Below are 57,671 nucleotides of genomic sequence, written 5' to 3'. Positions count from 1 at the left end.
GTCGGCCTGGGCCTGCTGGTGGCCGGAGGACGGCGCCGGGACCGGGCGCCGCGCCCGGCCGGGGAGCGGCTGCGCGGCGCGGTGCGCCCGGTCGCGCTCGGGGCCGCCGCGGTGCCGGTCGCGAGCTACCTCGCCGGGCTGCTGCCGTGGGAGCGGGCCGGTGCGCCTCGGCTGGCGCTGGCCGGCAGCGTCCTGCTGGCGGCGCTCGCGGTGCTCGCCGTCGCCGCGCTGGGCCCGTGGCGCCGGCACCCGCTGGGGCCGCCGGCCGCCGTCCTGGTGATCACGCTGGGCACCCTGGTGGGCGACGTGCTGACCGGGTCGACCCTGGAGCTCAACGGCCTCCTCGGCTACGACGCGATCGTGGCCGGGCGGTTCACCGGCTACGGCAACCTGGGCTTCGGGCTGCTCGGGGTCAGCGCGCTGCTGCTCACCGCCGCCCTCGCCGCCGCGGCCGGCCGCCGGGCGCCGGCCGGCCGGGCCAGGGTGGCGACCGCGGCGGTCGTGCTCGGCGCCGGGGCGCTCACCGTGCTGGTCGTCGGGGCGCCGGCGCTGGGCCGCGACTTCGGCGGGGTGCTCGCCGCCCTGCCCGGGTTCCTGCTGCTGGCGATGCTGCTCACCGGCACGCGCGTGACGGTGACCCGGATGGCGGCGGTGCTGGCGCTGGCGGTGGCCGCGGTCGGCTCGCTGGCGTTCGTCGACTGGCTGCGTCCGCCGTCCGAGCGCAGCCACCTGGGCCGGTTCGTCGAGCAGCTGCTCACCGGTGAGGCGTGGACGGTGGTCAGCCGCAAGGCGGAGGCCAACGTCGGCATCCTGTTCGGCAGCCCGCTGGCCTGGCTGCTGCCGGTCGCGCTGGTCGCCGCCGTCTGGCTGGTGCGCCCGGGCGGGGGGCGGTGGGGTGGGTGGCTGCCGGGGCCGCTGCGCGGGCCCGGGCTGCTGCGCGGGCGCGGCGACCTGCTGCCTGCCGGCGACCTCGCGGTCCTGCGGGCCGGGCTGCTGGCCGCCGCGCTCAGCCTCGCCCTCGGGGCGGTCGCGAACGACTCCGGCGTGGCCCTGCCGGCCACCGCGGCGGTCCTGCTGGTACCGCTGCTCGTGTGGCTGGCCAGCGGCCCCCGTGCGGCCGCCGGGGTGGCCGACGGCACGCCCGCGGGCCGGGAGGGGGAGGCGGCCGATCGTGTTACGGTCGTCTCCCGTGGATCGACCGCATGGCACGCGTGACTATGACCACGGGATGAGGGGTCTCCTCCACAACTCCCAGCCGACGAAGTTCGTCTTCGTCACCGGCGGAGTCGTCTCCTCCCTCGGCAAGGGCCTGACGGCCAGCTCCCTGGGGGCCCTGCTGTCCAGCCGTGGCCTGCGGGTCACCATGCAGAAGCTGGACCCCTACCTCAACGTCGACCCCGGGACGATGAACCCGTTCCAGCACGGCGAGGTCTTCGTCACCGAGGACGGCGCCGAGACCGACCTGGACATCGGGCACTACGAGCGGTTCCTCGACACCGACCTGACCGGCCGGTCGAACGTGACCACCGGCCAGGTCTACTCGGACGTGATCGCCAAGGAGCGGCGCGGCGAGTACCTCGGTGACACCGTGCAGGTCATCCCGCACATCACCAACGAGATCAAGGCCCGGATCATGTCAGCGGCGGAGGGGACCTCCGACCGGGTGGACGTCGTCATCACCGAGGTGGGCGGCACCGTCGGCGACATCGAGTCGCTGCCCTTCCTCGAGGCCGCCCGCCAGGTGCGCCACGAGATCGGCCGGGACAACTGCTTCTTCCTGCACATCTCGCTGGTGCCCTACATCGCGCCGTCCGGTGAGCTGAAGACCAAGCCGACGCAGCACTCGGTCGCCGCGCTGCGCAACATCGGCATCCAGCCCGACGCGGTGGTGTGCCGCTCGGACCGGGAGATCGGCACCGGGCTCAAGCGCAAGATCAGCCTGATGTGCGACGTCGACGCCGAGGGCGTCATCTCCTGCCCCGACGCGCCGTCGATCTACGACATCCCCAAGGTGCTGCACCGCGAGGGCCTGGACGCCTACGTCGTCCGCCGGTTGGGCCTGCCCTTCCGGGACGTCGACTGGACGGTGTGGGGCGACCTGCTCGACCGGGTCCACGCGCCCAAGCAGACGGTGACGATCGCGCTGGTCGGCAAGTACATCGACCTGCCCGACGCCTACCTGTCGGTGACCGAGGCGCTGCGGGCCGGCGGGTTCGCCCACCGCAGCCGGGTGGAGATCCGCTGGGTGCCCTCCGACGACTGCCAGACCCCGGAGGGCGCCGAGCGGGCGCTGGCCGGCGTCGACGGCGTCTGCATCCCCGGTGGGTTCGGCGTGCGCGGCATCGACGGCAAGCTCGGGGCGATCCGCCACGCGCGGGTCAACAGCGTCCCGCTGCTGGGTCTGTGCCTGGGGCTGCAGTGCATGGTCATCGAGGCGGCGCGCAACCTGGCCGGGCTGTCCGGGGCCAACTCCGCCGAGTTCGACCCGGACACCCCCGACGCGGTCATCGCCACGATGGCCAGCCAGGTCGACGTCGTCGCCGGCCGCGGCGACATGGGCGGCACGATGCGCCTCGGCAGCTACCCGGCGGCGCTGCAGAGGGGCTCGGTCGTCGCCCAGGCCTACGGCGCGACGGAGATCACCGAGCGGCACCGGCACCGCTACGAGGTGGCCAACGCCTACCGCGACAAGATCGGCGAGGCGGGGCTGGTCTTCTCGGGCACCTCGCCGGACGGCCTGCTGGTCGAGTTCGCCGAGCTGCCGCGCGAGGTGCACCCGTTCTTCGTCGGCACCCAGGCGCACCCGGAGCTCAAGAGCCGACCGACCCGGCCGCACCCGCTGTTCGCGGCGTTCGTGCAGGCGGCGATCGACTACTCCGAGTCCGCCCGGCTGCCGGTGCCGATCGACGAGGCCGAGAAGGTGGGGATCTGATGGACCGCTGGGCTCCCGGGACCCCGGAGGTGGGGATCTGATGGTGGAGCCCGCCCGGCCGGGGGAGTACGAGGTCCTCGCCACCGAGACGGTGCACGACGGCCGCATCATCACCGTCGTCAAGGAGACCGTCGCCATGCCCGGCGGTGGGGACAGCGTCCGGGAGATCGTGCGGCACATCGGTGCCGTGTGCGTCGCCGCGGTGGACGACGAGGGGCGGATCGTGATGGTCCGCCAGTACCGCCACCCGGTCCGCGGCTACCTGTGGGAGCTGCCCGCCGGCCTGCGCGACGCCGACGGGGAGGCTCCGCTGGCCACCGCGAAGCGGGAGCTGGCCGAGGAGGCGGGCCTCGCCGCGGAGCGCTGGTCGCTGCTGGTGAACAGCTACAGCACGCCGGGCTTCTGCAGCGAGCAGGTCCTCGTCTACCTCGCCGAGGGGCTGTCGGCCGTCGACCGGCCGGAGGGCTTCGTCGTCGAGCACGAGGAGCTGGACATGACCGTGGAGCGGCTGCCCCTGGACGAGGCGGTGCAGCGGGTGTTCGCCGGGGGCATCCGCAACTCCTCGGCGGTCATCGGCGTCCTGGCCGCGGCCCGGGTCCGGGCGACCGCCCCGCAGCTGCGCCCCGCCGACGCCACCTGACCCGGGAGGACGGGGTCCTCACGCGATGACGACGGCGGACGAGGTGCCCACCTGCACCCAGCGCAGCACGCCGAAGGAGTCGGGCACCTCCTCCTCCAGCCAGAACACGTAGGGGACGCCGGAGGTCAGGCCGGCGAAGGTCACCGTGACCGGCACGCAGTCCGCGGGCTGGGCGGCGATCTGGAACGGCGGGTCCGGCTGCAGGCCGCTGACCAGTTGCTGGCTGACCGCCTGCACGCGGTACCGCTGCACCTCGGTGGAGCCGTCGGCCTGCCAGCTCACCGTGGCCGAGGCGACGCCGGGCACCACGCCCGGGAGGATCCGCCGCGGGTTGGCGTAGCCGCCGCACGCCGACGGCGGCGGGTCGGTGTCGGGCATCACGCCGTGGGGCACGCCGGGCCGCACCCGGACCTCGATCGGCTGCGGGCGCGGGACGGCCACGACGCCCACCGGTGGGACGGCGGCCGGTGCGGCGGGCGCCGGGGCGACGACGCGCACCGGGCCGGGCAGGGCGGCCGCCGGTGCGGGGACGGCGGGCAGCGGCGTCCGGGAGGCGGTCACCGTCGCGGCGACCTCGGTGACCGGGCCGCTGAGCGCGATCAGCCCGACCGCCGCCACCGCGGCGACCGTGCCGGTCCCGCGTCCCCGCCGTCGTGTCCGTCGTGCCACGCAGTACCTCCCGGTGTCCTCCCCGACATCGGCAGTCCCACCGGTCACCTCAAGCCCAATCGACCCACGGTGCGGCCCCGGGCGTTGCGCACCGGGTGGGCTCACAGCTCGATCCCGTGCACCACCCACAGGTGGGGTGTCACGAGCACCCGTCCCCGTGGCGGGGTGGCGCCGGGCACGGCAGCGAGGTCGTCACTCCGGTCGGCGACGCGCAGCGCCAGCGCACCGGCGGGCTGGTCCACCAGCAACCGGACCTCGACGCCGTCCGGCGGCGCGCCGTCGAGGAAGAACCCGAGGTCCCAGGGCCCGAGCGCACCGTTGACCGGCAGCTCCCGGCCGGCGACGCGCGCGCCGCGCACCGTGGCGCCGGCGGCGTCCACCCACAGGCCCACAGCGGGAGCGCCGCGTCCGCCGTCCGCGGTCGCCCGGGGGCCACGGCGAGCACCGCGAGGACGGCGATCAGCAGCAGGACCGCCGAGGCAGCGATGCCGACCAGGGCCGCGGGGGTCGCGCAGTCGTGTCGTCGCGACCGCGCATGACCTCGACCTCTGGCGTGCCGGTGGTGGCACGGACGCCCTGCGCCCGGCGAGGACGCAGTAGGCAGCATGGAACCGGGAACGACGACCCGCCAGGAGCGCCGAACCGGGAACCCGCCAGCCGGCGCGTCCCGGACGTGTGCACCGACGACGGGTCTCCCGCAGCGCGCCGAGGGCCGTCACGGAGCGGTCGGCGCCGGCCCGGGCGTCGGTGGCGGACCGAGGAGGCCGGCGCCGGGCACGCCGAGGCGCTCCAGCTCCACGGCTGCCAGCGCGCGGGTCGCGGCGGGGTCGCCGGCGCGCCACGCGTCGGCGGTGCCCGGCGGCAGGGCGGCCAGCCGGGACAGCGGGGCGGTCGCCAGCGCCCGCGCCGCGAGCACGTCCGGATCTGCCACGGCCAGCTGCCGGGCCGCGCCGGCGTCCCGTGCCCAGCCCAGCCGCCACGGCAGCCAGCGCAGCAGCGCCCAGCCCACCGGGAGGACCACGAGGACGACGGCGAGCACCGTGGCCAGCGTGCCGACGGCGTCCTGCGCTGCCTGCCCCGCGCCGCCGACCGACCCGCCCGCAGAGGCCAGGGCCTCGAACGGTGCGGCCAGCTCGTCGCCGACCAGGGGGACGTCCTCGGCGGCCTGCGCGGCCGAGGCCATGCTGCCGGCGACCGATGCGCCGAGGTCCTCGACGGCGCGGCCCGGCTCGGCCAGGACGAGGACCGCACCGTGCACCGTCCGGGCGACCAGCACCCACAGCACCAGCCAGGCCAGCAGCCCGACGTCGGCGGCGAGCTGGCGACCGCGCAGCGCGGGGGACGGGGCGTACAGCGGCACGGGCACTCCTCCGGTCGGACGACGGACCCGCCCACCTTCCGCCCTGGCCGCCCTCCCCGCAGGCGGAGACCCCGGGGGCGCTGGCAGGCTGACCCCGTGCTGACCTCCGACCAGGCCCTGGCCCTCCTCACCGCTGCCCGGGAGGAGTGCGCCCGGGTCGGCGTGCCCATGTCCTTCGCCGTGATGGACGCGGCGGGTCACCTCGTGGCTCTGCTCCGCACCGACGGCGCGCCGTGGATCTCCACCGACGTCGCCCAGGGCAAGGCCTGGACCGCGGCGGCCTACGGCATGCCCAGCGCGGGGCAGAAGTCCAAGCTGGACAGCCTGCCGAACTTCTCCACCGCGCTCAGCGCGATGACCGGGGGCCGCTTCACGCCGCAGCCGGGTGCCGTTCCGGTCTACGCCGACGGGCAGCTGGTCGGGGCGCTCGGCGCCAGCGGGGGCACCGGGCAGCAGGACGAGGACGTCTGCAGCGCCGCCGTCACCGCCTGCGGGTACGCGACCAGCGCCGGCTGAGCGAGGACCACCCTTCCCCTCCACGCCTCGGAGGAGGAGCTCGTCCTCCTCGCCGCTCGCACGCTCGCGGCGAGCCTCCGGACGGGGCCAGGTCCGGGCGCGGGCTGCCGGGACTCCAGGAGAGGGGCTGCCCCCAACGGGGGTACCTGGCACGCCGGGCCGCCCGGGCCGCTCCGCCCTGCCTACACTCCGCGCGAGGCGCGCCCCCACCGGGGAGGCCCACGACGCGGTGCGGCGCCCGTCACCCTCGGGACGTCTCACCGGGACCAGGAGAGCGGACGATGCGGGTCGGGGTTCCCCGAGAGGTCAAGAACCGGGAGTACCGGGTGGCGCTCACCCCGGCGGGGGTGACCGAGCTGGTGCGGGCCGGGCACACGGTGCTCGTCGAGCGGGGCGCGGGGGAGGGCTCGTCCATCCCGGACGGCGACTACACCGCCGCGGGGGCGACGACCGTGGCCGACGCCGACGACGTGTGGGCCGACGCCGACCTGCTGCTCAAGGTCAAGGAGCCGGTGGCCGAGGAGTACTCCCGGCTGCGTGCCGGGCAGACGCTGTTCACCTACCTGCACCTCGCGGCGTCCAAGGAGTGCACCGACGCGCTCGTCACCTCCGGCACCACCGCGATCGCCTACGAGACGGTGCAGACCGCCGGCGGCGCGCTGCCGCTGCTCGCCCCGATGTCGGAGGTCGCCGGCCGGATGGCGCCGCAGGTCGGCGCGCACAGCCTGGAGCGCGCGCACGGCGGGCGCGGCGTGCTGCTCGGTGGTGTCTCCGGCGTCTACGCGGCCAAGGTGGTCGTCATCGGCGCCGGCGTCTCCGGCATGAACGCCGCCGCGATCGCGCTGGGCATGCAGGCCGAGGTCGTCGTCCTCGACCGGGACATCGACAAGCTGCGCGCCGCCGACCGCATCTACCAGGGCCACCTGCAGACGGTCGCCTCCAATGCCTACGAGGTGGAGCGGGCCGTCCTCGACGCCGACCTGGTCATCGGCGCGGTGCTCGTCCCGGGTGCGAAGGCGCCGACGCTGGTCAGCACCGAGCTGGTGTCGCGGATGAAGCCGGGTTCGGTGCTGGTCGACATCGCCGTCGACCAGGGCGGCTGCTTCGAGGACACCCGCCCCACCACCCACGACGACCCGACCTTCCCGGTGCACGACTCGGTCTTCTACTGCGTGGCCAACATGCCCGGCGCGGTCCCCAACACCTCGACCCACGCGCTCACCAACGTGACGCTGCCCTACGTCATGGCGCTGGCCAACGAGGGCACCGCGGCCGCCGTCCACGCCGACCCGGCACTGGCCCACGGGGTCAACGTCGTCGCCGGGCAGGTGGTGCTGCCCGAGGTGGCCGAGGCGCACGGGATGACCGCCGTCCCCCTGGCGGAGGTGCTGTCCTGACGACAGCGACGGGAGCATCGCAGCGAGCGCCGGCGAGCGAGGAGCGGACCGGCGCGCGACGGCAGGACCAGGGGCAGGGCCTGACGACGTCCACCACGTCCGCGGTCGAGCGGGTCGTCACCGGCTACCTCGACCACCTCACCGTCGAGCGCGGCCTGGCCGCCAACACCATCTCCTCCTACCGCCGCGACCTGCGCCGCTACACCGAGTTCCTCGACGCCGCCGGCGTGCGCGAGCTGGGCGAGGTGGCCGAGTCCGACGTCGCCGGGTTCCTCGCCGCGCTCCGGCAGGGGGACGACGACCACCCGCCGCTGTCGGCGACCTCGGCGGCGCGCGCGGTGGTCGCCGTCCGGGGACTGCACCGCTTTGCGCTGCTCGACGGCCTGGTGCCCGACGACGTCGCCCACGAGGTGCGCCCACCGTCCCCGGCGCGGCGGCTGCCCAAGGCGGTACCGGTGGAGTCGGTGGTCGCGTTGATCGAGGCCGCCGGCGCGCTGGAGGGGCCGCGCGGGCTGCGCGACCGGGCGCTGCTGGAGGTGCTCTACGGGACCGGGGCGCGCATCTCCGAGGCGGTCGGGCTGGCCGTCGACGACCTCGACCGCGGCCAGTCGGTGGTGCGGCTGGCCGGCAAGGGCGGCAAGCAGCGGATCGTGCCGGTCGGGTCCTACGCGCTGCGGGCGGTGGAGGACTACCTGGTGCGCGCCCGTCCGGCGCTGGCCGCGGCGGGCCGTACCGGGGTGCGCGGCGGTGCGCTGTTCCTCAACGCCCGCGGCGGGTCGCTGTCGCGGCAGAGTGCCTGGGCGATCCTGCGGACGGCGGCAGAGCGGGCGGGGCTGACAGCCCAGGTCTCGCCGCACACGCTGCGGCACTCCTTCGCCACCCACCTGCTCGACGGCGGGGCCGACGTCCGCGTCGTCCAGGAGCTGCTCGGCCACGCGTCGGTGACGACCACGCAGGTGTACACGCTCGTCACGGTCGACCGGCTGCGCGAGGTGTACGCCAGCAGCCACCCGCGCGCCCTGACCTGACAGGCGTCCGCGGATTTCCTCGGCGTCTTCTGCCAGGGGTTCCGGCTGCATGTGACGGCTGTGTTGTCACGGGTCGCCAAGTCGACACGACATGCGGCGTGCCTCCTGGGTGAAGCGTGGTGATCTCCTTACCGTCGGTGCATCCCGCGCGGCAGAACGACTGACCGCTCCCGGTGCGAGCCGGAACGGGCACGAGGTGGAGGACACGACAGCGATGGCGATCCGAGGGGACGCGGCGGGCCAGGCCTTCGCGCTCCCGACCGACCCCGAGCCCGAGATGGGCGCGGCCGCGCCCCGGCTGGACCCGGCCCGCGCGCGCATGCGCCGGCTGCCGGACCCCAAGCCGCTGACGCAGCACGGCCCCGCGCGGATCATCGCGATGTGCAACCAGAAGGGCGGCGTCGGCAAGACGACGTCGACCATCAACCTGGGTGCCGCGCTGGTGGAGTACGGCCGCAAGGTGCTGCTCATCGACCTCGACCCGCAGGGCGCGCTCTCGGTGGGCCTCGGCGTCCCGGCGCAGAACCTCGACCGGACCATCTACAACGCCCTCATGGAGCGGCGGACCTCGCTCAAGGACGTGCGGGTGTCCACCGACATCACCGGCCTGGACCTGGTCCCGAGCAACATCGACCTGTCCGCCGCCGAGGTGCAGCTGGTCAGTGAGGTGGCGCGTGAGCAGACGCTGCTGCGGGTGCTGGCCGACGTCCGCGACGAGTACGACTACATCCTCATCGACTGCCAGCCCTCGCTGGGCCTGCTGACGGTCAACGCGCTGACCGCCGCGCAGGGCGTCGTCATCCCGCTGGAGTGCGAGTTCTTCTCGCTGCGCGGCGTGGCCCTGCTCGTCGACACCATCGAGAAGGTCAAGGAGCGGCTCAACCCCGAGCTGGAGATCTCCGGGATCCTCGCCACGATGTACGACGCGCGCACCGTGCACTGCCGCGAGGTGTTCAGCCGGGTGGTCGAGGCATTCGGCGACACCGTGTTCCAGACCGTCATCCAGCGGACCGTGCGCTTCCCCGAGACCACGGTCGCCGGTCAGCCGATCACCACCTGGGCGCCGACGTCCACGGGCGCGTCGGCCTACCGCGACCTGGCCAAGGAGGTCCTGGCACTGTGATCGAGCTCGCGAGATCACCCCTGAGCACAGCACGCCGGGGCCCGCAGCCGCCGAGCGCCAGCGAGGTGGCGGCGTGACTCGCCGTCCGACCCTGCCGGGTGCTGCGGAGCTGTTCCGCCGCACCGACGCCGCCCCGGCGCCCGAGGTCACCGAGCTGCCGAGCATCAGCGCCACGGTGAGCTCGCCCGCGCTGCGCGGCGGGCCGGCCCGCCGGGGCGACGGCGAGACCACCGCGCCGCTCACCCTGGTGCCCGGCGGTGCGGACGACGCCGACCCGCTGGCCTCCTTCCGCCAGCCCGCTCCCGCCGTGACGCCGGTCCGGCCCACCCGCGGCCGGGCGCAGCGCACCGAGCGGACCAAGCACGACGAGAAGATCACCGTCTACATCTCCGCCGAGGAGCTGCTGGCGCTGGAGAGCGCGCGACTCACGCTGCGCGGCCGGTACGGCGTCGCCGCCGACCGCGGCCGCATCGTCCGCGAGGCGATCAACGTGCTGCTCGCCGACCTCGCCGAGCGCGGCGAGGACTCGGTGCTCGTCTCGCGGCTCAAGGGGAAGTGACCGCCCGTCGCGGTGTTCACGGGCGGGTGGTCGTCGTGGCCGGCGTGTCGGGCCGCCACACGCCGACGGCCGGCGGGCCCGCGCGCGAGCCCGGAACCGTCGGTGACCGCTCGTAAGCTGACCGTGTGACAGCGACGAGTGCGCCGGAGGTCGGCAGCGGACGGTTCACCGTCAAGCTGACGAACTTCGAGGGCCCGTTCGACCTGCTGCTGCAGCTGATCGGCAAGCACAAGCTCGACGTCACCGAGATCGCGCTGTCCCGGGTGACCGACGAGTTCATCGCCCACCTGCGCGCGCTCGGCGACGAGCTGCACCTCGACCAGGCCAGCGAGTTCCTCGTCGTGGCCGCCACGCTGCTCGACCTCAAGGCCGCCCGGCTGCTGCCGGCCGCCGAGGTGGAGGACGACGAGGACCTCGAGCTGCTCGAGGCGCGCGACCTGCTCTTCGCCCGGCTGCTGCAGTACCGCGCCTACAAGCAGGCCGCCGCCTTCCTGCGCGAGCGCGAGGCCGGCGCCGTCCGCCGCTTCGCGCGCGACGTCGGGCTCGAACCGCGCCTCGCCGACCTGCTGCCCGAGGTGCTGCTCGGCGTCACCCCCGAGCAGTTCGCCGCGCTGGCCACCAGGGCGCTGACCCCGAAGGTGCCGCCCACGGTCGGGATCTCCCACCTGCACGCGCCGGCCGTGAGCGTGTCCGAGCAGCTCCTGCTCGTGCGCAACCAGCTCCTCGCGGCCGGGACGGCGAGCTTCCGGGCGCTGACCGCGGACTGCGGGCACACCCTCGAGGTGGTCGCCCGGTTCCTCGCCCTGCTGGAGCTCTACCGCCAGCAGCGGGTGGTGTTCGAGCAGCTCACCCCGCTCGGGGAGCTGCACGTGCGCTGGACCGGCGGCGCGGACCCGGAACCCGCGGTCTTCGTCGACGGGGAGTACTCGTGACGGAGGAGGAGCGGCCGCCCATCTCGTGGGACGCGCTGGCCGAGGAGCTGGCCGCCACCCGCGAGGAGGCCGAGCAGCGCGACGGCCCCGACCCCGCGACCTGGAACGCCGTCGCCGCGGAGCTCGCCGCCCGCGTCGCCGAGCGGCCGGCGGCGGCAGCCGAACCCGATCCGGTCGAGGAGCCCGCGCCGCCGGCCCCGCCCGTCGCCGCCGTCCCGCCGCCCGAGCCGGAACCGGAGGCCGAGCCGGAACCGGAGGCCGCACCCGAGCCGGAGCCCGATCTCGACCCGGCCGCGCTGCGCGGCGGACTGGAGGCGCTGCTGTTCGTCGTCGACACCCCGGTCGACGAGGGGACGCTGGCCGGCGCGCTGGGCTGCCCGGTGCCGCGGGTGCGCGCCGAGCTGGCGGCGCTGGCGGCGTCCTACGACGAGCGCGGCGCCGGCATCACGCTGCGCCGGGTGGGGGAGGGCTGGCGGCTCTACACCCGCGAGGAGCACTCCGGCGTCGTCGAGCGCTACCTCGTCGACGGGCAGCGCAGCCGGCTCACCCAGGCGGCGCTGGAGACCCTCGCCGTCATCGCCTACCGCCAGCCGGTGACCCGCGCCCGGGTGTCGGCGATCCGTGGCGTCGGCGTCGACGGCGTCATGCGCACACTGATCTCCCGCGGGCTGGTGTCCGAGGTCGGCACCGACCCCGACAGCGGCGGCGGGCTGTACGCGACCACCCCGCTGTTCCTCGAGCGGCTGGGGCTGGAGAGCCTCGACGAGCTGCCCGGGCTGGGGCCGCTGCTGCCCGAGCCGTCGTCCGTGCTGGACGAGCACCCCGACGCCTGAAAGAGGACCCCTCTGCCCCCGCCCCCCGCGCGCTCGCGGCGGGACCCTGCAGAGGGGCCGGGCGAACGACGCCGGCACTCCCGCGCCGTTCCCCGCGTTTTCGCGCTGCTGCACCGGCGCGAGGGCGGCAGGAACGGCGCGAGGGTCGGGCACAGCGGGGGCGGGGACGACGGGACGCCGGGTGGGAGACTGGACGGCGATGGACACCGCCCCGCACGACGACAGCACTCCCGGCCCCGACGAGCGCTGGTCGGAGGACATGGAGCTCGCCCCCGTGCACCCCGGCGACCGCGCCCGCAGCGGCACCGACGCCTCGGCGGAGGGGGAGCGGCTGCAGAAGGTCCTCGCCCGCGCCGGGGTCGGCTCCCGCCGCGTCGTGGAGAACATGGTCGACCAGGGCCGGATCAGCGTGAACGGCCGGACGGTCGCCGTGCAGGGCATGCGGGTCGATCCGGAGCGGGACAAGATCGCCGTCGACGGCGTCCGCATCGAGCTGCGCGACGACCGCGTCACCTACGCGCTGAACAAGCCGCCGGGCGTCCTCACCGCGATGAGCGACGACCGGAACCGGCCGACCGTCGGGGACATGGTCGGCGACCTGGCACCCGGCCTGGTGCACGTCGGCCGGCTGGACCAGGACACCGAGGGCCTGCTGCTGGTCACCAACGACGGCGAGCTGGCCCACCGCCTCGCGCACCCCTCCTACGAGGTCAAGAAGACCTATCTGGCGCAGGTGTCGGGCTCGATCCCGCGTGACCTGGCCCGCCGGCTGCGCTCGGGGGTGGAGCTGGAGGACGGCCCGGTGAAGGTCGACTCCTTCCGGGTGGTCGACACCCACGCCGGGCAGTCCGTCGTCGAGGTCGTGCTGCACGAGGGCCGCAAGCACATCGTCCGGCGGCTGCTGGCGCACGTCGGGCTGCCCGTGTCCCGGCTGACCCGCACCGCCGTCGGCCCGGTCAAGCTCGAGCGCATGCGCAGCGGGTCGATCCGCCGGCTCTCCCGCGCCGAGGTCGGCGCGCTGGAGGAGGCCGTCGGCCTGTAGGGCCCGCCCTGCCCGCCGCCAGGGTCCGGGCAGTACGCACGCGGTGCCCGGTCAGCGGGATGCGGCGCCCAGCTCGACGAGCAGGACGCCGAGGGCGACCAGGGCGATGCCCGCGCCCATCGTGCGGGTGAGCGGTTCCCGGAAGGCGACACGGGCGATGACGGCGGTGAGGGCGATGCCGCTGGCAGCCCAGACGCCGTAGGCCACGCCGACGGTCATGCCCCGGGCGAGCGCGAGCGTCAGGAACCCGAAGGAGACGACGTAGGCGGTGGCGATCGCGGGGATCCACCGCTTCCTCCGCAGGCCGTCGGAGGCGCGCAGGAACATCGTCCCCGCGACCTCCGAGACGATCGCCGCGCCCAGCAGCAGCCAGGTCACCGGACACCTCCGGAGGACTGCTCGGCCCGGTGGGAGCCGAGTTCGACCAGCAGGACCCCGGCCACGATGGCCGCGAAGCCCAGCCCCATGACGGCCGTGAGCGCCTCGTCGAAGAGGGCGGCTGCGGCGAGGGCGGTCAGGGTGACGCCGCTCGCCGCCCAGATGCCGTAGGCCACGCCGATGGCCATGCCGCGGCGGAGGACGGCGGCCAGGAGGACGAAGGACGCGGTGTAGCCGACCGCGGTGAGCACGAACCACGCGGGCCGGTCGGTCGCGGCGCGCAACGCCAGGGTCGCGCTGACCTCGGAGAGGATCGCTGCTGCCAGCCACGGCCATGCGGTCACGGGGTGGGTCCTTCCGGGTCGTGGGTGCGGTCCGTGGCCTCGGGGACGGCGGCGACGGGGGTGCGGGGCCGGCCGGCGGGCTCAGCCGAGCCGGCGGACCGGGTCGGCCAGCACGTCGTCCAGTGCGCGCAGGGCGGCTCCCGTGGCACCCGCCGCCGGGGGACCGGTCACGGCCGCCACCACCGGACGGCGCCACCGCGCCGAGAGGACCCGCCGGCCCAGCAGCTCCTCGAGCCGGGGGCGCAGCGGGCCGGCCAGCGCGGCCAGGTGCCCGCCGAGGACGACGGCCGGCAGGTCGAGCACGTTGACCACGCCGGCCAGCGCGACGCCCAGCGCGTGGGCCGCGGCGTCGAGCGCCCGCCGGACGTCGGCGTCCCCGGCCGCGGCGCGGTCGACGACCTCCGCCGGCGTGGTGTCCAGCGGGAGCCCGGCGGCGCCGAGCAGCGCGTGCCGCCCGGCGTACTGCTCCAGGCAGCCGGTCGAGCCGCAGCGGCAGGCCGGCCCGTCGGGGTCCACGCAGACGTGCCCCACCTCGCCGGCCCAGCCGGCGCTGCCGGTCATCACCCGCCCGCCGACGACCGCGGCGCCGCCGATGCCGATCTGCCCGGAGAGGTAGAGGAAGTCGCGCAGCGGGCCGGGGCGCCCCGGCGCGGTCTCGGCCACGGTGCGGGCGGCCAGGTCGGCCTCGTTGCCCGGCGCCGGGCGCAGCGCGTCCGGGAGGTGCGCGGCCAGCAGGCCGACGGCGTCGACGTCGGACCAGCCGAGGTTGGGGGCGCGCAGCAGCAGGTCGTGCTCGGCGTCGACCAGGCCCGGTAGCGCCAGCCCCGCGCCGGCCAGCCGCAGCTCACCGGCCGGCCCGGCGAGCAGGTCGGTGGCCAGTGCACCGAGCCGGGCCAGGGTGCGCGCGGGGTCGCTGCCGACCAGGTCGTCCTCCTCGACGCGCTCGGCGACCACCCGGCCGCGCAGGTCGAGCAGGCGGGCGGCGAGCAGCCCGGCGTCCACCTGCAGGCCCAGCGCGCCGATCCGGGCGCCGGGCAGCAGCGGGGTGGCCGGGCGACCGCGGCGGGGCAGCGCCAGGCGCTCGCCCTCGTCGAGCAGCCCGCCGGCGACCAGCTCGTCGACCAGCCGGGCGGCGGTCGCCCGCGTCGTCCCGGTGCGGACGGCGACGTCGGCCCGTGACAGCGGCGCGTCGGCGGCGCAGACGGTGCGCAGCACGAGGGCCAGGTTGCTGCTGCGCAGCGTCGACTGCCGCGCCCCGGTGCCCTCCGACGTCCGCACCCCTTGAGGCTAGCCGGGTCGCTGCTTTATGTTCTACGGAAGAACAAAACCCGACCGAGGGAGATCGCATGACCGCGCCGCAGCCCACCAAGGACGACCGGTTCACCTTCGGACTCTGGACGGTCGGCTGGCAGGCCCGCGACCCGTTCGGCGACGCGACCCGTCCGGCGCTCGACCCGGTGGAGAGCGTGCACCGCCTCGCCGAGCTGGGTGCCGCCGGCGTCACCTTCCACGACGACGACCTGATCCCGTTCGGCAGCGACGACGCCGAGCGCGGCCGGGTCATCGAGCGGTTCAAGAAGGCGCTGGCCGAGACCGGCCTCGTCGTCCCGATGGCCACGACCAACCTGTTCACCCACCCGGTGTTCAAGGAGGGCGCGCTCACCGCCAACGACCGCGACGTCCGCCGGTACGCGCTGCGCAAGGTCATGCGGAACATGGATCTCGCCGCCGAGCTCGGCGCACGGACCTACGTGCTGTGGGGCGGCCGCGAGGGCGCGGAGGTCGACTCCGCCAAGGACCTGCGTGCCGCCCTGGACCGCTACCGCGAGGGCATCGACACCCTGGCGCAGTACTCGGAGGACCGCGGCTACGGGCTGCGGTTCGCCCTGGAGCCCAAGCCGAACGAGCCCCGCGGCGACATCTTCCTGCCGACCATCGGGCACGCCCTGGCCTTCATCGCCACCCTCGAGCACGCCGACCTGGTCGGCGTGAACCCGGAGGTCGGCCACGAGCAGATGGCCAACCTCAACTACACGCACGGCATCGCGCAGGCGCTGTGGCAGGGCAAGCTCTTCCACATCGACCTCAACGGCCAACACGGGCCCAAGTTCGACCAGGACCTCGTCTTCGGCCACGGCGACCTGCTCAGCGCCTTCGGCACCGTCGACCTGCTCGAGCACGGCGGCCCGAACGGGGGTCCGGCCTACGACGGGCCGCGGCACTTCGACTACAAGCCGCTGCGCACCGAGGACGTCGACGGGGTGTGGGCCTCGGCTGCGGCCAACATGCGCACCTACCTGCTGCTCGAGGAGCGGGCGGCGGCCTTCCGCGCCGACCCGGAGGTGCAGGAGGCGCTCGCCGCCGCGCGCGTGCCCGAGCTGGCGCGCCCGACGCTGGCCGCCGGCGAGACGTACGAGGACCTGCTGGCCGACCGCGCGGCGTTCGAGGAGTTCGACGCCGAGGCCGCCGGCGCCCGTCCCGGCGGCCAGGTGCGGCTCTCGCAGCTGGCGGTGGAGCACCTCCTCGGCGCCCGCTGACTCCGGTAGGCACTCCGTCATGACACTGGTGGCCGGGGTCGACTCGTCGACCCAGTCGTGCAAGGTCGTGGTCCGCGACGCGCCAAGCGGTCGCCTGGTCCGGGAGGGCCGGGCGCCGCACCCCGACGGCACGGAGGTCGACCCGGCCGCGTGGCGGGCGGCGCTGCAGGATGCCCTCGCCGAGGCCGGCGGCCTCGGCGACGTCGCCGCCGTCGCCGTCGGCGGGCAGCAGCACGGGATGGTCTGCCTCGACGAGGACGGCGCGGTGGTCCGCCCGGCGCTGCTGTGGAACGACACCCGCTCCGCGGGTGCCGCGGCCGACCTGGTGGCCGAGCTGGGCGGGCCGGAGGCCGGTGGCCGGGCGTGGGCCGACGCGGTGGGGCTGGTGCCGGTCGCCTCCTTCACGGTCACCAAACTGCGCTGGCTGGCCGAGCACGAGCCCGCGAGCGCCGCCCGCACCGCGGCGGTGTGCCTGCCGCACGACTGGCTGACCTGGGAGCTGGCGGGGCGTCGCGGGGGTGGGGCGGCGGGTGGCCGGCAGAGCCTGGCTGCGCTCGTCACCGACCGCGGGGACGCCAGCGGCACCGGCTACTGGTCTTCCGTCACCGGCGACTACCGCCTCGACCTGCTGGAGCGGGCCTTCGGGCGCACCCCCGTCGTCCCGCGCGTGCTGGGCCCGGCGGAGCAGGCCGGAACGGTCGCCGCCGGCTCGCTGACCGGCGACGCGGGAGCGGCGCTCGGCCCGGGCACGGGGGACAACGCCGCCGCGGCGCTCGGCCTGGCCGCCGAGCCCGGCGACGTGGTCGTCTCCATCGGCACCTCGGGGGTGGTCTCCACCGTCTCCACCACACCGATGACCGACCCGACCGGCACCGTCGCCGGGTTCGCGGACGCCACCGGGCACTTCCTCCCGCTGGTCACCACCCTCAACGCCGCCCGCGTGCTCGACGCGACGGCCCGGCTGCTCGGGGTCGACCACGCGGAGCTGTCCCGGCTGGCGCTGTCCGCGCCGGCCGGCGCGGGCGGTCTGGTGCTCGTGCCCTACCTGGAGGGGGAACGGACGCCCAACCGGCCGTACGCCACCGGGGCGCTGCACGGCCTCACCCTGTCCACCGGCGATCCGGCGCACCTGGCGCGGGCGGCCGTCGAGGGCCTGCTGTGCGGGCTGGCCGACGGGCTCGCGGCCGTGGCCGCCGGGGGGACGCCGGTGCGCCGGGTGTTCCTCGTCGGCGGCGGGGCGCGCTCCGAGGCGGTCCGCCGGATCGCCCCCGCCGTCCTCGGCGTGCCGGTGCTCGTCCCACCGCCGGGGGAGTACGTGGCCGACGGTGCCGCCCGGCAGGCGGCGTGGGTGCTCGCCGGCGGCGACACCCCGCCGGTCTGGCCGAGTGCGGCCACCGAGGTCTACGAGGCCGACCCGGTGCCCGCCGTCCGCGAGCGCTACGCGGAGGTCCGCGACCTGACCGCGGATCGGGTGCCCCGCGCCGGTACCTAGACTCGACCGGGGGGCACGGCGATCCGTCGCCCCGCACCGATCGAGGAGAGTGGCAGTGGCCGTCCGAGCCATCCGGGGCGCGACGCAGGTGGACGCCGACGAGCGGGAGCTGGTCCTCGACGCGACCCGCGAGCTGGTGAGCGCGGTCATGCAGCGCAACCAGCTGGAACACGACGACGTCATCAGCATCCTGTTCACCGCCACCCCCGACCTCGTCTCGGAGTTCCCGGCGCTGGCCGCCCGCGAGCTCGGCTTCGGCGACGTGCCGCTGATGTGCGCCACCGAGATCGGCGTCCCCCACGCGCTGCCGCGGGTGCTGCGGCTGATGGCGCACGTGGAGACCGACCGGCCGCGCGCCGAGGTGCAGCACGTGTACCTGCGCGGGGCCGTGGCGCTGCGGCGGGACATCGCCCAGTGAGCGGCTTCCTGGGACAGATCGCGCTGGACGGCCCGTCGGGGACGGGCAAGTCCAGCGTCGCCCGTGCGGTCGCGTCGCGGCTGGGAGCGGCCTACCTGGACACCGGCGCGATGTACCGCGCCGCGACGGTCGCCGTCCTGGACGCCGGGGTGGACCCGGAGGACGCCGAGGCCGTGGCCGCCGCCGTGGCCGCCGCCCGCATCGAGGTCGGGACGGCGGCCGGCACCGAGCTGGTGCAGGTCGACGGCGTCGACGTCGCCGTCCGCATCCGCGGCCCGGAGGTCACCCGCGCCGTCTCGGCGGTGTCGGCCGTGCCGTCGGTGCGCCGCCGGCTGGTCGACCAGCAGCGCGCGCTGGTAGCGGCGGCCGACGCGGTCGTCGTCGAGGGCCGGGACATCGGCACCGTCGTCCTGCCCGGCGCGACGCTGAAGGTGTACCTGACCGCGGCGCCCGAGGCCCGCGCCCAGCGCCGGGCGGCCCAGCTGGGCCTGAGCACGCCGGACGAGATCGCCGAGCTCGCCGCCGACCTGCGCCGCCGCGACGAGTACGACAGCAGCCGCGCCGACAGCCCGCTGCGCCCGGCCGAGGACGCCGTGGTCGTCGACAGCACCCACCTGGACCGCGAGGGCGTGGTCGACCGGGTGGTGGAGCTGGCGCTCTCGACGGTGGGGGCCGCGTCGTGACCGAGCTCGCGAGGTCACGCAAGGACACAGCAGCGCCGCTCATGGGTTCGACGAGCGCCAGCGAGGAGGACGCGTGAGCGAGCAGCCCGGTCCGCTGCCGGTCGTCGCGATCGTCGGCCGGCCCAACGTCGGCAAGTCCACGCTGGTCAACCGGTTCCTGGGCCGCCGCGCCGCCGTCGTCCAGGACACCCCGGGGGTCACCCGCGACCGCATCGCCTACGAGGCGCTGTGGAACGGCAAGCGGTTCACCGTCGTCGACACCGGCGGCTGGGACCCCAGGGCCAGCGGCCTCGGCGCCTCGATCACCCGTCAGGCCGAGTACGCGATGAGGACCGCCGACGTCATCGTGCTCGTCGTCGACAGCCAGGTGGGCGCCACCGACACCGACCTGGCCGCCGCGCGGATCCTGCGCCGCAGCGACCGGCCGGTGATCCTGGTGGCCAACAAGGTCGACGACGAGCGCAGCGAGTCCAACGCCGCGGAGTTGTGGTCGCTGGGGCTCGGCGAGCCGCAGCCGGTCAGCGCGCTGCACGGCCGGGCCAGCGGCGACCTGCTCGACCTGGTCCTCGAGGCGATGCCCGAGGCCCCGCGCGAGCAGGAGGAGGAGGGCGGTCCGCGCCGGGTGGCGCTGGTCGGCCGGCCCAACGTCGGCAAGTCCAGCCTGCTCAACCGGCTGGCGAAGGACGAGCGGTCGGTCGTGGACTCGGTCGCCGGCACCACCGTCGACCCGGTCGACTCGATCGTCACCCTCGGCGGCGAGGAGTGGCGGTTCGTCGACACCGCTGGCCTGCGTCGCAAGGTGAACACCGCCAGCGGCATGGAGTACTACGCCAGCCTGCGCACCGAGGCCGCCATCCAGGCCGCCGAGGTCGGCGTCGTCCTGCTGGCCGCCGACGAGGTGGTCAGCGAGCAGGACCAGCGGGTGATCACCCAGGTGATCGAGGCCGGCCGCGCGCTGGTCATCGCCTTCAACAAGTGGGACACCCTCGACGAGGACCGGCGCCTGCAGCTGGAGCGCGAGATCGAGCGCGACCTGGCGCGGGTGAAGTGGGCGTCGCGCGTGAACATCTCGGCCATGACCGGCCGCGGCGTCGACAAGCTCGCCCAGCACCTGCGCGAGGCGCTCGCCTCGTGGGAGACGCGGGTGCCGACGGCGGAGCTGAACACCTACGTCCGGGCGCTGGTGCAGGAGACGCCGCCGCCGGCCCGCGGTGGCCGCGCTCCGAAGATCAAGTACCTGACGCAGGCCGACGTCCGCCCGCCGCGGTTCGTCGTGTTCTCGACCGGCTTCCTGGAGGCCGGCTACCGGCGGTTCCTGGAGCGCAAGCTGCGCGAGCGCTTCGGCTTCCACGGGACACCGATCGAGATCTCGGTCAAGGTCCGCGAGGGCCGGGGGACCGAGCGCGCCAGGGGCTGACCGATGAGTCCGGGCTCGGCGGGCGGTCTCCCCGGCATGACCGAACCGCAGACCCGGACCCTGCAGACCCCGGGCGCCGTCCTCACCTACGACGTCCGCCCCGGCTCCTCGGCCTCGGAGCCGCCGCTGCTGCTCATCGGCTCGCCGATGGGCGCGGCGGGCTTCGGGACGCTGGCCGCGCACTTCCGCGACCGCACCGTCGTCACGTACGACCCGCGCGGCGTGGAGCGAAGCCGGCGCACCGACGGCTCGACCGAGACCACACCCGAGGAGCACGCCGAGGACCTGTCCCGGCTGATCGCGGCGGTGGGCGCCGGGCCGGTCGACGTCTTCGCCAGCAGCGGGGGAGCGGTCAACGCGCTCCTGCTCGTCGCCCGCCACCCCGAGCAGGTGCGGGCCCTCGTCGCGCACGAACCGCCGGCGCTGCAGCTGCTGCCCGACCGCGAGCAGGCGCTCACCGCGACCCGGCAGGTGCAGAACGCCTACCTGGCGCGCGGGTTCGGCGCCGGGATGGCGGGGTTCATCCGGCTGGTCGGCCACCGCGGCCCGGTGCCCGGCGACCTCGGCGACGTGCCGGACCCCGCCGCGTTCGGCCTGCCGGCCGAGGACGACGGCTCGCGGGACGACGTGCTTCTCGCCCACAACCTGCTCAGCTGCACGTCGTACGAGCACGACCTGGAGGCTCTGCGGAGGGCTTCGACGCGGATCGTGGTGGCGGTCGGCGCCGGGTCCGAGGGCGAGCTGGCGCACCGCTGCGCCGAGGCGCTGGCCGAGCGGCTGGGGACGGCGCCGGTGGTGTTCCCCGGCGACCACGGTGGCTTCCTCGGCGGCGAGTACGGCCAGACGGGGGAGCCGGAGGCGTTCGCCGGGACGCTGCAGGAGGTGCTGGCCGCCGACCGGGACGCGGTTCCGGCGCGGGGCTGACCACCGGGCGGGACACCCTCATCCGGTGCGGTAACCTGCTCTACGCAGCGATCGGGCGGTGCGAGCCACCCGGCGCTCGGGCTGTAGCGCAGCTTGGTAGCGCACTTGACTGGGGGTCAAGGGGTCGCAGGTTCAAATCCTGTCAGCCCGACGGTGAAACCGCAGGTCAGGGGCGGGTCGGCCGAGTAAGCCGGCCCGCCTCTCGCATGAGTACAGCAACCGGTACAGCAACGCGGCCCGAGGGACAGCAACGGTCACCAGCGGAGCGCTTGGTCGAGCCGGTCGGCCGCCTCGCGCTGCTGCACCGGACCGACGTGGCTGTAGATGTCCGCCGTGATGGCGTACGACGAGTGGCCCAGGTGCTCCTGGACGACCTTGGTGTGCGTTCCGGCCGCCAGCAAGAAGCTCGCCGCGGAGTGCCGAAGGGTGTGCAGGGTGACGCCGCGGAGGCCGGCCCGTTTCGCAAGGACTTCGAAGCGCCGCAGCACGTTGCGGGGCTCGAGCAGCGAATGCGGCTCGGCACCTACGTGCTCACCGCGGACATGCCCGAAACCGACCGTCTCTGGGCCACGATCACCGCCTGGTGGAAGGCGATCGAGGTCCTGCTGGTCACCGGCGTCACCAACGCCCGAACCGAGGCGGCGCACCCCGGCATCAAGCAGATCAAGCGCACCGGCCGTGGCTACCGGAATCCCGACAACTACCGCGCTCGTATCCTGCTGGCCAGCGCCGCCCGGACGGCAGCGTGAACACCCCTCTCAACGGGACCGTTCACCAGGAAGCGCGAAGAGCCCCACAAGGCGGCCGCGGTGATCTCGCCGACCCCGGTAGCTGGCGTACAGCCGGCGGCGCTGTCAGTGCGCACATCTACGTACTGACCCGGGTCATCCCCGCGACTAGATTCCCCGAGCGTGATCCGTGCCGGTCGAGCTCCCGATCGGCCCCTGCCTCGGGAGATCCCATGCGCCACCGCACCCATCACCACCGAACCGTGGCCGCCGCAGCGGCCCTCGTGCTGTTGAGCACCGGCGCCGGGAGCGCCGAAGACGTGCCCGCCGCTGCGAAGCCGACCGCGCCGGAGTGGTCGCTGTGACCGCGGCGGACGTGCCTCCCGGGAAGGTGCTGGAGCACCTCCAGGTGTTCCAGGCCATCGCCAACGCCAACGACGGCAACCGGGCCTCGGGCACGTCGGGCTACCGGGGCAGCGTCGACTACGTGGTCGGCAGGCTGAGGGCCGCCGGCTACGCCCCGCGGGTCCAGAACTTCTCCTTCCCCTTCTTCCAGGAGGTCAGCCCGGCCACGGTCAGCGCGGGCGGCAGGCAGCTCGCCGCCGAGGACGTCGCGGTCATGACCTATTCCGGCTCCGGGACCGTGACGGCACCGGTGCAGGCCGTGGGAACCACCGGCGAGAAGGCCGCGAGCACCAGCGGGTGCGAGGCCGGGGACTTCGCCGACTTCGTGCCGGGGAACATCGCCCTGCTCCAGCGGGGCACGTGCGCCTTCGGGGTGAAGGCCGCCAACGCGGCGGCCGCCGGAGCGTCCGCGGTGCTGATCTTCAACACGGGACTGCCCGGGGCGGAGGGGGCAGTCGCCGGCACCCTGGGCGAACCGGGGGTGACGACCGTCCCCGTGGTCGGCCTGAGCTACACCGCCGGGGTCGCCCTGCTGGGCGGGGGCGAAGTGACGGTCAGCACGCAGACCGTCTCCGAGAGCCGGGAGACCTTCAACGTCCTCGCCGAGACCCGCTCGGGTGACCCGGAGCGCACGGTCATGGTCGGCGCGCACCTGGACAGCGTCCCGCAGGGCCCCGGGATCAACGACAACGCCTCCGGCTCCGCGGGGATCCTTGCCATCGCCGAGGTGCTCGCGGGCACGGAGACCGCGAACGCCGTGCGCTTCGCGTGGTGGGGCGCGGAGGAGTTCGGCCTGCTCGGGTCCCGCCACTACGTCGCGGACCTCAAGACCAACGATCCCGCGACGCTCGGGAACGTTGCGCTGTACCTGAACTTCGACATGATCGGCTCCCCGAACCACGGCCGCTTCGTCTACGACGGCGACGCCTCGGCGTTCGGCCCGGACGACGGCTCGGTGCCCGCCCCGGCCGGCTCGGCCAGCATCGAGGCGGCCTTCCACGAGCATTTCGGCTCCCTGGGCCTGGCCTCGGGCGAGACCGAGTTCAGCGGCCGCAGCGACTACGGGCCGTTCATCGCCGAGGGCATTGCCTCCGGCGGGCTCTTCACCGGCGCCGAGGGCATCAAGACCGTGGAACAGGCCGCGCTGTTCGGCGGCCGGGCCGGCATCGGCTACGACTTCTGCTACCACGCGTCGTGCGACGACCTCAGCAACATCGACCACCGGACGCTGGACGAGATGACCGGCGCGGCCTCCGCCGTGATCTTGCGCTTCGCCAACTCCCCCCTGAACCTCGAGGAGGAGGGCCGGCGGCTACTCGCCGCCGTGGCGCCCGTACCCGCCGCCACTGTCGACCAGGGACACGGCCCGAGCAACGCCGCCGAGGCGAGACAGCCGCGCTGAGGCGGTCACGGTGGGGCCGATGCGCCGGCCCCACCGCGGGGACCGAGGCCCGCACAGGATCCAACGGTTACGAGCAGGCCGGGCAGCCGCGCCTGTCCACGCGTGGACGATGCTCTTGGATGGACGTAACGCATGGATGGCCCGATGCCGTTGATCTTCAGCGCGCGCGGAAGATCGATGTCGAGTGCCGCCTAACCCCTACCGGAGAGAGTCAACCGGGCTGGGGGCAGTCCCGGATGCTCAGCGACGGCCGTCAGGGTCACACACCGCACGGACGTGGGTCTTCAGTCCCTGTCCTGCCCCCATCAATTCGTAGCAGGGTACGGCGCGCGTCGCCGGCATCTTTCTTCGCCGCCGCGACTGATTGCTTTGCAACCGATGCCCGGGGGAGCCGATTTCATGACCGACCGCATCCTGCTCACCGGTGCCACCGGGTTCCTGGGCACCCAACTGCTCCGCGCGCTCGTGGCTGCCGAACACGAGGTCGTCGTGCTCGTGCGACCCAGGGCGGGGAGGACGCCTGCGGAGCGGGTGCGCAGGCTCGTCGGCCCGGGCGGCGTCTCAGCGCGTGTCACCGTCATCGGGGGTGACCTCACGCGAGAGTTCGCCGATGTCTCTTCCGCTGACCTCCACCGGCAGGCGGGTCGGATCGACGTCGCCATTCACGCGGCGGAGATCGCCCAGCTCGACGACAGGTACAGCCGCCTGCACTACCAGGTCAACGTCAACGGGACGCGCCGCGCACTCGAGCTGGCCCGGCGGCTGGACGCGTCGCGCTTCTACCACGTCAGCACGGCATACGCGGCCGGGACGTCCCGGGACGCACCCGAGCGGCTGCATCCCGGGACGACGGTGTTCCGCAACAGCTACGAGCGGTCGAAGTCGCTGGCCGAGCGGCTCGTGGTGGCAGCCGCCGACGCCCGGCTCCGCACCGCGGTCTTCCGCCCGTCGATCGTCATCGGTCATTCCCGGACCGGGGAGGCGGACCCGAACCTGGCGCCGTACGGCTTCATGGAGCGCATCCGGTCCTTTCGGGACGCCAGTGACCCGGCGATGCAGCGGTCCCACCGGCTCCTCGCCGATCCAGAGGCCCGGCTGAACTTCGTCCCCGTGGACGTGGTCTGTCAGGCGTTGCTGCTCGCCGTGGACGCCGGGGTCATCTCGGGCATCCATCACGTCACGGATCCCGACGGCGTACCCGTCGGCTCGATGCTGGCGGGGCTGTCGCGGTGCCTGGGAGGCACGGAGGGCTGGCTGGTCGCGCAGCCGGAGGGGGCGGGCGAGCCTCCCTCACTCGAGGACGCCCGGTTGATGAGGCAGCTCTCGACGTTCCTGCCGTACCTCAGCAGCGGCCCGCGGTTCCACCGCACCAACACCGACCGGCTCTTCGACGACGGACTCGCCCCCTTCGTCGCCACGGACGCCCGGGCGCTGGAAACCGCCATGGCGCGCTACCTCCACCCTCGAGAGGGTGTCCGGGATCCGCGGTCCTGGTTCTGGCCGGTCGAGGCAGCCCCCTCCTGGGAGACGAGGGAGACACGCCCTCCGGTGCATGGCCACTGCGGCGATGTCGCCGCAGCTTCCGTCGTTCCGGCTCCGCGCACCGGACCCGGCTCACCTGCTCCTGCAGCGTCCTCGTAACGACCCCGTGCATGGTTGGCGGGACGGCTTGCTCGTGAGGGACGGAGCAGGGTCGTGGGGTGCCGAGAAGCCTGGCCCGTGCCGCCGCTGTCGCTGAACGCCGGGTGACCGGACTGTCCCGGCAGGTCCTGGGCTGCGTTGGTCGTCGAACTGGGGCCGCCCTGGTAGGCGCGCCAGGACGCGCGGCTGGCGCGATCTCGGGCAAGCGGTCGGACCCGTGCCGGTGTGAGCGGAGGCCCGGTCTAGACGTGTCCTGACCGTCACTTTGACCTGTCGATGAGGACTGCCCCGCCTCGCCCCGCCCGGGCTCTCGGTTCAGTGGGTCGTCCGGCGTCCTCGGGCAGCCGCGCAAGGCGCGGCATTCGGGTGCGAGGCCTTCGGGTAACGATGTCGCCGTGACGACGCAGGAGCGCATCGACCGGGACGTCCTGCATCGCCGCGCTCAGGTTGCGGTGCTGTCCGGCTTGGCAGCAGGCGACGACGTCTCCGACCTGATGGCCGCAGCGGCCGCCAGCCATGTGCCCGGCTGGTTCACGCCGGACGTCGCCTTGTTGGAACTCGCCGCCACGGCGCTCGACGTCGCCAGCCCGCCCGGCGCCGGACCGCTCGCGTACGAGGGACTACGCGAGCGCTACCTCCCCGAGGTGACGTTCCGCGGCCGTGTGGAGCACCGCAACAGCCAGTACGCCCTCTACGCCACCGCCTGCATGCGCGGCGGCCTGCAGCCCGACCTGCTCAGCGACGCCGGCTGGTGGCAGACCCCGCTGTGGCAGTACGCCGTCTTCGCCGTCGTCATCTACAGCCGTGCCGCAGCCGAGCGCCTCACGGTGCTGGTGGAGGAGATCGCCCGGCGGATCGCCGCCCGGCACGGCCTCGAGCTCGCCGCGTGACCAGTTCGTGGTCACGGAGCGGGCCCCGAGAGGGGCGAACGAGGGCTGCGACCTGGCCGTGTCAGCCCGTCCGGCGTGACCCATTCATGAACCCACGCAGCGGTGAACAGGAATCCTGAAAGGGTTTAAACGGGCCGTCCGGAGGCTCCTCCAGAGCACCTGCCAGTCGGGTTGACCTGCGGAAACGTGTGGAGCAGGTGACGGGAATCGAACCCGCATGGCCAGCTTGGAAGGTCGGTCGGGGATCTCTGCCGGCCGTGAGCTGGTGCGGCGTCCGCCGAATCGCCAACGCCGATCGTCCACGGCCGTCCAGCTTCGACGACCGATCAGGCAGATGCCGACCCCATGAGTTGACGATCAACAGCTGCCAGATGCTCCTCGGCGAGTTCTCGCTCGACGACCGGATGCGGCGCTCGAGGGGACCCGGACCCTGTCGGGCGGGCGACTGCCCACCCGCAGTCCTCAGAACCGGGGAGACGCCCAGACCGCTCTGCCGTCCCGGCCCGGCCAGGGACCTCTGGCCGTGTCCGGCTCCTTCGCCATCCCCCTAGCGTCGGCGCCGCGGTTCGAGCGTTCCCGGACGCGGGTGCGTGTCCAGCGAGTTGGACGAGGAGCAGCCATGACGCAGGCACTGTCGACCCTGGCCGACCGCGTGGCCGGCACGATCATCCGTCCGGGGGACCCGCAGTACGAGGAGGCGCGGCGCGTCTACAACGGGATGGTCGATGCCCGCCCCGCTGCGGTCGTCCGCTGTACGACGGAGGAGGACGTGGTCGCCGTCGTGCGGCACGCTGCCGAGCAGCAGATGGACCTCGCCGTCCGCGGCGGCGGGCACAGCGTGCCGGGGTTCGGCACCGCCGACGGGGCCATCGTCGCGGACCTCTCGCCGATGCAGTCGGTGGAGGTGGACGACGCCCAGCGCACCGCGAGCGCCGGCGGCGGCACCACGTGGGGCCGCTTCAACGACGTCACCGCGGCCCACGGCCTGGCGACGCCCGGCGGGATCATCTCCACCACCGGGATCGCCGGATTGACCCTGGGCGGCGGGATCGGCTACCTGAACCGGGCGCACGGGCTCTCGTGCGACAACCTGCTCTCGGCACGCGTGGTAACCGCCGACGGAAACAAGCTGACGGCCAGCGAGGACGAGTACCCCGAGCTGTTCTGGGCGCTGCGCGGCGGCGGCGGCAACTTCGGCGTCGTCACCGACTTCACCTACCGGCTGCACCCGATCGGCGACGTGCTGGTCGGGCTCATGTTCTTCGAGCTGACCGACGGGCCGGCGGTCTTCCGGTTCTTCGACGACCTGCTCGACGAGGCGCCGCGGGAGTACGGCGGATACCCGGCGATGCACCTGGCCCCGCCGCTGCCGTTCATCCCCGAGGACCGGGTCGGGCAACCGTTCGCGGTGGTCGTCTCCAGCTGGACCGGTGACCTGGACGAGGGGCAGCGCTTCTTCGACCGGTTCCGCCAGGTCGCGCCGCCGGCCGCGGAGATGGTGGCGCCGATGCCGTACCCGGCGCTGAACGCGCTCTTCGACCCGCTGCTGCCGCCCGGCCTGCAGCACTACTGGAAGAACGCCTTCGTCACCCAGCTCACCGACGATGCGATCGCGGCGCACATGGAGCTGGCGGCCCGGATGCCGGCCATCACCTGCGCCATGCACATGTACACCCTGGACGGCGCGGTGCGGGAGGTGCCCGCCGATGCCACGGCGTTCGGCCACCGCGACGCCCGCTACGTGGCCAACATCGCCGGCATGTGGCCCGACCCGGCCGAGAACGAGCACAACACCGCCTGGGTGCGCGACTATTACGCGGCGATCGCGCCGCACTCCCAGAACAGCGGCTACGTCAACTTCGCCTCGCCGGACGACCAGCAGAAGGCACCGGACAACTACGGCGCCAACCATCAGCGGCTGACCGAGGTCAAGCGTCGCTACGACCCCGAGAACCTGTTCCACCTGAACCAGAACATCGAGCCTTCGCCGGTGCCGCCGCCGCGGGAGAGCCCGACCTGACGGGACCCGTCGCCGTGGGTGCGCCGGCGTGGCCCTGACCGCCGACGTGGTGACGAGCCCGTGAGGGCCTGGCCGCGGGCGGTGGTCGCGGCATACGCGGGTGCTCGGACCACGTGCCTGAGCGGTACGACGGACATCTCGTCCGCCAGCCCGGCTTCGGCAGGGCCGTCAGCCACTCCCACTGGCGCAGGTGACGTACTCGAAGTGGTGTAGCTGGTGGGAGGCTCTGAGCTCGTCGGCGTGATGCTGACGAATGAGGAGCCACCGCGTGAGTCTTCTGCGTGGACCCGCCAAGGATCACTCAGGAGAAGGGCCACGCGATGGCCCTAGCAGGCCGCCCTGCCGGAACTCCTCGAAATGCTCGAGCTCGCCGACGTGGACGACCGCGTCCTGTCGGCGACCGAGGTGCTGTTTCAGGCGCTGATCGAGGCCGAGTCGACCGCCACGATCGGCGCGGCCCCCGCACGAGCGCACCAAATCCCGGACCGGCCAGCGCAACGGCTCCCGACCGCGCATCCCGACCACCGCCGGCGACCTACCCGTACATCTTTCCGGATGCCATCTACGGCAAGGCGCGGGTGAACCGTCGGGTGGTCCCTCAGGCCGTGGTCATCGCCACCGCGTGGCCGCCTACGGGCACCGGGAGGTGCTCGGCTTCGCCGTCGGCGACTCCGAGAACGGCGCCAAGGCGCCGAGCTCGCCACGCTCCGCCGCCGCGAGCGCGGCAGCGGCTCGGGCGAGCTCGACCTGGCGCCCGATGAAGGCGGTAGAGGCGGGCTCCAGCGCGGCGACGCACTCGGCGTGGAGACTCTCGGTCTGCGGGCTGGGCGGCACACCGAACTCGTGCTCCAGGTGCGTGCGCAGCCGGCCGTACCAGCGGATCGCCGGGTGCCGGTTGCCCTCGGTCAGCGTGGCGCGGATCAACTCCCGGTACGCCGGCTCGTCGGCCGGATCGACCTCGACGAGCCGCTCCCACTGCCCGGACAGGCGCAGCAGCTCGCCGTACCGGAACCTCAGCTGGTCCCGGCGCGCCTGCGTCCACTCCTCGTAGCGCGCCTGCGGAAGCAGTTCACCGCCGTACGCCGATGCAGCCTCCGCGCAGGCCGCACCGTCGCGCGACCGCAACGCCGCATCCGCCCGCTGCTCGAAGCGGACGACGTCGGTTGCCACGTGGCCCTCGGCGAACAGCGCGACCCGTCCCCCGGAAAGCTGGACGGCGGTCGGACGACCGAGCGCCACAGCCACCGGTACAGCAACGCGCTCCGAACGACGGTGGATCCTGGCGCACGTCGGCGGACGTCACAAACGGCGGGCCTGTGCAAACGGCATCATCACGAACCAGGGCGAACCCCTCGAATGTGACTGGGGGTCACGGGGTCGCAGGTTCACATCCTGTCAGCCCGACGGCGAACCGCAGGTCAGTGGTGGGTCGGCCGTGAGGGCCGGCCCGCCCTCTGCATGACCACAGCAACGCCGCCGGAGGGACAGCAACGGTCCCGGCCGGGCCACTCGCCAGCGCCTGCGCGCCCTCGCACAGCAGGGCCCGGGGGCGGCGCGCAGCGGTCGTGACGCCGCTCACTGTTGCTTGCGGAACATACCCCCGGGGGGTAATGCTTGAGACTCATACGGCCCCGGGGTACCGGGCATGCCCTACGAGCAACAGGAGTCGTCCCATGTCAGCCGCATCGGCAGACCAGTCGCAGACCTCCGCGGCTTCCCCCGCCGGCCGCCGGCTGGGCTTGTCTCTGCTCGTGATCGCCACGGCTCAGCTGATGCTGGTCCTCGACGACAGCATCGCCAACATCGCGCTGCCGAGCATCCAGGCCGACCTGGGTGTCGCCGCGGCCGACCTGCCGTGGGTGATCAACGCCTACGTGCTCGTCTTCGGCGCGCTGCTGCTGTTCGGGGGGCGCGTCGGTGACCTGTTCGGCCGGCGGCGGGTGCTGCGCATCGGCCTCGCTGTCTTCGTCGCCGCGTCGCTGCTCGGCGGCCTCGCGCCGAACACGGGACTGTTGATCGCCGCCCGCGCCCTGCAGGGGCTGGGAGCGGCGCTGGCCGCGCCGAACGCGCTGGCCCTGATCGCCACCACCTTCCCGATCGGCAAGCCCCGCAACTCCGCGATGGCCGTCTACGGCGCCATGTCCGCGGTCGGCATCGTCGCCGGCGTGCTGCTCGGCGGGGCGCTCACCGGGTTGCTCGACTGGCGGTGGGTGTTCTTCATCAACATCCCCATCGGCCTTGCGGTGCTCGCCGGCACCGGCGCCCTGCCCGAGGGCGGCCGCGGCCGCGGCCGGCTGGACACCCCAGGTGCGGTGAGCGGCACCGGCGCGATGGTCGCGCTGGTCTACGGCGTCACCCGCGCCGGCGAGCACGGCTGGACCGACGCGGTGAACCTGGCCGCGTTCACCGTCGCCGCGGTGCTGCTGGCCGTGTTCCTGATGCTGCAGGCGCGGACCGACGTGCCGCTGCTGCCGCTGGGCCTGTTCGCCGACCGCAACCGGGCCGGTTCCTACCTCACGATCCTGTTCATCGGCGCCGGCCTGCTGGGCTCGTTCTACCTGCTGGCGCTGTTCCTGCAGCAGGTGCTTCAGTTCGGGGCGTTGAAGACCGGCGTGGCCTCCCTGCCCTTCGCCGCCGGCATCATCCTGGCCTCGGGGATCAGCTCCGAGCTGGTCGAGCGCCTCGCGCCGCGGCTCGTGGCCGCGCCCGGTCTCGTGCTGGCCGCCGGTGGCATGTTCTGGCTGTCCACGCTGACCATGGACTCCTCCTACGCCGGCCACGTCATGCCGGCGCTGTTCCTCACCTCGTTCGGCCTCGGGCTGGCGTTCGTGCCGCTGACCCTGACCGCCGTGCACCGGGTCGCCGAGGACCGGGCCGGCGTCGCCTCGGCGCTGGTCAACATGGCCCAGCAGATCGGCGCCGCGCTCGGCCTGGCCGTGCTGACCACCGTCTCCACCGCCGCAGCCGACGAGCAGCTGCCCGGTGCCGCCCAGGTGCTGCAGCAGGGCCTGGCTGTCGACGATCCCGGCGCCGTGGCCCGGGCCGGCGAGGCGCTGGCGCAGGGCTACACCACCGGCTTCCTCACGGGAGCCGGCCTGCTGCTGGCCGCCGCCGTCCTCGTGGCCGCGACCGTGGCCACCCGGGGCACCCAGCGCACCGCCGAGACCGCCGACGCGGTCAAGGCCGCCGCCTGACCTCGGGTACCCGCTCGCACTCCACCTGACCGATCGAGGAGCACCGATGGACCACTCCATGCCCCAGGGGCGCCCGACCGGCGCCGCCCTGACCCGACTGGCGATCAGCGCCACGCTGCACTGCCTCACCGGCTGCGCGATCGGCGAGGTCCTCGGCATGGTCATCGGCACCGCGTTGGGCTGGTCCGACGCGCAGACCATCGTGCTCGCCGTCGCGCTGGCGTTCGTGTTCGGCTACGCATTCACCATCGGCCCGGTGGTGCGCTCCGGGCTCGCGCTGCGCGCGGCGATCCCCGTCGCCCTGGCCGCCGACACCGTCTCGATCACCGTCATGGAGATCGTGGACAACGCGGTCATGCTGCTGGTGCCCGGCGCGATGGACGCCGGCCTGGCCAGCTGGCTGTTCTGGGGCTCGCTGGTGTTCGCGCTCGCCGTCGCCTTCATCGTCACCGTGCCGGTCAACCGCTGGCTCATCGGCCGCGGCAAGGGCCACGCCGTCGTGCACGCCTACCACGGCGCCCGACACGAGTGGGACCAGCAGCGACCGGCCGGCGAGCACGGCCACGGGCACCCCCAGCACTGAGCCGCGCCGGACCGCGGCGACCGCCGGCGGCACGACTCCACCCGACCGGGGGCCGGCGGGGCACCCTCACTGCGCCGGAGGGGCCCGTCAGGCGTCCTTGAGCTGGCTGCGCCGGGCGTAGGCGCGGGCCGCGCGGGCACGGTCGCCGCAGCGGACCGAGCACCACTGGCGGCGGCCGTGGGTGCGCAGCAGGTACCGGTTGCACGGCGGGGAGCCACAGGCGGACAGCTGCTCGGCGTCGGGGCCGGTGAGCAGCTCGGCTGCATCGGCGGCCAGGGCCGCCAGGGCATGGTCGAGGATCTGGGTGGTCGGATGCGCCGCGGCGCGATGCAGACCGGAGGCGTCGTCCCAGCGCAGCAGCGAGGCGGTGGGAACGCGCGTCATGGCGTCGTTGACCGCCTGCAGAGCGGCGGGCGGCGCGGGATGACCGTCGATGCGGGACGCCAGCAGCGTGCGCACCTGCTCGCGGAGGGCGCGCAGCTGTGCTGCGCACATCGCCTGCAACCCGGCGTGGGCCGGCGCGAGCCCGTGCTCGGTCAGCCACCGGTTCGCCGCGGCGGGAGTGCCCAGCGCATCGGTGAACTGGCCGCCGGGCAGAGCCACAGCGCTGTCGGCGAAGTCCAGGGCGACGTACTGCTCCGCCCCCGGCGCCGGCGGCAGGGCCGGCTGCACAGCCTCGGCGCCCGCGGCCTCCCACACGGTCCTCATGCTACCCCTTGCTCTCATCCGTGAGAGCCACCTACAGTCGGCTCACGGAAGACCCCGTCCCCAACCGTGAGGTACCCCTTGACCGACGTCCGTTCCACTGCCGCGCAGATCCCCGTCCGGGTCCTCGGCGGCCCCACCACCGTGATCGAGTACGGAGGCCTGCGGTTCCTCACCGACCCCACCTTCGACGCCCCGGGCGACTACCCCCTCGGCGACCTCGTCCTCACCAAGACCGCCGCCTGCTCGATCGACCCCGCCGACCTGGGCCCGGTCGACGTGGTGCTGCTGTCCCATGACGAGCACCCGGACAACCTGGACCACGCCGGCCGTGCCCTGCTCGGCGACGTCCCGGTCGTCCTCACCACCACCGGTGGCGCCGGCCGTCTCGGCGGCACCGCCCGGGGCCTCGCGCCGTGGGAGGCCGTTGAGCTGGCCCGCCCCGACGGCGGCACCCTGACCGTGACCGCCGCCCCGGCGCTGCACGGCCCGGAGGGCTGCGAGCCGGTCACCGGCGAGGTCGTCGGTTTCGTCCTGACCGCGACCGACCTGCCCACCGCCTACGTCAGCGGGGACAACGCGTCGCTGCCTCTGGTCCGGGAGATCGCCGAGCGCGTCGGTCCGGTGGACACCGCGGTCCTGTTCGTCGGCGCCGTCCGCACCCCCTTCTTCGACGGCGCACTGCTCACCATCGACAGCGCCCAGGCCGCCGAGGCCGCTCAGATCCTCGGCGCCCGCCGGGTGGTTCCCGCCCACTGCGACAGCTGGGGCCACTTCACCGAGAGCCGCGACGACGTCGTGGCCGCCTTCGCCGCGGCCGGACTGGCCGACCGCCTGCAGCTGGGCTGACCCTGGCTCACAGGTCGCCGGCGGCCACTGCGGCGGCGGCCCGCTCAAGCCGGTGGAGGGTGGGAAGGGGCACACACCTCGCGGACGGCGCCGACGGTCAGGTGGGTGCACGGCTTCGCGGTCCCGACGAGGGCGTTCCGGACAGCCCGTGCACCATGTGGATGTCCGCACCGTCCGGGTCCGCAGCAGCTGCCTGTGGTCCAGGGCCGTTCCAGCTCGTGAGCTGCTCTGCGCATCGAGCTGACGGGTCACGCTCTCCGCGCCCGCTTCGGGCACCTCTCGGCACTCCCGCAGTCGCGACGCGACCCCACGGCGCTGAGCACCGCGCCCGTGCCGGTCGCGTCACCGCAGACGCTGCCGGGTTCCGCGCGAGCGGGATGGCCGGGGAACGCTGCAGCTACACGGAGAGCAGTGCGGTGATCCGTCGTGCCGTCTCGGTGAGCATCGTCGTCAGCTGCGGCATGTCGACCTCGTCGGCGCGGAAGCGGGGGATGGTGAACGTGAGGGATCCGGCGACGGCCTCGTCGGCGAAGAACGGTGCCGCGAGTCCGAAGGCGTCGGGGATGCGCTCGCCCTCGGCCTGGGCCCACCCGGTCTCGCGGATCTGCCGCAGATCCCTCTCGAGCTGCTCCAGGCTGGTCGGCGACCGGGGCGTGAGGGGCTGGAGGACCTGACCGCGCACGATCTCCGAGGGGCAGTGCGCCAGGATCGCCTTGCCGGCGGCGCCGGCGTGGAGCGGGATCGGCGACCCGACGCCGAGGCTGTACTCGACGGGTCGGGTTCCGCCGGCTTCGGCCGCCAGGGTCGCGGTGACGGCCTCGGGGTCGAAGACGGCGAGGCCGACGGTCTCTCCGCTGGCGTGGGCCAGGGCCTGCAGTGCGTCGCCGGCGAGGTCGGCGATGTCCCAGTCGGGTCCGATCCCGGCCGCCCACCGCAGCAGGAGCGGACCGGCCGCCATGCGGCGGCCCGCGGTCGGCACTGCCAGTCCCGACGCCAGTGCCGTGGCCCGCAGCCGGGCGGCTGTGGCCTCGTTGGCGCCCAGGCGTCGGGCCAGCTCGATGCCGGTCGGGGCGCCGGAGGGCTCGGCGACGAGGACTTCCAGGAGCCGCTGCACCCGCCCGAGGGCGGTTGTGTCGGCAGCGGACGGGCGGGCGGGCCGTTCGCTCCAGGCCGCCGGGCGTGCCGCGTCCGCGATGTCATCGGCCGCCTTGCGCACGATCGGCCCGAGGCGTTCGAGGTCGGCGTCGGTGGTGCTGTGGCGGAGCCGGGTGACCGACACGGCGGCGACGAGGTCGGGTGCGAAGCGCAGCGGAGCGGCGACCCCGGCGGCCAGCGGGATGTGCTGTCCGACGCTGATCACGTAGCCGGCCTCCCGGGCCATCCGCAGGTCCTCGTCGAGTCGTGCCGGGTCGATGACGGTGTCCTCGCTGTAGCGGGGCAGCGGATCCTGCAGTGCCGCGACGCCGACCTCGGACAGGATCGCGCGGCCCGCGGCGCCGGCGTGCAGCGGCAGCTCCATCCCGGGCTCCAGGTGGTACCGGATCGGTCCCGATTGCTGACGCAGGAGCGCGATGAAGGCGGCACCGGGTCGGGGGCCGTGCACGGCGAGCATGACCGTCGCGTCCGCGGTCCGGCTCAGCTCGTGCATCACCGGAGGGGCGCCGCGGAGCAGGGGCTGCCGATCGTGCAGGACCTTCGCGAGGACCCGCAGCCGCGGTCCCACTGAGTAGATGGCGTTCGCGTCGACGCGAGCGAGTCCGCGTGCGACCAGGCCCTGCAGGATCCGGTTGACGGTGCTGCGGCTGGCAGCCACGGCGTCGGCCAGCTCGCGCACGCCCCATCCGTCGCCGATCGGCCGTGTGACGAGTGCGTCCAGGACGGCGACGATCCGGTCGTTGCCGGCAACCGCGCCCTCGGCGTGCTCCTGTGCGCTCACCCGATCGTCGTCCTCCCTGCTCCGCTCCGGCCGTGCACCACGCGGCCCGACCCGGACGAGCCTAGGTGCCCAGGTGATCACCGGGGACGGCCGCGACGGGGTCGGCTCTTCATCGGGTCTTGACACCGCTGTGGCATTCCTTTCACACTCGACCGTACAAGATGGGACAGTGTCCCAAAATCCAAGGTTACTTGACCGTGAGGGAGCCGTCATGGCAACAACCGATCTCGCGTCCGCCCCACCTGTGACGCCGGAGCGGCGGGCGAAGGCGAAGAAGGCGACCGGTGTCGCCGTCTTCGGCACGTTCATCGAGTACTACGACTTCAGCGTCTACGGCTACGTGGCCGCGACGCTGGCCGTCGTCTTCTTCCCCAGCGACGACCCGGCGATCGGCCTGCTCAACACCCTGCTGGTGTTCGGGTCGGCGTTCCTGGTCCGGCCGCTGGGCGCGATGTTCTTCGGCTGGCTCGGTGACCGCCACGGGCGGCGGACCAGCCTGATCGCCAGCATCATCCTGATGGGTGCCGCGGCCGGGCTGACCGGGCTGTTGCCCGGCTACGCCCAGATCGGCGTCCTCGCGCCCATCCTGCTGATCGTCCTGCGGATGATGCAGGGCTTCTCCACCGGCGGAGAGATCGGCGGAGCGGCCAGCTACATCCGCGAGTGGGCATCTCCCGACCGGCGGTCGCTCTACATCTCCTTCGTCCCGAGCTTCGGCAACCTGGGCAAGGGCGCCGCAGCCGGCGTCGCCGCCATCGTCGCGCTGCTGCTGCCGGGTCCGGCCATGGAGTCCTGGGGCTGGCGGATCCCGTTCCTGCTCGCCATCCCCCTCGCCGCGCTGGTGCTGTACCTGCGGCTGCAGGTCGAGGACAGCCCGGAGTACGTCGCCAGCAAGGCCGAGCACCGCACCACCGACAAGCCCATCGCCGAGGTGTTCCGCCACTACAAGGCCCCGCTGGCGAAGGTCATCTCCATCTCGCTGGTGCAGAACATCGGCACCTACGTCGGCACCGTGTTCGTCGCGGTCTACTTCTCCAACGTCCTGGGCTTCTCCAAGGCCGCCGCCTCGACGATCGTGCTGGTCGCCGTCCTGATCGCCGCCGCGCTGATCCCGGTGTGCGGGCTGCTGGGCACGCGCATCGGCGCCAAGCGACTGCTGACCTACTCCTACCTGGCCTACCTCGTCATCACCATCCCGTCGTTCGTGCTGATGAACCAGCACTCGGTCGGTCTGGCCATGCTCGGCCTCGCGCTCGGCATGATCCCCTACGCCCTGTGCCAGGCCGGCACCTACTCGATCATCCCCGAGTTCTACCCGGTCAAGGTCCGGCACACCGGTGTCGCGTTCGGGCACAGCGTCGGCGCCGTGGTCGGCGGAGGCGGCGGACCGTACCTGGCCACCTGGCTGAGCGACGCCACCGGCAGCACCTTCATCCCCGCCTACATCCTCATCCTCGCCGGCGCCCTGGGCCTGGCCGTGATCTCACTGGCCGTCCGCCGCAACACCGCCTCCGCCGCCAGCCACCTCTACCGCTGACAAGGACCCACCATGACCACCATCTACGTCTCCGACCCCGTGCACGACGACGTGCTCACCGAACTCCGCGAACTCGGTGAGATCCACCTCGGCTACGGCCCGGCCGCCGTCACCTACCAGCAGGTCCAGCACACCGTCGACGCGGTGCTCCTGCGCGGCGAGGTCTTCGACCGGGGCAAGATCACCAACTCGCCCCGACTGAAGATCATCGCCCGGCACGGGGTCGGCTCCGACAACGTCGACCTGGACGCCGCCTCCGACGCCGACGTCTGGGTCACCACCACCCCGGGCCGCAACAGCCGCGCCGTCGCGGAGCACGTCTTCGCCCTCACCCTCGCCCTCGCCCGCAAGATCCCGACCGCTGCCGGACGGACCCGCGCCGGCCGCTGGTCGGAGAGCAAGGCCGAACTGACCGGCTTCGAGCTGCACGGCCGCACGCTCGGCCTGCTCGGCCTGGGCAGCATCGGATCCCTGGTCCTGCAGATCGCCCGCGGGTTCGGCATGCGCGTCCTGGTCACCGACCCGGTCCTGGACAGCGCGCAGGTCGCCGCACTGGGCGCCCGCAAGGTCGAGCTCGACGACCTGCTCGCCGGATCCGACGTGCTCAGCCTGCACGTGCCGCTGACCGACACGACCCGGCACATCGTCGGCGCCGCGGCACTGGCCGCGCTCCGCCCGGGCGCCGTGCTGGTCAACACGTCACGCGGCGGGCTCGTCGACGAAGCGGCGCTCGTCGACGCCCTCCGCAGCGGCCACCTCGCGGGAGCGGCACTCGACGTCCTCGAGGCTGAGGCCGTCGACATGAAGAACCCGCTGCCGCACAACGCCGTGCCGATCGACGCCCTGGACAACCTCATCGTCACCCCGCACGTGGCCGGCCAGACCGAGGAGTCCCTGCGCGAGGTCGGCCGCGCCGCGCTCGCCTGCATCCGCCAGGCACTCGCCGGCGACGTCCCCGACAACCACCTCAACACCGTGCGCGTGCCTGCCGCCTGAACCACGCACGGCACCCATCCGACCCAGACCCGAGGAATCCCGATGTTCATCGACGCCCCCACCGACAACCTCACCCTCGCCGACCCCTGGGAGCGGCTCGCTCCCGAACTGCTCGACCGCTTCGCCAAGGCGCCCGCGGCCAACATCGGCGACGTCTTCGACCGGCTGCTCGTCATGGACGGCGGCATCCGGCCGTTCACCGGCAACACCCGGCTCGTCGGCACCGCCCTGCCGATCCTCACCCGCGCCGGCGACAACCTCGCCATCCACCGCGCCCTCGACGACGCCCGGCCCGGCGACGTGCTGGTCATCAACGGGCAGGGCGACCTCAGCCGCGCCCTGCTCGGTGACCTGATCGGCGAGATCATGGTCTCCAAGGGCGTGGTCGGCGCCGTCATCGACGGCGCTGTCCGGGACGCGGAGACCCTGGCCGCTCAGGGCTTGGTCGTCTTCGCCCGTGCGGCGACACCCGCCGGCCCGTTCAAGAACGGCCCCGGCGTGATCGGCTCGCCCGTCGCGGTCGGCGGAGTCGTCGTCTCTCCGGGCGACCTGATCGTCACCGACCCCGACGGTGTCGTGGTCGTGCCCCACCACCGGGCCGACTGGGCCGCCGACCAGGTGGACCGCGTCATCCAGAAGGAGGAGGCCCTCCGCCGCCGCATCCTGGCCGCCCGCGGACGAGCCTGACGCTCAGAGTCCTGCGCGGGCGTCGGCTGTGCCCGACGAGACCGCACCCTGCCCGGACCGGGCCCCGCTGTCCGACATCCGCACGGCGACACGTCCCCCACGACCCGGCAACGCAGCCTCGATCCCACGTCCTGCGAGGGAACGCCATGCTCGCCGAGGTGCTGGTCGCCGACCGTGGTGAGAGCGCCGTCCGGGCGTTCCTGCGCCGCCTACGAGCTGGGCGCGGGGACGGTAGCAGCGTCCCCGTGGCAGAACCGCAACCCGGTGCACCGGCTCGAGGCCGACGAGAGCTACCAGATCAGCGAGGTCGGGCACCCGGTCCGCCCTGCACGCTCGCGTGGCGACCACCGCAGGTCGTACGGTTCGTCCGTGGCAGTCGAGCAGATTCCCTGCGGGCCCGCCGGCTCCTGACTTTCGGTCGGCGGGTCCGAGGCTTGGCCGTCGAGAGCACCCCGCCGACCTCGAGCCGCCTGGGCTCGTCGAGGACGCCATGTCCCCCCTTCCGCTGTCACCCGTCAAGCTGCACATCACCGCCGCGGACCTGCCCTGCGTCCAGCGGGTGCTCACCCTGCTGACCGGCCGCGCGTACTCACTCACCCGCTTCGAGGCCGAGGAGGCTGGCGCCGGGCGCTGGCGCCTGAGCATCGACACCATGGCCGACGCCGACGGCGCCGAGCTGCTGGAGGCGCGGCTGCTGCGCCTGCCGAGCGTGCTCACCGTCGACCTCGACCGCAGCACCGCCCTCGCCGGCGCCGGCTGACCGCGGGACATCGGTCGGGCGGATGCCGGCGCATGGGTAGGGTTTTCCCCCGGCCCTCCCAGGCTGGTGTCGACGGCGCCGGCGTACTGGCCCGGCTCGCGGGAGGTGCGGCACCGGCCAGGTCCGGTCCTCCTCACCGGCCCGCCGCAGGAGGTCGCCCCGACGTGGAACGGATTGCCCGAGCGGGTGGGCCGGGCCGCGACCACGGCGTCCGACGGTGGGCGCCATCCTCGGGAACGTCTCAGTCGGGTGCGGTGCAGGGCCACGTCGCAGCGCCGGCCGACGCCCGCAGCCGGACGGCCGCCACCTGCACCACCCGTGAGCGCGTGGTCTTCCGCCCGGGATCCCGCGGCGGGCAGAGACCCTGAGGCCTGGCGTGACCTCCGCCGATCACTCCGCGTCCGTGCGGGCGGCCCACCGCGTCAGGTGGTGCGGGTCGGGGGTGCTCGGTGGTGCGGGCTGTCCGGGTTCAGCAGCGAGTGCCGGCGGCCGTAGGCGAAGTAGATGGCGAAGCCGATCAGCAGCCAGACGCCGAAGCGCGCCCAGGTCTCCCAGGGCAGCTGCCAGATCAGGAACAGCGAGGCCAGCACCCCGAACGCGGGGACGACGGGCATGAAGGGCAGCCGGAAGGTGCGGGGGGTGTCGGGCCGGGTGTAGCGGAACAGGATCACCGCGGCGCACACGACGATGAACGCGGACAGGATGCCGATGTTCGTCAGGTCCGCGACGGCGCGGATCGGGAAGACGCCGGCGAGCAGGGCGGAGGCCACCCCGGCGATCCAGGTGACGCGCTGCGGGGTGCCGCCGCGGTCGACCTTGGCGAACCACGGTGGGAGCAGGCCGTCGCGGCTCATCGAGAACCACACCCGGGTGACGCCGAGCAGGAAGGTCAGCATCACGGTCAGGATGGACAGCACGGCGAACACCGAGATGATCGTGGCGATCACCGGCAGGCCGACGCTGGTGAAGGCCGAGGCGAAGCCGGCCGTCGGGTCGATGTCCTGGTAGTTCTGCATCCCGGTGAGCACCAGCGTGGCAGCCACGTAGAGCGTCATCGCGATGACCAGCGACAGGATGATCGCCTTGGGCATGTGCTGTTTGCCGTCCTCGGCCTCCTCGGCGGCGGTGCTCATGGCGTCGTAGCCGAAGACCGCGAAGAAGACGGTGGCCGCGCCGGTGAGCACCGGGCCGAACCCGGCGGGCATGAACGGGTCGTAGTTCGCCGCGTCGATGTAGAAGACGCCGAGCCCGATGATGAACAGGATCAGCACGATCTTGATGGCCACGGCCACGAGCTCGAAGCGACCGAAGGCCTTGGTGCCGCGGCTGAGGATGAAGGTGACCAGCAGGCAGATGATGATGGCCGGGATGTTGACGATCCCGCCCTCCTCGGCGGACGCGGTGATCGACGTCGGCAGGCTGAGGCCGAAGCCGTCGAGGAACGCCTCGAGGTAGCCGGAGATGCCGATCGCCACGACCGCGACGATGGCGATGTACTCCAGCAGCAGGTCCCAGCCGATGAACCAGCCGATGATCTCGCCGAGGGCGACGTAGCCGTAGGTGTAGGCCGAGCCGGCCCGCGGGATCATCCCGGCGAACTCGGCGTAGGACACCGCCGCGGCCGCCGAGGCCAGGCCGGCGATGAGGAAGGCGATCAGCACCGCCGGGCCGACGCCGGGGTTGTCCGCGTCGCCGGCCGCCACCAGCCCGGCGAGGGAGAAGATCCCGACGCCGATGATGCCGCCGACGCCGATCGCGGTCAGCTGCCACAGGCCGAGGCTCTTGGCCAGCGCACCGGCCCCGCTGTCCTTCTCGATCTCGTCCATCCGATCGATCGGCATGCGTCGGAAGATGGACTGCCTCGCCGGAGCGCTCATGGGACTTCCTCATCGTGGGGCCCAAGAGGGCCGTGGAGACCTCAACAGGGGTTCGACGAGGTCGCGACAGGGGATCGCGACGGCTGCCGGGGATGCTGCACGCCCGAGTCCTCTGCGGTCCGGCGAGAGCGAGGAGCGGTGTCCACCGTCGTACCACGGGAACGAGAGGTTCGCGCGTCAACGGCGGCGGAGGACGGTCCTCAGCGTCCGCAGCGCCACGGACAACACTGCGAGATCGGCGCGGCCAGCAGTGTGGAGTTCGGTCAGGGTCTGGCGAGCGCGGCGAACGGCGGGTGCATGACTCGCCTCCCACGCCTCCACGGCGGAACGGGCGTCCCGATCGGGTCGTGGGGGCGTCGACGTCCCGGCGTGGCCGAGGACCGCGGTGGTGAACTCGCGCAGCACGGCGTAGAGGTCGTCCCGCAGCGCCGCACGGGCCAGGGCTGTCCAGCGGTCCTCCCGGCTCAGAGCCGAGACCTCGGTCAGGAGACCGTCGAAGCCGTACCGCTCGGACAAGGTGAACCAGGTCGTCGCCACCTCCGCAGCCGGACGGCCGGTGTCAGCGGCTACCTCGACGACGTCGAGCAGCGGGTAGACGAAGAGCAGGCTCGCCGTCCGCAGCGCCTCGGGAACGCCGACGCCGGACGCGCTGAAGCGGCTCGCCAGGTCCTGCACGTAGGTTCGATCGTGAGCGAGCAGCAGGTCGGGTATCCGGGCGCCCAGCGCGCGGATCGTCGGCGCGAACCGGTCGACCTCGTGCCCGACGTCGATGCCCTCCGGCCGGGCGTGGAGCAACCACCGCACGGCTCGGTCGAGCAGGCGCTGGTGCTGTTGCCGCATGAGTGCCTGCACCTGGGCCGACACCCGCCCGTCGAGGGCCTCGACCGCGGTGGAGCGCTCCTCGAGCTCGAAGACCCGGGTGACGACGGCGTGGGCGCGGATGACGTCAGCAGCGTCGCTGCCGGTCTCCTCGGCGGCGCGGAAGGCGAAGGTGAGCCCGCCCGCGCCGATGACCTCGTTGACCAGGACCGTGGTGGCGATCTCGCGCCGCAGCGGGTGCTCGGCGAGCCGGTCCGGGAAGCGCTCGGCCAGCTGCGCCGGGAAGTAGGACCGCAGGGTCTCCTGCACCCAGTCCTCGTCCGGCAGGTCGCCGGCGAGCACCGCCTGCTTCAGCGAGATCTTGGCGTAGGACAAGAGGACGGACTGCTCCGGCATGGTGAGCCCTGACCCGTTCCTGGCGCGCCGGTCGAGTTCCGCCGACGACGGCAGGGCCTCGAGTTCGCGGTCGATCTCTCCAGCGGCCTCCAAGGACTCCAGGAAGCGTCGGTGCGCCGGCAGCATGTCGGCTGCGAAGGCCCCTTCGGTCGACAGCACCCGGTTCTGCTCGTAGTTGTTGCGCAGGACGAGCTGGGCGACGTCTCGCGTCATCAGTTGCAGGGTGCTGTTCCGCTCGTCTCCGTCGAGGATGCCGTCGGCGACGAGGCGGTCGAGCATGATCTTGATGTTGACCTCGTGGTCGCTGCAGTCGACTCCGGCCGAGTTGTCGATCGCGTCGGTGTTCAGCTTGACTCCCCGCAGAGCCGCCTCGACGCGACCCCGCTGGGTGAGGCCGAGATTGCCGCCCTCGCCGACGACGCGGACGCGCAGATCCGTGCCGTCGACCCGTACGGGGTCGTTGGCCTTGTCCCCGACCTGACCGTGCGTCTCCGTCGACGCCTTGACGTAGGTGCCGATCCCGCCGTTCCAGAACAGATCGACGGGCGCGTGCAGGACCGCGCGGACGAGCTCGTCCGGGCTCAGTGCCGTGGTCCCGCTCGGCAGGTCGAGCCGCGCCGCGACCTGCGGGGTGACGGGCACCGACTTCGCGGTGCGTGAGTGCACCCCGCCGCCGGGACTGAGGAGCGTGGGGTCGTAATCGGCCCAGGACGAGCGGGGCAGGGCGAAGAGGCGCGCTCGCTCGCGGAAGGACACCGCTGGGTCCGGGTCGGGGTCGAGGAAGACGTGGCGGTGGTCGAACGCGGCCACCAGCCGGATGTGCTCCGAGAGCAGCATGCCGTTGCCGAAGACGTCCCCGCTCATGTCCCCGACGCCCACCACGGTGATGTCGTCGATCTGCGGGTCGAGGCCCAGTTCCCGGAAGTGCCGCTGCACGCTCTCCCACGCACCGCGGGCGGTGATCCCCATCGCCTTGTGGTCGTAGCCGTTCGAGCCGCCGGAGGCGAAGGCGTCGCCCAGCCAGAAGCCCCGCGCCTGCGCGATCCCGTTGGCGATGTCGGAGAAGGTGGCGGTGCCCTTGTCGGCGGCGACCACGAGGTAGGGGTCGTCGTCGTCGTAGCGGACGACGTCGGCGGGCGGCACCACCACCTGACGCTCCCCGTCGGTGCGCAGGTCGTCCGTCACGTCCAGCAGACCGCTGATGAAGGTCCGGTAGCAGGCGACGCCTTCCGCCCACCACGCGTCGCGGTCGAGGGCCGGATCGGGCAGCTGCTTGGCGACGAAGCCGCCCTTGGCCCCCGTCGGCACGATGACGGCGTTCTTGACGATCTGCGCCTTGACCAGTCCGAGGACCTCGGTGCGGAAGTCCTCCCGCCGGTCCGACCAGCGCAGCCCGCCACGGGCGACGTGGCCGAAGCGCAGGTGCACGCCCTCCACCCGTGGGCTGTACACCCAGATCTCGTACGTCGGTCTCGGCTCGGGCAGCCCGGCGACCTCGGCCGGGTCGAACTTGAACGAGAGGTACGGCGGCGCCTCCCCGTCCGCGCCGCGCTGATGGGCGTTGGTGCGCAGCACCGCCTGCACGGCGGACAACAGGGCTCGGAGGATCCGGTCGGCGTCCAGGCCCTCCACGGCGTCGAGCGCGCCCCGGATCTCCTGCAGCGCAGCGTCCAGGGAGCGCTCCCGGTCTCCGGGCTCCCGATGGCGCTCCGGGTCGAAACGAACCTCGAACAGTCGGGCGAGGAGCCGCGTGACCGCGACGTCGCCGAGGAGGATCCCAGCCACGTAGTCCAGGCTGTAGGGCAGGCCGGTCTGGCGTAGGTAGCGCACCAGGGCCCGGACCACGGAGACCTGCCACCAGGTCAGTTGCCCCGCGAGCACCAGCCGGCTCAGGGCGTCGCTCTCGGCGCGCCCGGACCACGCCGCCGCGAACGCCTCGCAGAACCGGTCGCGGGCCGGTCCGGCATCGGCGTCCCGCTGCCACTGGTCCGCGGGCAGCCGGAGCCCGATGTCGTAGATCCACGCCCGCCGGCCGTCGAAGCGCTCCAGGAGGTGCGGGCGCTCGTCGGTCACCTCGACGCCGAGATCGGCCAGGACCGGCAGGACTTCGGACAGCGTGACCGGCGACTGCCGGTAGAGGCTGAGACGCCACGTCCGCAGCTCACCGTCGACGGCCTCGCGCAGTGCGAGCACGGGCGCGGGCTCGATGGCTGACGCGTCCTCCGAGGCAGCGGGGTCGATCGCGCTGAGGAGGACCTCCACCCGTTGCAGGTCCTCGACGGCGCGTCCGGGGGGGACGTCCGCGCGGTATCCCTCGGGTACACCGCGGGCCCAGCGCCGCAGCAGGGACGCGCCATCGGCCTCGCCCAGCCGCTCCCGGGCGGCGTCGAGCGCGTCGTCGTCCCAGGAGCGGACCGCCTGCGCGACCGCTGCTTCCAGGTCGTCGCCATCGCGGTCCCGCAGCTCCTCGCCGAACCGGGGGCGCACGACCACGTGCAGCCGGGCGAGCGCCGACTCCGAGAGTCGCACGGTGTGCTCGGCCGTTCCGCCGTCGAGGGCCTGCCGCAGCAGGTCCTCGACCTTGGCACCGACCTGGGTCGTGTACCGGTCCCGGGGCAGGAACACCAGGCAGGAGAGGAACCCCCCGGCAGCGTCGTGGCGCAGGAAGAGACGCGTCAGACGGCGTTCCTGCAGATGCAGGACGGCCAGCGCCGGCGGCAGGATCTCCTCGACCTCGGCCTGCAGCAGCTCATCACGCGGGAAGGACTCCAGAACGCTGACCAGGTCGCGCGCGGAGTGGCTGCCGGGAGCGAACCCGGCTCGGCGCAGCACCTCAGCCACCTTCTCGGCGACGAAGGGGACGCGCCGCACGCTCTCGGTGTAGGCGCTGGAGGTGAACAGCCCCAGGAACCAGCGTTCGCCCGTGACCCGGCCCTCGCGGTCCAGTCTGCTGACGCTCACCGAGTCGTAGTACGACGACCGGTGCACGGTCGCTCGCGCATCCGCCTTCGTGACCCGCAGCACGTGCTGCCTCACCTGCTCGTTCTGGCGGCCGGCCAGCGGGCTCCCGAGCTCCCGCTCCCCGGTGAGGACACCTAGGCCGGTTCGCGGGCTGGGAACCGGCTGGACGTTCCCGTCGGCCGCCTCCATGTCGTGCTCGCGGTAGCCGAGGAAGGTGAAGCGGTCGTCGGCGAGCCAGCACAGGAACCGGGCGGCAGTGCGCAGCTCCTCGTCGCGGACACCGCGCGGGGTGTCGCTGCGGAGCTCGTCAGCGATCTCCAGGGCCCTGGCCCGCATCGGCTGCCAGTCGCGAACCGCGGCGCGGACGTCGGCGAGCACCGAGGCGAGCTCAGCCACGAGCGCGTCCTGCGCCGCCTGGTCGCTGTCCCGATCCACCTCGATGCGGATCCAGGATTCGACGGCGTCGCCCGGCGCAGCGTCGACGGCCGGGTGCAGGTCGAGCAGCACGCCGGACTCGTCGCGGCGCGCCGCGAACCGCGGGTGCACGACCGTGTGGATGCCTCGGCCCAGTCTGGTCAGCGCCGAGGTCAGACTCTCGACGAGGAAAGGCATGTCCTCGGCGACCACCTCGACCGTGGTCGACCCCTCTCCGGCGCCCGCGATGGGGCCGTCGACGGCGCGGACCACGGCCTCGCCGGGCGACCGCCGGATCCCGGCGGTGAGGTGCGAGGCCAGGGCCGCGGTCAGGTTGTCCGGCGAGTGATCGGCGAGGTCGGAGGGCGCGCTGGAGGCGAAGTAGTCCGCGCGCAGGCGCTCGGCGGCGGTCGGCGAGCGCAGCGGAACGGGCAGGGAGCGCCACCAGGCGTCAGCGGCAGCGGTGCTCGGCGGGGGCTCGGTGGGCACGGGCGGCGGAGGCATCTCCGGCTCCAGACGGTGGGGCGGTGCTGTCATCGGCGAGGCCTCGGGGCTGTGCTGCCGCGGACGTGGAGGTCGACGCCGCGGTGGGGAGGGGCCGCTCGAGCCCGGGGTCGTCCAGCGGATGGACGAGGAGGGCTGTCCCGACGAGGCCCCGTACCCCTCCTCCGCGCCCCGCGGCGCCGGTGACGGCCTGAGGGGGTCGCGTGGCGTCAGCCCATGTGCGGGTAGCGGTAGTCGGTGGGCGGCACGAAGCTCTCCTTGATCGACCGCGGGGACACCCAGCGCAGCAGGTTGAGGATCGAGCCGGCCTTGTCGTTGGTGCCGCTGGCCCGGGCGCCGCCGAAGGGTTGCTGGCCGACGACCGCGCCGGTCGGCTTGTCGTTGACGTAGAAGTTGCCGGCCGAGAAGCGCAGCACCTCCATGGCCTCGACGATCGCTTCGCGGTCCTGGGCGATGATCGACCCGGTGAGGCCGTACGGTGCGGCGTCGGCGGCCTGCCGGACGACCCGGTCGTAGTCGGCGTCGTCGTAGACGAAGACGCCGAGGATCGGGCCGAAGTACTCGGTGGTGAACACCTCGTGGTCGGGGTTGTCCGCCTGCACCAGCGTGGGCCGGACGAAGAAGCCCTCGCTGTCGTCGGCGGTGCCGCCGGCCAGGATCTCCACTCCGTCCTCGCCCCGGACGCGGTCCAGGACGCCGGTGAGCTTGTCGTACGACCGCTGGTCGATGACCGCACCGAGGAACTTCGAGAAGTCGGTGACGTCACCCATCGGCATACCGTCGACCTCCTCGAGGAACGGGTCCCGGAGCCGGTTCCACACCGAGCGGGGGATGTAGGCCCGGGAGGCAGCCGAGCACTTCTGTCCCTGGAACTCGAAGGCTCCCCGTACCAGGGCGGTGCGCAGCACGTCGACGTCGGCGGAGGGGTGGGCGACCACGAAGTCCTTGCCGCCGGTCTCGCCGACCAGCCGCGGGTAGGCGCGGTAGCCGGTCAGGTTCTCCGTCACCGTGCGCCACAGGTGGCCGAAGGTCGCGCTCGAGCCGGTGAAGTGGATGCCGGCCAGCTCGGGGTGCACCAGTGCGACCTCGCTGACCGCCCGGCCGTCCCCGGTGACCATGTTGATGACCCCGGGCGGCAGGCCGGCCTCCTCCAGCACCCGCATCGTGTAATGCGCGGCCAGCTGCTGGGTGGGTGAGGGCTTCCACAGCACGGTGTTGCCCATCAGCGCCGGCGCGGTGGGCAGGTTCCCGGCTATCGCCGTAAAGTTGAAGGGTGTGATCGCCAGTACGAAACCCTCCAGCGGCCGGTGGTCGAACCGGTTCCACACCCCCGCCGAGCTCATCGGCTGCTCCTCGAGGATCCGCCGGCCGAAGTGGACGTTGAACCGCCAGAAGTCGACCAGCTCGCAGGGGGTGTCGATCTCGGCCTGGTAGCAGGTCTTGCTCTGCCCGAGCATCGTGGCCGCGGCCAGCGTGTGCCGCCACGGCCCGGCCAGCAGTTCCGCGGCCTTGAGGAAGACCGCGGCCCGGTCGTCGTAGGACATCCGCTGCCACGCCGGGGCGGCGGCGCGGGCTGCGTCCACGGCGTCCCGGACGTCGTCGGGCGTCGCGCTGTGCATGGTGCCGAGGACGGCGTCCCTGCGGTGCGGCTGGATGACGTCGATGGCCTCGCCGCCGCCGGCTCGCTGCTCGCCGCCGATGGTCATGGACAGCTCGACCGACTCGGCGCCGATCTGCTTCAACCGCGCCTCGAGCGCGGCACGTTCCGGGCTGCCCGGTGTGAAGGTGTGGATGGGCTCGTTGACCGGCGGGGGGACCTGGGTGACGGCGTCGAACATGACGATCACGCTCCGGATGTCGTGGACCTCACCGACCGGCGAGGGCGCGCAGGAAGAACAGCAGGTTGGCCGGGCGCTCCGCCATCCGGCGCGTCAGGTAGGGGTACCAGGCCGAACCGAACGGGATGTAGACGCGGACCCGGTGTCCCTGGTCCACGAGCTGCTGCTGGAGGTCGCGGCGGATCCCGTACAGGAACTGGAACTCGAATTCCTCCGGTCCCCGGCCTGCCCGGGCCGCCGCCTGGCGCGCGTAGGCGATCAACTCGTCGTCGTGCGTGCCGAACGCGGGATCCGAGCCGTGCTGGAACAACCAGTCGGTGAGGTACATGAACTGCGCCCGGACCTCCTTCTTCCCTTGCTGGGCGGCCTCGACCGGTTCGGCGTAGGCCCCCTTGACCAGCCGGATCCGGGGCTTGAGCGGCGCAAGAGCTTCCAGGTCCAGCGGCGTGCGACGCAGGGCAGCCTGGATGGCCAGCCGCGTCTGCGGGTGCGTGGCGGCGGCGTCCCGGAAGAGCGAGAGCGTGTCCGGGACCAGACTGCTGTCCTCCATGTCGACCTCGACGCGGACGCCCAGCGCCTTGGCCCGGTCGAGGATCTCGTTCAGGTTCGCCACGCACGCGTCCCGGTCCACGGTCTGACCCAGCTGGGAGAGCTTGATGGAGACGGTGGAGTCCAGGCCGCGGTCGGCGATCGCCTGGATCGCGTCCTCGTACTCCTCGACCGCGTGGGTCGCGCCGGACAGGTCGGTGACCCCCTCCCCGAGGAGGTCGAGGATGCCGCCGATCCGCCGGGAGTTGAGCGCCGCGGCCGCCTCGAGCGCCTCCTCGAGCCGCTCCCCGGCCACGAACCGGTGTGCGGCCCGGCGGGCGATCGGGTTCTCCGTGACCTGCCGCTGGAGCCTCGGGCTCGCGGCGGCCCACACCAGCACTCGGTTGACCATCGCGCCTCCGATCCGGTCGTTGGCGTCGGGGTGTGGCGGCAACCGTAGGAGCCACCCTACTGGAGAGTGACCTGGCTCACACTGCGGCGTCGGGCCCCGGCTGGCCCATCGGAGCAGCAGGAACGTGATGAGGGCATGGCCCGATGGCGCGTCCCGGCCGCCGCTGATGTCGTGGACCGCACCGGTGGAGCTCGACGTCGAGCCGACCCGGTCGCTCCTCCGGCGAGACCTCGAACGGGAGCGCCTTCGGTGTGGTCGTCGACGGTGAGCTCCAGGCGCCGGTCCGGGCGACGGAGGAGACCCCGGTCGCGGTCAACCCGGCCACCAGGGGGCGCCAGGTGTCCGGTGCCCCGCGCCGTTCACGACACGCTGTCGTCCCGGTCCGGCCGCGGGTGCACTGATCCTCGTCCCACGTCCTCCGACGTGCGGTACCGGCCGCGGTCCCTGGCGGTCGGCGGTGACTCGCCCTCCCGCTCGTGGGCCGCATCGCGCTCGGGAACTGCCGGACCCTCGGGTGCACCGGCCGGCTCGTCGCCATCACACCTGCGCGCCGCGAGGCGTGATCGGTGGCCCCTACGACGACGTCGACGACGCCGCCGAGCTCGGCATCTACCTCTGCCGTGAGGAATCCGGTTACATCACCGGTGCACCTACGGCGTCAACGGGGGGCGCACATCCACGCACCGCCTGCCTGCGGCCAGGGAGCTCCCCGCTCGCCGGTGCTCGCGTATGCACCACCGGCGCGCGCGGGTGCACGACAGAGGGGAGCCAGCCCGTGCCGTCGTCGCCGTCGCCCGATCCGGACCCGGCATCTCGCCACGACCGCGATGCCGACGTGGTGGTCCCGGTCTTCTTCCTGTCCGACAGCACGGGGATCAGCGCCGAGACGATGGGCAACGCGCTGCTCATCCAGTTCCCCGACGTGCGCTTCGAGCGCACGCTGATCCCGTTCATCTCCACGGTGGAGCAGGCCCGTGAGGTGGTGGCCCGGCTCGACGCGGTGATGGCGGGCCCGGTGACCCCGCTGGTGTTCACCACCGCGGCCGTGGACGAGGTGCGGGAGGAGCTGCTGAAGACCAACGCCCCGATCATCGACTTCTTCGGCATCCACATGAGCCGGGTGGAGGAGCAGCTGGGGGTCCGCGGGCTGCGTGAGGCGCGGCGGCTGCACGGGGTCGGCGACGTGCGGCGCTACAACGCCCGGATGGCGGCGATCGAGTTCGCCATCGAGCACGACGACGGTCTGAGCCCCCGTGGGCTGGACCGAGCCGACGTGGTCCTGCTGGCGCCCTCGCGGTGCGGGAAGACCCCGACGGCGATGTACCTGGCCCTGCAGCACGGCCTGTTCGTGGCGAACTACCCCCTGGTCGACGAGGACCTGGACACCACCGACCTGCCGCGCCCGGTCCGGGACCTCGCGGACCGCTGCTTCGGGCTGACCACCACCGTGGCTCGGCTCAGCCGGGTCCGGCAGGAGCGACGACCCGACTCGACGTACGCCTCCGAGGAGCAGTGCCGCTTCGAGCTCCGCCGGGCGACGGCGATCTACGACAGGCACCACCTGCCCACGGTGGACACCTCGGCGGCCTCCGTCGAGGAGATCGCCACCGTGGTGATCCAGACCCTGGCCCGGCAACGGAGCAGCTCCGGCGCGCCCCCGCAGTCCGGCCACGACCTCCGGCGAGGAAGGACCATCCGCTCATGAGCACCGACACCGCACCCGAGGTACCGGCCGGCCGCACGGCGGGGGGCACGGCCGGCGACGCCGACAACGTCCGGTGGTTCGCCGAGCTGGGGCTGGGCGACCTGGAGGTGGTCGGCGGCAAGAACGCCTCGCTGGGCGAGATGATCTCCAACCTGGCCGACGCCGGGGTCAGCGTTCCCGACGGCTTCGCCACCACGGCGGCGGCCTACCAGCGCTTCCTCGGTGACACCGGCCTGGCCGCCTCCATCGCCGAGCGGCTGCGCGCGCTGGACACCGACGACGTCCGGGCGCTGTCGGCCGCCGGCCGGGAGATCCGCCGGGCGGTCGTCGAGCAGCCCTTCCCGCCGGCCTTGGAGGCCGACATCCGGGCGGCCTACGCCCGGCTGGCCGGGGACGACGCGCAGGCCTCCGTCGCGGTGCGCTCCAGCGCCACGGCCGAGGACCTGCCCGACGCCTCGTTCGCCGGACAGCAGGAGACGTTCCTCAACGTGCGGGGCGTCGACGCGGTGCTGCAGGCCGTCCGGGAGGTCTACGCCTCGCTGTACAACGACCGGGCGATCGCCTACCGGGTGCACCACGGCTTCGACCACGAGGCGGTGTCGCTGTCGGCGGGCGTGCAGCGGATGGTGCGCTCCGACGTCGGGGCCTCCGGGGTGGTGTTCACCATGGACACCGAGTCCGGGTTCCGGGACGCCGTGTTCGTGACGTCGGCCTACGGGCTCGGCGAGGGCGTCGTGCAGGGGGCGGTCAACCCCGACGAGTTCTACGTCTACAAGCCGGCGCTGCGGGCCGGGCGCCCGGCGATCCTCAAGCGGGGGGTGGGGGAGAAGGCCACCAAGATGGTCTACACCGAGCACGCCGAGGTCGGCCGGACGACCGCGTTCGTCGACGTCGACCCCGCCGAGCGCCGACTGCTGTCCCTCACCGACGACGAGGTCACCGAACTGGCCCGGCAGGCCTGCCGGATCGAGGAGCACTACGGCCGGCCGATGGACATCGAGTGGGGCAAGGACGGGCTGACCGGGCAGATCCTCATCCTGCAGGCGCGCCCGGAGACCGTGCAGTCCCGCTCCGGGAACACCACCGAGCGCTACACGCTCACCGGCACCGGGGACGTCGTGGTCGAGGGGCGGGCGATCGGTCAGAAGATCGGCGCGGGTGCGGTCCGGGTGCTCACCGACATCGACGAGATGGACTCCTTCACCGCCGGCGATGTGCTGGTGGCGGACATGACCGACCCGGACTGGGAACCGATCATGAAACGGGCCTCGGCGATCGTGACCAACCGCGGCGGGCGGACCTGCCACGCGGCCATCATCGCCCGCGAGCTGGGCATCCCCGCCGTCGTCGGCACCGGAACCGCCACCCGGGCGCTGAGCAACGGCGATCCGGTCACCGTCTCCTGCGCCGAGGGCGACACCGGCCTCGTCTACGCCGGCGAGGTGGGCTTCGAGGTGGCGGAGACGTCGCTGGCCGCCATGCCGGAGATCCCCACCAAGATCATGATGAACGTGGGAACGCCCGAGCAGGCCTTCACCTTTTCTCGGCTGCCGCACGCCGGCGTCGGGCTGGCCCGGCTGGAGTTCGTCATCAACCGGCAGATCGGCATCCATCCGCGGGCGCTGCTGGACCTCGAGGATCTCGACGCACCACTGCGGGCGCAGATCGAGGAGCGGATCGTCGCCTACCCCTCGGCGCGGGACTTCTTCGTCCAGCGGGTCGCCGAGGGCGTCTCCATGATCGCTGCGGCGTTCGCGCCCGAGCCGGTGATCGTGCGGATGAGCGACTTCAAGTCCAACGAGTACGCCAACCTGCTCGGCGGCGAACGCTACGAGCCGCACGAGGAGAACCCGATGATCGGCTACCGCGGGGCGTCGCGGTACCTGTCGGCCGACTTCGCCGACTGCTTCGCCATGGAGTGCGAGGCGCTGCGCTACGTCCGCGACGAGATGGGCCTGACCAACGTCAAGATCATGATCCCGTTCGTCCGGACCGTCGCGGAGATCGAGGGCGTGGTGCGCCTGCTGGGCGAGCACGGCCTGCGCCGCGGGGAGAACGACCTGTCGGTGGTGATGATGTGCGAGCTGCCGTCCAACGCGCTGCTGGCTCACGCCTTCCTCGACCACGTCGACGGGTTCTCCATCGGCTCCAACGACATGACGCAGCTGACGCTGGGGCTCGACCGCGACTCGGCCCTGGTCGCCGGGGGTTTCGACGAGCGGGACCCGGCGGTGCTCGCCCTGCTGGGAATGGCGATCAGAGCGTGCCTGGAGCGCGGGAAGTACGTCGGCATCTGCGGCCAGGGTCCCAGCGACCACCCCGACCTCGCCGAGTGGCTCGTGCAGCAGGGGATCGAGTCCATGTCCCTGAACCCCGACACCGTCGTCGACACCTGGCTCCACCTGGCCGAGGCCGGCCGCACGACCTGAGGAGTGGCGATCCGCCGACGAGCCGCGTCAGCGGAACGTCCGGGCGCTGACCACCCTTCTGACCACCATCGTTCCCCGTCCGGAGACGTCCACTGCAGTACGTGGTCGTTCCGTGTGCCGGTGAGTGCGAGGGTCTGCAGGCGGCACGTGGCGCGCTCCGCGGAGGCGGACGCCGGGGGCGGTCGTGCTGACCGCTGTGACGTGTCTGCGAGATCCGGACGGGTCGGGTCAGCGCCGGAGCGGGCCACCAGTCGGGCGACTGCCGGGCCGGCCAGGTCGAGGCCCAGCTCGGCAGCGATCGTCACGGCGACGTGGGGAACCGTTGACCTGAGACGGTCCGCGGCGGCGCGGCTGCACAGGACGACCGCCGGAACGGCGAAGTCCCGAGGCCTCGGCTCCCAGCCACCGGCCTCTCACAGCAGATCCGGGACGCCCACGAGTACGTCGCCGGGTCGGACGGACCGGCCGATCAGCGAGGGCGCTGAACTCCGTTGCACCGGGTCGACGCGGACGTCCGCCCGCGCCGTCCGGTCACCCCGGCGTGTCCGCGGGGGCGCGGACGACGACGACCGGGCAGGCGGCGCGCGCGACCACGTTCTGGCTGACCGAGCCGAGCAGCATTCCCGTGAACCCGCTGCGGCCACGGCTGCCGACGACGAGCAGGGCCGCATCCGCCGCTGCGTCGAGCAGGACCTGCGCAGGATGACCCTGCACCACGCGCTGCGACACCCGGTCCGCGTCCGGCGGGTCCACCGCCTTCGCGACCGTGTTCTTCAGCGTGCTGGTGGGTTCGGCCTCCCAGTCGAGGGTCACGAGAACACCGGCCGCATCGCCGAAACCCACCGGGATGCTCCAGGAGATGACCGCCTCGACCGGTTGGCCGGTGAGCCGCGCCTGGCCGATCGCCCACCGCAACGCTTCCTCCGAGGAGGGTGAGCCGTCCACTCCGACGACGATGCGGCCGGAACCGGACTGGGGATCGGTGCCCGGAGTGCTCACGACGTCATGCTCCTGACGGTCGACGACGGGGTTGTGTCCTCCCATCGCACACCTGCCGGGCCGGACACGCCAGCCCCAGCCACAGGTGCACCGACGAGAAACGCCACCATCTGCTCGTCGCGGCCGCCGGCACGCCCACGCTCGTTTCCGGCCGACGGGGATGCAGTGGCGGCCCCGAAGGGCCCCGGCCCTGCGCAGGGTCCGTCGGGCACGATCGGCTGTGCCGGGTGGCCGCGGCTGCTGGTCCCCGGCACCGCCGACGAGGCAGCCCGCCAGGACGCGACCGGGCCGTGCGACGGGGAGGTGTAGCAGGACCCGGCTCCATCCAGACCATGCACGGGCGCCGTACCGGCGTGCGGCAGGGCGCCGTTCACACAGCGCTGCGGAGGGATGTCATCCGCCCGCGTCGCGCCGCGACCACGAGCTCGTCCCCCTCCTGTGCGGCCCGTCCGCCCTCGGGGTCGACCAACTCGGGGGTTCGATCGTCGACGGCGGGCCCGTCGGAGGAGTCCAGGGTGAACCGGGCACCGGTCAGCAACGCGGCGAGCACGGAGGCGCGATCAGGGGGGAGCCGGACCGTCGTCAGCGCTTCGTCCAGGCGGGGATCGAGGAGTGCGAGATGCCGAGGTCCGCGGTCCTCGACGACGACCACGACCTGACGGCCTCTGTCGGCCGGGATGGTGTAGCGCCAACCGACACCCGGCAGCCGCCGCGCCTGCACGTGGACGTCTGTCATCCCTCACCCTCCCGCGTCGTCCTCCGACGAGCCGACGATCCGTCCCCCGCGCGCTCCACCCGACCGGCGCCGAGGATCTCGATCCATCGCCCCGACCACCCCATCCGGCCGGGGCCGGACTCGTGATGGCCCGGTCATGCGTCTGATGGCCCGGTCATGCATCGAGCGTGGCCCCGATCCGCGCCGCGGCCCACGGTCTCGGTCGGTCATCTCGGCCGGGACATGGCTGCCGGCATCCGGCAAGGAGCGGCAGTCGGCCCAAGCGTCGTCCACACCAGGCAACCCGGGACGGAGCCGCGAGCACGCCCGGGAGCAGGGGTGGTCCCGAAAGGGGGCTCGTGTCCTGGCGAGGGCGTCAGGCCCTCTCGGTCTCGTCCGTGCGCGGGTGTGCGGCACCGGATGGGGCATCCCCGGCCCCCTGGGGTCGGCCTCCTCCACTCCTCCGGTGCCCCGCCACGCGCGAGTGCCCTGTCAGGACGTCGTCACCGTCCTCGCCGCCGTCCCCGCCTCGCCTTCGGGTCACCGTGCGGGTTGGTCGCTCTGTTGCCTGTGGCCGGCAAGGTCAGCGTGCCCAATTCGGCCGAAGGAGGCCGAAGCGGGGTGCATCCGCGGGCGTACATGCTCGGTATCGGCAACGGAGGTGGTCATGCACAGCGATTCCGAGCAACGAGTGCGGAACGACACCGAACGGCTCTGGGCCGAGGACGCCGTGGAGTCCCCGCGGCCGGTGCCGGTCACCCGGCCGGCACCCCCGGACCCGGCCGATCCGCCCGTCCTGGTGGTCGCCGGCGTGGTGGGCGCGTTCCTGCTGATCCTCCTCGGAGCGCTCGTCGCGGGCCTGTCGGTCGGTGTCGCCACCGCCCTCGGCTGGGCCCTGTGGCGTTACGTGCCTCGGCGGGGCCGGGCGCACACGACTCCAGCCTGGGCGGTGCTGGCGGAGATCAACCGGGGTCTGCAGGCGGCACGCCGACCGGCGTCGGGGTCGCGGCCGCGGCAGCGCCGCCGCGGGTCGGCGGATCGCTGAGGGCTCCAGGGGAGGCAGTGGGGCCGGCTGGTCCGCTCGCCGTGCGGTGGGTCCACCGAGCCGGCCGACACGCCGTCCGCGGCAGGCGGGACGAGCCCGCTCGGCCACCCGATCGATGCACGTCGCCGGGGTCCGTGCGGAGGCCCGGCCGTCCGCCGAACATTCGTCGCCCCGACGATGATCCGGAGCCGGGCGATGTCGCGGGGCGTCGTAGACGTGCCACGGTGCCCGCGACCGTGACCATGTCGACGTAGCGGGCTGCGCACCCGGTTCTCCAGTGAACGGGGATGCCAGGATCGACGCCATCGGGACCGAGGGCCGGCCGCCCGGAGTTCGCTGGGTGGGCGCGACAGGAGCCCGCAGCTCGGGCGCGTGCGGTGGTGCCCCCGCGAGGACGCGAGCCCTGTGGGCAGCACCGACGCCTCCTCGGGGCCACCGTGAGCCTCATCGGACGACAGCGGCGGCGACCGACGTCGGGGCCGTCCGCTAGGTGATCGTGTGGCGGGCCACCAGTTCGGTGCAGTGGCGCGCGGTTACCAGGCCGAGCAGCCGGCCGTCGTCGTCGACAACCGGGACGGCGTCGGTGCGGCCGGCCAGCATGGCCCGGGCGACCGTGGCCATGTCGTCGCTGCTGCGCGCCTGTGGCCGGGCCCGTCCGCGCACCACCTGGCGCAGGGGGAGGCGGTGCGCTTCGAACGGGCCGGGCGGCCACTGGAGGGCGAGGTCCCGCTCCTCGAGCACACCCACCGGGCGCAGCCGGGAGTCGACGACCACCAGGTGTCGGCAGTCGGCGCCGCGCAGCCGCCCCCAGGCGTCCCACAAGGAGATGTCCTGGTCGGCGACCGGGGGACGGCGGTGCATCACGTCGCCTGCCGTCGGCACGCCGTACACCGCGCCCACGGCTGCGGCGGACGCCGATCGCGCGCCCTCCCCGGGCCGCCCCGGGACACCGGCCTCGACGTCGTCGGGGACCGGCCGGCCGGTCCGAGCCGGGTGGCTCGCCATCGCTCCGTCCTCCTGCCGTCCTCGGGTCGACCGATTCGGAACCGCCCGTGGTACCCGGGTGTCGGTCAGCCGGCGTCCCCTGTGCGCCGGAGGCGCCGGTGCCGGCGCTCGTCCGCCGGCCCCCGCGCGGTCCCGTTCTCGTCTGGCGGGGGCTTCGGAGCGTCCTGCCTGCCCGGCTGCGGCCGGTGGTGCCACAGTGCCCAGCCGAGTGCGGTGGCGCCGGCGAGGACCAGGCCGGCGACCGGCGCCCCGAAGAGGAGCAGCATGATCGTGATCCAGGCGGCGGTGACCACCGCGACCGGCAGGTCCGCCGGGTCGCGCGACACCCGTGTCCTGCGGCTCGGCGCGGGGAGGGCGGCCGGGGGCGGCTCCTCGACCTCCGCGGCCCAGGACCGCTGGACGTCGTCCCGGACCGACAGCTCCTGTCTGCTGAACACAGCGCACCTCCTCGACTGCCTTCACCATGC

Annotated in this window: 49 protein-coding genes, 1 tRNA gene and 2 pseudogenes (1 of these 52 cut by a window edge); 34 read left to right on the top strand and 18 right to left on the bottom strand. The window is 73.4% G+C overall.

What is annotated here, in order from left to right; translation table 11 throughout:
- The 3 genes in view from BUB17_RS05275 to BUB17_RS05265 are tightly spaced (at most 40 nt apart) and all read left to right on the top strand, a layout consistent with a single transcriptional unit that may run on beyond the window.
- Positions 1-1,215: the 3' portion of a hypothetical protein gene (locus tag BUB17_RS05275; protein WP_072914485.1), read on the top strand. The gene continues 1,176 nt to the left of window position 1, outside the view; 1,215 of the gene's 2,391 nt are visible here — the last part of the coding sequence; its start codon lies off the left edge, out of view; its stop codon occupies positions 1,213-1,215.
- 13 nt (positions 1,216-1,228) lie between these two features.
- Positions 1,229-2,932 carry a CTP synthase gene (locus BUB17_RS05270; protein ID WP_072914483.1) on the top strand — a complete coding sequence of 568 codons (1,704 nt, stop codon included), beginning with the start codon at positions 1,229-1,231 and terminating at the stop codon, positions 2,930-2,932.
- Between the two features lie 40 nt (positions 2,933-2,972).
- On the top strand, positions 2,973-3,572 hold the full coding sequence (locus tag BUB17_RS05265; protein ID WP_072914479.1) for an NUDIX domain-containing protein: 600 nt from the start codon (positions 2,973-2,975) through the stop codon (positions 3,570-3,572).
- 18 nt (positions 3,573-3,590) lie between these two features.
- On the opposite strand, the gene BUB17_RS05260 is transcribed toward BUB17_RS05265, so the two are convergent.
- The 3 genes from BUB17_RS05260 to BUB17_RS05250 form a co-directional block, all read right to left on the bottom strand.
- Positions 3,591-4,241 (bottom strand): hypothetical protein, encoded by a 651-nt coding sequence (locus BUB17_RS05260; RefSeq protein ID WP_083606037.1) that lies wholly within the window; start codon positions 4,239-4,241, stop codon positions 3,591-3,593.
- 101 nt (positions 4,242-4,342) lie between these two features.
- Entirely contained in the window at positions 4,343-4,633 is a 291-nt protein-coding gene (locus tag BUB17_RS25975) for a hypothetical protein (RefSeq protein WP_072914471.1), read from the bottom strand.
- Between the two features lie 323 nt (positions 4,634-4,956).
- Positions 4,957-5,601, bottom strand: a complete 645-nt coding sequence (locus tag BUB17_RS05250) for a hypothetical protein (protein WP_072914467.1) — start codon at positions 5,599-5,601, stop codon at positions 4,957-4,959.
- A gap of 96 nt (positions 5,602-5,697) precedes the next feature.
- On the opposite strand from BUB17_RS05250, the gene BUB17_RS05245 reads away from it, so the two are divergent.
- The 8 genes from BUB17_RS05245 to BUB17_RS05210 all read left to right on the top strand — a co-directional run bounded on the left by BUB17_RS05245 (position 5,698) and on the right by BUB17_RS05210 (position 13,031).
- The gene (locus BUB17_RS05245; RefSeq protein ID WP_072914463.1) at positions 5,698-6,117 is read left to right on the top strand and encodes a GlcG/HbpS family heme-binding protein; all 420 of its coding nucleotides are present in this window, start codon (positions 5,698-5,700) and stop codon (positions 6,115-6,117) included.
- A 281-nt stretch (positions 6,118-6,398) separates the two neighbouring features.
- Complete coding sequence (gene ald / locus BUB17_RS05240; protein WP_072914459.1) at positions 6,399-7,514, top strand: alanine dehydrogenase; 1,116 nt, start codon at positions 6,399-6,401, stop codon at positions 7,512-7,514.
- A gap of 80 nt (positions 7,515-7,594) precedes the next feature.
- Positions 7,595-8,542 carry a site-specific tyrosine recombinase XerD gene (xerD, locus tag BUB17_RS05235; RefSeq protein WP_072914635.1) on the top strand — a complete coding sequence of 316 codons (948 nt, stop codon included), beginning with the start codon at positions 7,595-7,597 and terminating at the stop codon, positions 8,540-8,542.
- 214 nt (positions 8,543-8,756) lie between these two features.
- Entirely contained in the window at positions 8,757-9,665 is a 909-nt protein-coding gene (locus BUB17_RS05230) for a ParA family protein (RefSeq protein ID WP_072914456.1), read from the top strand.
- Positions 9,666-9,738: 73 nt separating this feature from the next.
- Complete coding sequence (locus BUB17_RS05225; protein WP_072914452.1) at positions 9,739-10,224, top strand: hypothetical protein; 486 nt, start codon at positions 9,739-9,741, stop codon at positions 10,222-10,224.
- Between the two features lie 125 nt (positions 10,225-10,349).
- Positions 10,350-11,156, top strand: a complete 807-nt coding sequence (locus BUB17_RS05220) for a segregation and condensation protein A (protein ID WP_072914449.1) — start codon at positions 10,350-10,352, stop codon at positions 11,154-11,156.
- Positions 11,153-11,989 carry an SMC-Scp complex subunit ScpB gene (gene scpB / locus BUB17_RS05215; RefSeq protein WP_072914445.1) on the top strand — a complete coding sequence of 279 codons (837 nt, stop codon included), beginning with the start codon at positions 11,153-11,155 and terminating at the stop codon, positions 11,987-11,989. Before BUB17_RS05220 ends, scpB begins: the two co-directional genes overlap by 4 nt.
- Before the next feature lie 199 nt (positions 11,990-12,188).
- Positions 12,189-13,031: a pseudouridine synthase gene (locus BUB17_RS05210; protein ID WP_175561289.1), complete on the top strand. Its 843-nt coding sequence runs from the start codon at positions 12,189-12,191 to the stop codon at positions 13,029-13,031.
- Between the two features lie 51 nt (positions 13,032-13,082).
- Here BUB17_RS05210 and BUB17_RS05205 read toward each other — a convergent pair whose 3' ends face one another.
- The 3 genes from BUB17_RS05205 to BUB17_RS05195 form a co-directional block, all read right to left on the bottom strand.
- On the bottom strand, positions 13,083-13,409 hold the full coding sequence (locus tag BUB17_RS05205; protein WP_072914442.1) for a DMT family transporter: 327 nt from the start codon (positions 13,407-13,409) through the stop codon (positions 13,083-13,085).
- Positions 13,406-13,753 (bottom strand): DMT family transporter, encoded by a 348-nt coding sequence (locus tag BUB17_RS05200; RefSeq protein ID WP_072914438.1) that lies wholly within the window; start codon positions 13,751-13,753, stop codon positions 13,406-13,408. The genes BUB17_RS05205 and BUB17_RS05200 overlap by 4 nt, the downstream gene beginning before the upstream one ends.
- Before the next feature lie 81 nt (positions 13,754-13,834).
- Positions 13,835-15,031 carry an ROK family protein gene (locus BUB17_RS05195; protein WP_072914436.1) on the bottom strand — a complete coding sequence of 399 codons (1,197 nt, stop codon included), beginning with the start codon at positions 15,029-15,031 and terminating at the stop codon, positions 13,835-13,837.
- A 68-nt stretch (positions 15,032-15,099) separates the two neighbouring features.
- On the opposite strand from BUB17_RS05195, the gene xylA reads away from it, so the two are divergent.
- From xylA to BUB17_RS05160, 7 genes and pseudogenes are all read left to right on the top strand, one after another.
- Entirely contained in the window at positions 15,100-16,290 is a 1,191-nt protein-coding gene (gene xylA, locus BUB17_RS05190; protein WP_072914433.1) for a xylose isomerase, read from the top strand.
- A gap of 19 nt (positions 16,291-16,309) precedes the next feature.
- Positions 16,310-17,782, top strand: coding sequence for a xylulokinase (locus BUB17_RS05185; RefSeq protein WP_072914430.1), 1,473 nt, complete (start codon positions 16,310-16,312; stop codon positions 17,780-17,782).
- Between the two features lie 55 nt (positions 17,783-17,837).
- The gene (aroH, locus tag BUB17_RS05180; RefSeq protein ID WP_072914427.1) at positions 17,838-18,200 is read left to right on the top strand and encodes a chorismate mutase; all 363 of its coding nucleotides are present in this window, start codon (positions 17,838-17,840) and stop codon (positions 18,198-18,200) included.
- Complete coding sequence (gene cmk, locus BUB17_RS05175) at positions 18,197-18,883, top strand: (d)CMP kinase (protein WP_072914424.1); 687 nt, start codon at positions 18,197-18,199, stop codon at positions 18,881-18,883. Before aroH ends, cmk begins: the two co-directional genes overlap by 4 nt.
- Positions 18,884-18,947: 64 nt before the next feature.
- Positions 18,948-20,300, top strand: a pseudogene (der, locus tag BUB17_RS05170) (ribosome biogenesis GTPase Der); the annotation flags it as partial.
- Between the two features lie 36 nt (positions 20,301-20,336).
- Positions 20,337-21,224, top strand: coding sequence for an alpha/beta fold hydrolase (locus BUB17_RS05165; protein WP_072914417.1), 888 nt, complete (start codon positions 20,337-20,339; stop codon positions 21,222-21,224).
- A 77-nt stretch (positions 21,225-21,301) separates the two neighbouring features.
- Positions 21,302-21,375, top strand: a tRNA-Pro gene (locus BUB17_RS05160).
- A gap of 103 nt (positions 21,376-21,478) precedes the next feature.
- Here BUB17_RS05160 and BUB17_RS28520 read toward each other — a convergent pair.
- Complete coding sequence (locus BUB17_RS28520) at positions 21,479-21,712, bottom strand: tyrosine-type recombinase/integrase (protein ID WP_432416377.1); 234 nt, start codon at positions 21,710-21,712, stop codon at positions 21,479-21,481.
- A gap of 21 nt (positions 21,713-21,733) precedes the next feature.
- Between BUB17_RS28520 and BUB17_RS28405 the strand changes: the two genes are divergently transcribed.
- From BUB17_RS28405 to BUB17_RS27680, 6 genes and pseudogenes are all read left to right on the top strand, one after another.
- The gene (locus BUB17_RS28405; protein WP_432416376.1) at positions 21,734-21,973 is read left to right on the top strand and encodes a transposase; all 240 of its coding nucleotides are present in this window, start codon (positions 21,734-21,736) and stop codon (positions 21,971-21,973) included.
- 355 nt (positions 21,974-22,328) lie between these two features.
- A complete protein-coding gene (locus tag BUB17_RS05145; RefSeq protein ID WP_244276934.1) occupies positions 22,329-23,759 on the top strand; it encodes a M28 family peptidase in 1,431 nt (476 codons plus the stop codon).
- A gap of 399 nt (positions 23,760-24,158) precedes the next feature.
- Positions 24,159-25,400 (top strand): SDR family oxidoreductase, encoded by a 1,242-nt coding sequence (locus BUB17_RS05140; RefSeq protein WP_072914407.1) that lies wholly within the window; start codon positions 24,159-24,161, stop codon positions 25,398-25,400.
- 395 nt (positions 25,401-25,795) lie between these two features.
- On the top strand, positions 25,796-26,290 hold the full coding sequence (locus BUB17_RS05135) for a hypothetical protein (protein ID WP_072914404.1): 495 nt from the start codon (positions 25,796-25,798) through the stop codon (positions 26,288-26,290).
- A 619-nt stretch (positions 26,291-26,909) separates the two neighbouring features.
- Positions 26,910-28,310: an FAD-binding oxidoreductase gene (locus tag BUB17_RS05130; RefSeq protein WP_072914401.1), complete on the top strand. Its 1,401-nt coding sequence runs from the start codon at positions 26,910-26,912 to the stop codon at positions 28,308-28,310.
- Positions 28,311-28,667: 357 nt separating this feature from the next.
- Positions 28,668-28,995, top strand: a pseudogene (locus BUB17_RS27680) (transposase); the annotation flags it as partial.
- Here the strand turns inward: BUB17_RS27680 and BUB17_RS05120 are convergent.
- Positions 28,941-29,480, bottom strand: a complete 540-nt coding sequence (locus tag BUB17_RS05120) for a bacterial transcriptional activator domain-containing protein (protein ID WP_244276950.1) — start codon at positions 29,478-29,480, stop codon at positions 28,941-28,943. The pseudogene BUB17_RS27680 and the gene BUB17_RS05120 sit on opposite strands and share 55 nt — an antisense overlap.
- A 503-nt stretch (positions 29,481-29,983) precedes the next feature.
- On the opposite strand from BUB17_RS05120, the gene BUB17_RS05115 reads away from it, so the two are divergent.
- Both BUB17_RS05115 and BUB17_RS05110 read left to right on the top strand, forming a co-directional pair.
- Positions 29,984-31,504, top strand: coding sequence for a DHA2 family efflux MFS transporter permease subunit (locus tag BUB17_RS05115; RefSeq protein WP_072914392.1), 1,521 nt, complete (start codon positions 29,984-29,986; stop codon positions 31,502-31,504).
- Positions 31,505-31,550: 46 nt separating this feature from the next.
- Positions 31,551-32,087: a DUF4396 domain-containing protein gene (locus BUB17_RS05110; RefSeq protein WP_072914390.1), complete on the top strand. Its 537-nt coding sequence runs from the start codon at positions 31,551-31,553 to the stop codon at positions 32,085-32,087.
- An 87-nt stretch (positions 32,088-32,174) separates the two neighbouring features.
- On the opposite strand, the gene BUB17_RS05105 is transcribed toward BUB17_RS05110, so the two are convergent.
- Positions 32,175-32,795, bottom strand: a complete 621-nt coding sequence (locus tag BUB17_RS05105; RefSeq protein ID WP_072914387.1) for an ABATE domain-containing protein — start codon at positions 32,793-32,795, stop codon at positions 32,175-32,177.
- Between the two features lie 78 nt (positions 32,796-32,873).
- Here BUB17_RS05105 and BUB17_RS05100 point away from each other — a divergent pair, with 78 nt between their 5' ends.
- A complete protein-coding gene (locus BUB17_RS05100) occupies positions 32,874-33,641 on the top strand; it encodes an MBL fold metallo-hydrolase (protein WP_072914384.1) in 768 nt (255 codons plus the stop codon).
- 397 nt (positions 33,642-34,038) lie between these two features.
- Here the strand turns inward: BUB17_RS05100 and BUB17_RS25970 are convergent, their stop codons facing one another.
- Positions 34,039-35,577 (bottom strand): IclR family transcriptional regulator, encoded by a 1,539-nt coding sequence (locus BUB17_RS25970; RefSeq protein WP_072914381.1) that lies wholly within the window; start codon positions 35,575-35,577, stop codon positions 34,039-34,041.
- Between the two features lie 211 nt (positions 35,578-35,788).
- On the opposite strand from BUB17_RS25970, the gene BUB17_RS05090 reads away from it, so the two are divergent.
- The 4 genes from BUB17_RS05090 to BUB17_RS05075 all read left to right on the top strand — a co-directional run bounded on the left by BUB17_RS05090 (position 35,789) and on the right by BUB17_RS05075 (position 39,557).
- Positions 35,789-37,114, top strand: a complete 1,326-nt coding sequence (locus tag BUB17_RS05090; protein WP_072914378.1) for an MFS transporter — start codon at positions 35,789-35,791, stop codon at positions 37,112-37,114.
- A gap of 12 nt (positions 37,115-37,126) precedes the next feature.
- Positions 37,127-38,110, top strand: a complete 984-nt coding sequence (locus tag BUB17_RS05085; protein WP_072914374.1) for an NAD(P)-dependent oxidoreductase — start codon at positions 37,127-37,129, stop codon at positions 38,108-38,110.
- A 42-nt stretch (positions 38,111-38,152) separates the two neighbouring features.
- Positions 38,153-38,797, top strand: coding sequence for an RraA family protein (locus BUB17_RS05080; protein WP_072914371.1), 645 nt, complete (start codon positions 38,153-38,155; stop codon positions 38,795-38,797).
- Between the two features lie 490 nt (positions 38,798-39,287).
- Positions 39,288-39,557 (top strand): hypothetical protein, encoded by a 270-nt coding sequence (locus BUB17_RS05075; RefSeq protein ID WP_072914369.1) that lies wholly within the window; start codon positions 39,288-39,290, stop codon positions 39,555-39,557.
- Positions 39,558-39,979: 422 nt separating this feature from the next.
- Here BUB17_RS05075 and BUB17_RS05070 read toward each other — a convergent pair whose 3' ends face one another.
- The 4 genes from BUB17_RS05070 to BUB17_RS05055 all read right to left on the bottom strand — a co-directional run bounded on the left by BUB17_RS05070 (position 39,980) and on the right by BUB17_RS05055 (position 49,306).
- Complete coding sequence (locus BUB17_RS05070) at positions 39,980-41,398, bottom strand: amino acid permease (protein WP_244276932.1); 1,419 nt, start codon at positions 41,396-41,398, stop codon at positions 39,980-39,982.
- A gap of 213 nt (positions 41,399-41,611) precedes the next feature.
- A complete protein-coding gene (locus BUB17_RS05065) occupies positions 41,612-46,528 on the bottom strand; it encodes an NAD-glutamate dehydrogenase (protein WP_072914362.1) in 4,917 nt (1,638 codons plus the stop codon).
- Positions 46,529-46,737: 209 nt separating this feature from the next.
- Positions 46,738-48,366: an L-glutamate gamma-semialdehyde dehydrogenase gene (gene pruA / locus BUB17_RS05060; protein ID WP_072914627.1), complete on the bottom strand. Its 1,629-nt coding sequence runs from the start codon at positions 48,364-48,366 to the stop codon at positions 46,738-46,740.
- A gap of 28 nt (positions 48,367-48,394) precedes the next feature.
- Positions 48,395-49,306: a proline dehydrogenase family protein gene (locus tag BUB17_RS05055; RefSeq protein WP_072914358.1), complete on the bottom strand. Its 912-nt coding sequence runs from the start codon at positions 49,304-49,306 to the stop codon at positions 48,395-48,397.
- Positions 49,307-50,081: 775 nt separating this feature from the next.
- Here BUB17_RS05055 and BUB17_RS05050 point away from each other — a divergent pair.
- Positions 50,082-51,011, top strand: coding sequence for a pyruvate, water dikinase regulatory protein (locus BUB17_RS05050; protein ID WP_072914354.1), 930 nt, complete (start codon positions 50,082-50,084; stop codon positions 51,009-51,011).
- Positions 51,008-53,440 carry a phosphoenolpyruvate synthase gene (gene ppsA / locus BUB17_RS05045; protein WP_072914350.1) on the top strand — a complete coding sequence of 811 codons (2,433 nt, stop codon included), beginning with the start codon at positions 51,008-51,010 and terminating at the stop codon, positions 53,438-53,440. Before BUB17_RS05050 ends, ppsA begins: the two co-directional genes overlap by 4 nt.
- A 531-nt stretch (positions 53,441-53,971) precedes the next feature.
- Here ppsA and BUB17_RS05040 read toward each other — a convergent pair.
- Both BUB17_RS05040 and BUB17_RS25965 read right to left on the bottom strand, forming a co-directional pair.
- Positions 53,972-54,439 (bottom strand): universal stress protein, encoded by a 468-nt coding sequence (locus BUB17_RS05040; protein ID WP_072914347.1) that lies wholly within the window; start codon positions 54,437-54,439, stop codon positions 53,972-53,974.
- A 370-nt stretch (positions 54,440-54,809) separates the two neighbouring features.
- Entirely contained in the window at positions 54,810-55,175 is a 366-nt protein-coding gene (locus tag BUB17_RS25965; RefSeq protein ID WP_072914340.1) for a cation:proton antiporter regulatory subunit, read from the bottom strand.
- Positions 55,176-55,821: 646 nt separating this feature from the next.
- On the opposite strand from BUB17_RS25965, the gene BUB17_RS05030 reads away from it, so the two are divergent.
- The gene (locus tag BUB17_RS05030) at positions 55,822-56,199 is read left to right on the top strand and encodes a hypothetical protein (RefSeq protein ID WP_141242907.1); all 378 of its coding nucleotides are present in this window, start codon (positions 55,822-55,824) and stop codon (positions 56,197-56,199) included.
- Between the two features lie 486 nt (positions 56,200-56,685).
- On the opposite strand, the gene BUB17_RS26650 is transcribed toward BUB17_RS05030, so the two are convergent.
- Entirely contained in the window at positions 56,686-57,204 is a 519-nt protein-coding gene (locus BUB17_RS26650) for a CBS domain-containing protein (RefSeq protein ID WP_072914329.1), read from the bottom strand.
- 65 nt (positions 57,205-57,269) lie between these two features.
- On the bottom strand, positions 57,270-57,641 hold the full coding sequence (locus BUB17_RS26645) for a hypothetical protein (protein ID WP_072914326.1): 372 nt from the start codon (positions 57,639-57,641) through the stop codon (positions 57,270-57,272).
- Positions 57,642-57,671 lie beyond the last annotated feature (30 nt).

This window comes from Geodermatophilus obscurus, from assembly GCF_900143215.1.
Taxonomy (GTDB): domain Bacteria; phylum Actinomycetota; class Actinomycetes; order Mycobacteriales; family Geodermatophilaceae; genus Geodermatophilus; species Geodermatophilus obscurus_A.
This window is presented reverse-complemented; position numbering and strand designations above follow the sequence as displayed.

What these genes read in the sequence shown, in the direction of transcription:
- BUB17_RS05270 (WP_072914483.1), top strand. Translation starts at nt 1,229, where the DNA reads ATGAGGGGTCTCCTCCACAACTCCCAGCCGACGAAGTTCGTCTTCGTC.
- BUB17_RS05265 (WP_072914479.1), top strand. Translation starts at nt 2,973, where the DNA reads ATGGTGGAGCCCGCCCGGCCGGGGGAGTACGAGGTCCTCGCCACCGAG.
- ald (WP_072914459.1), top strand. Translation starts at nt 6,399, where the DNA reads ATGCGGGTCGGGGTTCCCCGAGAGGTCAAGAACCGGGAGTACCGGGTG.
- BUB17_RS05230 (WP_072914456.1), top strand. Translation starts at nt 8,757, where the DNA reads ATGGCGATCCGAGGGGACGCGGCGGGCCAGGCCTTCGCGCTCCCGACC.
- BUB17_RS05210 (WP_175561289.1), top strand. Translation starts at nt 12,189, where the DNA reads ATGGACACCGCCCCGCACGACGACAGCACTCCCGGCCCCGACGAGCGC.
- xylA (WP_072914433.1), top strand. Translation starts at nt 15,100, where the DNA reads ATGACCGCGCCGCAGCCCACCAAGGACGACCGGTTCACCTTCGGACTC.
- BUB17_RS05185 (WP_072914430.1), top strand. Translation starts at nt 16,310, where the DNA reads ATGACACTGGTGGCCGGGGTCGACTCGTCGACCCAGTCGTGCAAGGTC.
- BUB17_RS05165 (WP_072914417.1), top strand. Translation starts at nt 20,337, where the DNA reads ATGACCGAACCGCAGACCCGGACCCTGCAGACCCCGGGCGCCGTCCTC.
- BUB17_RS28405 (WP_432416376.1), top strand. Translation starts at nt 21,734, where the DNA reads ATGCGGCTCGGCACCTACGTGCTCACCGCGGACATGCCCGAAACCGAC.
- BUB17_RS05140 (WP_072914407.1), top strand. Translation starts at nt 24,159, where the DNA reads ATGACCGACCGCATCCTGCTCACCGGTGCCACCGGGTTCCTGGGCACC.
- BUB17_RS05130 (WP_072914401.1), top strand. Translation starts at nt 26,910, where the DNA reads ATGACGCAGGCACTGTCGACCCTGGCCGACCGCGTGGCCGGCACGATC.
- BUB17_RS05115 (WP_072914392.1), top strand. Translation starts at nt 29,984, where the DNA reads ATGTCAGCCGCATCGGCAGACCAGTCGCAGACCTCCGCGGCTTCCCCC.
- BUB17_RS05110 (WP_072914390.1), top strand. Translation starts at nt 31,551, where the DNA reads ATGGACCACTCCATGCCCCAGGGGCGCCCGACCGGCGCCGCCCTGACC.
- BUB17_RS05105 (WP_072914387.1), bottom strand. Translation starts at nt 32,795, where the DNA reads ATGAGGACCGTGTGGGAGGCCGCGGGCGCCGAGGCTGTGCAGCCGGCC.
- BUB17_RS05090 (WP_072914378.1), top strand. Translation starts at nt 35,789, where the DNA reads ATGGCAACAACCGATCTCGCGTCCGCCCCACCTGTGACGCCGGAGCGG.
- BUB17_RS05085 (WP_072914374.1), top strand. Translation starts at nt 37,127, where the DNA reads ATGACCACCATCTACGTCTCCGACCCCGTGCACGACGACGTGCTCACC.
- BUB17_RS05080 (WP_072914371.1), top strand. Translation starts at nt 38,153, where the DNA reads ATGTTCATCGACGCCCCCACCGACAACCTCACCCTCGCCGACCCCTGG.
- BUB17_RS05075 (WP_072914369.1), top strand. Translation starts at nt 39,288, where the DNA reads ATGTCCCCCCTTCCGCTGTCACCCGTCAAGCTGCACATCACCGCCGCG.
- BUB17_RS05070 (WP_244276932.1), bottom strand. Translation starts at nt 41,398, where the DNA reads ATGCCGATCGATCGGATGGACGAGATCGAGAAGGACAGCGGGGCCGGT.
- BUB17_RS05065 (WP_072914362.1), bottom strand. Translation starts at nt 46,528, where the DNA reads ATGCCTCCGCCGCCCGTGCCCACCGAGCCCCCGCCGAGCACCGCTGCC.
- pruA (WP_072914627.1), bottom strand. Translation starts at nt 48,366, where the DNA reads ATGTTCGACGCCGTCACCCAGGTCCCCCCGCCGGTCAACGAGCCCATC.
- BUB17_RS05055 (WP_072914358.1), bottom strand. Translation starts at nt 49,306, where the DNA reads ATGGTCAACCGAGTGCTGGTGTGGGCCGCCGCGAGCCCGAGGCTCCAG.
- ppsA (WP_072914350.1), top strand. Translation starts at nt 51,008, where the DNA reads ATGAGCACCGACACCGCACCCGAGGTACCGGCCGGCCGCACGGCGGGG.
- BUB17_RS25965 (WP_072914340.1), bottom strand. Translation starts at nt 55,175, where the DNA reads ATGACAGACGTCCACGTGCAGGCGCGGCGGCTGCCGGGTGTCGGTTGG.
- BUB17_RS05030 (WP_141242907.1), top strand. Translation starts at nt 55,822, where the DNA reads ATGCACAGCGATTCCGAGCAACGAGTGCGGAACGACACCGAACGGCTC.
- BUB17_RS26650 (WP_072914329.1), bottom strand. Translation starts at nt 57,204, where the DNA reads ATGGCGAGCCACCCGGCTCGGACCGGCCGGCCGGTCCCCGACGACGTC.